Source organism: Rhodanobacter spathiphylli B39 (assembly GCF_000264295.1).
GTDB classification, from domain to species: Bacteria; Pseudomonadota; Gammaproteobacteria; order Xanthomonadales; family Rhodanobacteraceae; genus Rhodanobacter; species Rhodanobacter spathiphylli.
This window is the reverse complement of the sequence record NZ_AJXT01000003.1, coordinates 1-57,671: the sequence shown is the minus strand read 5'-3', so window position 1 is coordinate 57,671 and position 57,671 is coordinate 1. Positions and strand designations below refer to the sequence as shown.

Here is a 57,671-nt window from a genome sequence, read left to right as displayed (position 1 = left end):
GGTGCTGGTCCTCCAGGTACTGGCAGATCACGCTGGAGTCGCTGAGCACCAGGTCGCCATCCACCAATACCGGGATGCGGCGCAGCGGACTGAGCCGGCTGAATTCGTCGTTGCCCACGAACGGCGCGATCGGATCGACTTCGTATTCCAGCCCCTTCAGTTCCAGGCAGGCCAGCACCTTGCGCACGTAAGGGGAAATGTAGTTGCCGATGATTCTGAGGCGTTGCGCCACGGGTCATCTCCTCCGGACCGGATGCCGCAGCGTGCGATGGCCGTCGCCCGCGCGTCAAGCTGGCCGGCCCGCGGCGCCGTGGTCGGTCGTCACGCACCGATCGATGTCCGTGCGGCAGCGTATTTTTTGCGGCATGGACCGACAGTCGGGACCAATGGCAGGGGTGCCATTGGTCATGCGCACGCTAGCATCGGGCGTTCGGTTACATCTGGGCCATGGTCGGCAGTCGCAGCAATCCGCTTTCGCAAGGGGAACGCAACATGAGTTTGATGATCGGCAGTTCGCGCGTGCTGGGCGCGCTGGTATTGGGGTCGTTGTCCGCCGGTGTCGCCGCGCAGGGGCGAACCCTGAGCGCGAACGACTATGCACAGGCAGAGCGTTTCATGGGTTACAACACCGCACCGCTGGTCGACCACGCGGTGCAGAAGGTCGACTGGCTCGATGCCGGTCATTTCTGGTACGTCGACCACGACGCCACCGGCGACCACTTCGTCCGGATGGACGTGGCCAGCGGCAAGACCGCGCCGCTGTTCGACCAGACCAAGCTGGCGGCGGCGCTGGCCAAGGTCGGTGGCAAGAGTGTCGACGCCGGCAAGCTGCCGGTGCGCAGCTACAAGCGGATGGCCGATGGCCGCATCGATGTCGGCGTGAGCGGCAAGCATTACGCGTGTGACCTCGCCGCCGTCGAGGCCAGCTGCGCCGATCTTTCGAAGCTGGTGAAGACCGGCGACGAGCCGGGCGCGCTGTCGCCCGATGGCAGGAGCGAGGCGTTCATCCGCGGCTGGAACCTGTGGCTGCGCGACGTCGCCAGCGGCAAGGAAACCCAGCTCACCACCGACGGCGTCGAGAACTTCGGCTACGCCACCGACAACGCCGGCTGGAAGCACACCGACAACGCGATCGTGGAGTGGTCGCCCGATTCGAAGCAGATCGCCACCTTCCAGCAGGACCAGCGCAAGACCGGCGAGATGTACCTGGTCAGCACGAAAGTCGGCCATCCGAAGCTGGAGCGGTGGAAGTACCCGCTGGTCGGCGACAAGGACGTGACCATGATCGAGCGCGTCATCATCGATGTCGCCGCGAAGAAGGTCACCCGCCTGCAGATGCCGCCGGACCAGCACCGCTCCAGCCTTTGCGACGACGTCAGCTGCGGCCCCGAAGGTGGCTGGGACGACGTGAAGTGGGCGGCCGACGGCAAGACCCTGGCCTTCGTCTCCACCTCGCGCGACCACAAGCACGAATGGTTCCGCATCGCCGACACCGCCACCGGCAAGGTGCGCACCGTGTTCGAGGAAAAGGTGCCGACGTATTACGAGAGCGGCAATGGCGCGGTGAACTGGCGCTACCTGCCCGAGACCCACGAGGCGATCTGGTTCAGCGAGCGCAACAACTGGGGCAACCTGTATCTCTACGACCTCAACACCGGCAAGCTCAAGCGGGCGATCACCAAGGGCGACGGCAACGTCACCGAAGTGCTCAAGCTCGATCCGAAGACGCGCACCGTGTGGTTCCGTGGCGTCGGCCGCACGGCTGGCGTGAACCCCTACTACCAGCAGTTCTTCAAGGTCAGCCTGGACGGCGGCAAGCCGGTGCTGCTGACGCCGGAGGCAGCCGACCACACGGTCACGCTGTCGCCGGACGGCAAGTCCTTCGTCGACGCGTACTCCACTCCCACCACGCCGCCGGTCACCGTGCTGCGCAGCGCCAACGATGGCCGCAAGCTGGCCGACGTGGCCAGCGCCGACATCACCCGGCTGAAGGCCACCGGCTGGGTGCCGCCGATTCCGTTCACGGTGAAGGGGCGCGACGGCAAGACCGACCTGTACGGCATGATGTTCAAGCCGACCCACTTCGATGCGTCGAAGAAGTACCCGATCATCGACTACATCTACCCGGGCCCGCAGACCGGCTCGGTGCGCGGCCGCAGCTTCTCGTCCGCCCGCGCCGATCACCAGTCGGTGGCCGAGCTGGGCTTCATCGTGGTGGCGATCGACGGCATGGGCACGCCGTGGCGTTCGAAGGCCTTCCACGACGCCTACTTCGAGCACGTCGAGGACAACACCTTGCCCGACCAGGTGGCCGGGCTGAAGGAGCTGGGCAAGAAATATCCGTGGATCGATCTTGACCGCGTGGGCATCTGGGGTCACTCCGGCGGCGGCAACGCCACGGCCGGCGCGATGTTCCACTACCCCGACTTCTTCAAGGTCGGCTGGGCCGAAAGCGGCAACCACGACAACCGCAATTACGAGGACGACTGGGCCGAGAAGTGGCAGGGCCTGCTGGTCACCGACAAGGACGGCAAGACCAACTACGACGCCCAGGCCAACCAGAGTTTCGCGAAGGACCTCAAGGGCCACCTGATGCTGGTGCATGGCACGATGGACGACAACGTGCCGCCGTCGAACACCTTGCTGGTGGTCGATGCGCTGATCAAGGCGAACCGCAACTTTGATCTGCTGATGATCCCGAACGCCCACCACGGCTATGGCGAAGCCACTCCGTATGCCACCCGTCGCCGCTGGGACTACTTCGTGCAGTACCTGGCCGGCAATACGCCGCCGGCGGAGTATCAGCTGAAGGCATGGCCCTGGCGTTGAAACCGGCCTCGACGCCGTGACGGCACGGCGTCGAGCCAACCCGGAGGGTTGCCCTGACCCTCAGCGCAGGCTGGTCTTCTGCGCCAGCCCCTTGGCCAGGGCTTCGTCCAACAACTGGCTCATCGACTGATCGGCCGCCTGCTGCACCTGCTGCTGCTGGCGGTCGAGCGCCTGCTGTTGCTTCTCGAAGCCGGCCTGTTGGGCATCCAGCGACTGTTGCTGGGCGGCCAGGCGGGCTTCCAGTTCGGCGTGGCGTTGGTCGAGCTGCGCCTGGGCGGCGTCCATTTCGGCCTGTCGCGCATCGAGCTCGCGCTGTTGCGCCTGTGAATCCGCCCCGTTCGCAGCGACCGAGGCGATGCGCGCCGCCATCCTCGCCTGCTGCCGCGCCAGCCCCGCCTGTTCCCGGGCGAAGGCGGCGTCCTGTGCCGCAAGCCCTGCCTGCTTGCCGGCGATCGCACCCTGCTGGCCGGCGAGCTCGCCCTGTTGCCGCGCCAGCGCAGTCACCGGTGCGTAGATGCGGCTGGCACGTTCCAGCATGGCCTTGTCGTGGATCACGTAGGCCTCGCTGCCACGACGAAACCACAGTATCGACTTGTTGCTGGCGCGGAGCTTCTTCACCGCATCGAGATCGGCGTTCGAGCCGTTGACGGTGATCATCGCGTCGCCATCGAACAGGGCGAAGCCATTGTCCGCGTGATCCGTGGTGTCGATGTCGACGTGCCGCGCGGAGAGGCCGCTGTCGCGAGGCGGTGCCGGCGGCGCGGGAGGTGGCGGTGGCGGCGGCGGGCTCATCGCCGGCAGTGCCGGTGGCGGTGGCGGCGGCGGTGGGCTCCTCGCCGGCAGTGCCGACGGCGGCGGTGGCGGAGGTGGTGGCGTCGCGACGGGCGTAACGGTCGACGTCATGGATGCCATCGGGGCGAGCGGCGCCAACGGCGCCATTGCCGTCGTGCTGGCCGCCGGCCTGGCGTGGTCGTGCTTGTCGCTGGCGGCGGTGACGCGATAGGGCAGCACGCCGATCAGGGCGATCGCGGCGACGAGCAGCCAGCCGCGCGCGCGGGACGTTGGCTGGTTTGCGGTTTGCTGAAGCATGGTCAGTCGCCTCTTCAGGTTGTGGAAGGTGGGGGATGCGCCGGCCAGGCCGGCATGGACGGGTTGGGCCACGCCGAGGCGCAACAGCAGGCGGCCGTAGTCCCGCGGCGTTGCCTGGTCGTGCTGCACGACCTGCGCATCGCAGGCCGACTCGCGGTTCAGTGCGTACTCGCGCATCGCCCAGCGCACCAGCGGATGGAAGCAGAACAGCCACTGGGCGAGTGCCGGAATCCAGCCCAGCCAGAGGTCGCCGCGGCGCAGGTGGACGAGTTCGTGGGCCAGCGCCATCGCGGACTCGTCGGCATCCAGTGTGTCGCGTGCCGGCAGCAGCACGGTGGGCCGCCACAGGCCGATGACCTGGGGCGAGACGATCGCGTCGGATACACGAAGCTGCGGGCAACGGCGCAGGCCGAGTTGGCGGGCCTTGCGTGCGCACAGCGCCTGCATCGCCCGGTCGCCGGTCGGTTGCGAGCCGCGCAGGACCTGTCGCGTGGCGCGCCATTCGCGCAGGCTGCGCGAGGCCAGCCACAGCAGCACCACCAGCCACAGCGCGATCACGGCGGCGCGCCAGGAAAGCACCGGTGCGGTGGCGGTCGCGACGGACGAGGCATGCAGCACGGCGTCATGGCCGGCCAACGCCGTGGCGTGGTAGGCGACCGGATGGGCAAGCTGCACCGTCGCTTCCACCGCTGGCGCCGGCAACCACGGCAGTTCCACCGGGGCGTGCCACAGCAGGCCCAGCAGCAGCTGGGCGCCAACCAGCCACCACAAGGTGCAGCGCATCGCCGACGACAGGCGCGGCAACCATCGTCCAAGCAGGTGGACCAGGCCGATCAGGCCGATCGCCTGGATGGACGTCCACAGCATGCGGGTGAGCAGGGTCTCAGCCAGGGCATTCAGCGCATCCATCTCACGACTCCTTCCGGCGCGACTGCAGCTGGGACACCAGCGCCTCGAGCTCGGCCAGTTCGTCGTCGCTGACCTCGGCGTGTTCGGACATCCACGCCACGAACGGCGAGACCGAACCGCTCAGGGTCTTTTCGACGAAGCTGCCCACCGCGCTGCGCATCGCCTCGCCGGCGCCGGTGACCGTGCTGTAGCGGAACATGCCGCGCAGCTGCTTGCGCTTGAGATAACCCTTGCCGCGCAGCCGTTCCATCATGGTCAGCACGGTGGAGCGGGCCAGCCCGCGCGGCTCGCCGAAACTCGCGGCGACCTCGCCGACCGAGGCGGCGCCGCTTTCGTCGATGTGCTGCAGCAGCGCCAGTTCCTGGTCGCCGATGGAAGGTTTGCGCATGACGGGCTCCGCTTGACTACAGATGTAGGCAACGTACGCCCTGCCTACATCTGTAGTCAATAGCCCTGGCGGCCGCCCTGCCGAAGGTCATGCAGCGCCCTACGGTGTCGTCACGCGGGTCGCCTGGGTGAAGATCACCTGCCAGTGGCCGTCGCGCTCGCGCCAGATGTCGGCGAAGCGCAGGCGTGCCTTGAACGGCTTGCCCTCGCTGGTGCCCTCCAGCGTGACCACGCCGCCCAGCACGGCGCCTCCGGGCCAGTGGCGCACGACCTCGTGCTCGATCGTGAACGGTTTCAGCGAGTAGCCGGGGGCGGTGTAGTCGCGGATGAAGTCCGCCTTGTTCTCGACCCGGGCGCGGCTGTTGAACAGCACGTAGTCGTCGGCGAGCAGGCGTTGCAGCGCTGCGCCATCGCCTTCGACCTGGGCGCGGTCGAACGCGGCCACCGCGCGGGCCAGCGCGGGCGGCAGCGAGGCGTGCGGCGCGGTTGCCGCGGCAGGAGCGATACCCAGCATCAGCGCGAGCAAGGTGGCGGACAGTTTCATGGTGGCCTCCGGCAAAGGCCCGGCAATCGGCCGGGCATGGCGCCGACGCTAGGACTCCGGCCGGTGTGCCGCTATCAAATTCTTGCCCGTGCGGACCAGCACCGACGGACGCAGGGTCTCGCGCGCAACGCGCGGGGTCAGTCCGACATGATGTCGGAAGGTGGCGCCGAAGTGGCTCTGATGACTGAAGCCGAGCTCGCTGGCCAGGGCGGCGAGGTTGTCCGCGCCGTGGGCGAGGCGGTCGAGCGCGAGCGCGATGCGCAAGCGCGTGCGGTAGGCGATCAGGCTGCTGCCGCAGGCGCGGCGAAACAGGCGGGAAAGGTGGAACGGCGAGCAACCGGCATGGGTGGCCAGGTCGGCCAGGCCGACGGCCGCGGTCGGGTCGGCCAGCAGCACTTGCTGCACCCGACCCAGTCGACGCCGAGTGGAGGGAGACAGCGATGCGAGGCTGGTCGCCGCATCGTGCCCCAGCACGGCAGTGCAGAGCCCGGCGGCTGCTTCCTCCACCCGCAGACCGTCGCGCTCGCCGCGGGCGAGCGCCGCATGGAGCGCACGATGCCGGTACTGGTCGATGGCCTCGACCGGACGCGCCGCGTCGGCCGACCCGCGCAGGCGCCGGCCGAACAGCGCCTCCTCGTGTGCGGGCGCCACCTCGAAACCACTGCCGGCGTCGCCGCCCTCGAACGGGTGCGAGATGCGGTAGCTGTCGCCGGCGCGGTAGAGCAGCGCGGTGGCGGGGTCGCCCACGTATTCCGCCCCGCGCAGGTGGTAACCGAAGCCGCCGCGCCGCAGCAGCACCAGGTGGGTGCGCTCGTCGCCTCGTTCGCAGCCGCAACCGCCGCGCGGGTGGCTGCAGTCGATGTCGGTGATCCGCAGCAGCGGACTGTCGAACAGCACGGTGAGACGGGAGGCGCCCATGGTTCGCTCGCTCGCGGCAGGGCGCCCAGCGTCTCAGAACGCCATGTCGAATGCCACCTCGCCCTGCACGCCGACCTGATACGCCGAGACGCGACGCTCGAAGAAGTTGGCCAGTTCCTGCACGTCCTGCAGGTCCATGAAGTCGAACGGATTCTTCGCACCGTATTTCTTCGGCAGGTCGAGCTGGACGAAGCGCTGGTCGGCGCAGTATTCGAGGTACTGGCGCATGTCCTTCACCGACATGCCGGCCACGCCGCCGGACAGCACGTCTTCGGCGAACTGCGTTTCGCAGGCGATCGCGTCCTCCATCATCTCCTCGATCTGCGCGCGCATCGCGTCGTCGAACAGCTCCGGCTCCTGTGCGCGAACGGTGCGCACCACGTCGAAGGCGAACGCCATGTGGCAGCTCTCGTCGCGGAACACCCAGTTGGTGCCCGCGGCAAGGCCGTGCAGCAGGCCGCGCGAGCGCAGGTAGTAGACGTAGGCGAACGCGGCATAGAAGAACAGGCCTTCGATGCAGGCGGCAAAGCAGATCAGGTTGAGCAGGAACTGGCGCCGGTGCTCGCGCGTCTCCAGCCGTTGCAGGCCCTGGATCGAATCGATCCACTTGAAGCAGAACGCGCCCTTCTGCCGGATCGACGGAATCGTCTCGATCGCCGCGAACGCGGCGTTGCGCTCCGTCGGGTCAGGGATGTAGGTGTCGAGCAGGGTCAGGTAGAACTGCACGTGCAGCGCTTCCTCGTACAACTGGCGCGACAGGTACATGCGCGCTTCCGGCGCGTTGATGTGCTGGTACAGGTTCAACACCAGGTTGTTCGACACGATGGTGTCGCCGGTGGCGAAGAACGCCACCAGCCGCTGGATCAGGTGGCGGTCGGCCGGCGACATCTTCGTGTCGAGGTCGCGCGTGTCCATCGAGAAGTCCACCTCCTCGACGGTCCAGGTGTTCCTGATCGCGTTGCGGTACATCTCGTAGAAGCCGGGGTAGCGCATCGGACGCAGGGTGAGCTCGAAGCCCGGGTCGAGGATGTGGGCGTTGCGAGTGGGTTGGGCGGACATGGTGTGGCTCCTCGGATACATGGATTTTCGTTCGTCATCCCGGCGAAAGCCGGGATCCAGTGCCTCTGCGTCGCGCTGGAAGACGCTGGATGACCAGCTTCGCTGTTGAAAAGCTCTTCCAGCATTCGCTGGAATGACGGTGGGGTGCCTTAGAACTTTCGTGCGTAGTCGTCATGCACGAAGCGGCTGACATAGGTGGCGAGGCCGCGGCCGGCACGCGCGAGTTGCCGCAGGTTCGCGACGTGCTCGGGGCCGGTGGCCTCGTCGGTGTATTCGTAGGTGTCGCCGTTGATGAAGCGGATGCGGATGAAACCGTCACCGCACTCGTAGGCGGTGACACCGGAGTTGCCGTCGAGATTGCGGTAGCGTTTCATCGCGACACCTCTCGCGTTATTGGCAGGCTTCGCAATACTCCGGGTTCTCCAGTGAACAGAACACCGCGGCGGTGGCCTGGGCCTGGTCGGGCAACGACGAGACGGTGGTCTTGGCGATCTTCGTCGCCGGTCGCGAGCGCAGGTAGTAGGTGGTCTTGATGCCGGCCTTCCACGCGTACATGTACATCGAGCTCAACTGGCCGATGTTCGGGTTTTCCATGAACAGGTTCAGCGACTGGCTCTGGTCGATGTACGCGCCGCGCGCCGCCGCCAGCTCGATCAGGGCCTTCTGCGGCAGTTCCCACACCGTGCGGTAGATCGCGCGCAGGCGTTCGGGGATCGCGGCGATGCCCTGGATCGAACCTTCGGCCAGCTTGATCGCGTCACGGATGTCGGACGTCCACAACCCCAGCGCCTTCAGCTCGTCGGCGAGATGACGGTTCACCTGCAGGAAGTCGCCGGACAGCGTCTCGCGCTTGAACAGGTTGCTGACCTGCGGCTCGATGCATTCGTAGCAGCCGGCGATGGACGCGATGGTGGCGGTGGGGGCGATCGCGATCAGCAGCGAATTGCGCAGGCCGTGCTGCCTGATCTGTTCGCGCAGGGCATGCCAGCGCGTGTCGTCGTGCGGCGTGGCCTGCGGCCAGTGGTCGAACTGCAGCTCGCCGCTGGCCGCGCGGCTTTCGGCGAAGCCGGGATGGGCGCCTTCGACCCGGGCCAGTTCGCACGATTGCGACAGCGCGTGGAAATAGATCTCCTCGGCGATGCGGGTGGACAGTGCCAGCGCCTCGGCGGAGTCGAACGGCAGGCGCAGCTTGAAGAACACGTCCTGCAGGCCCATCACGCCGAGGCCCACCGGCCGCCACTTCATGTTGGCGGTGCGCGCGGTGGCGATCGGGTAGTAGTTGAGGTCGATCACCCGGTTCAACTGGCGCACCGCGGTACGCACGGTGGCGGCGAGCTGGTCGTAATCGAACGCGCCATCGGTGACGTGTCGCGCCAGGTTCACCGAGCCGAGATTGCACACGGCCGTCTCGTCGACCGAGCTGACTTCGAGAATCTCGGTGCACAGGTTGGACAGGTGGATCACGTTTCCGGTTTTGGCCGTCTGGTTGGAGGTGGCGTTGCAGCGGTCCTTGAAGGTCATCCAGCCGTTGCCGGTCTGCGCCAGTGTGCGCATCATGCGGGCATAGAGCTCGCGTGCCTTCACCGTCTTCACTGCAAGGCCGTCGGCTTCGGCCTTGCGGTAGGCGGCGTCGAACGCCTCGCCCCAGCTGTCGACGAAGTGCGGCACCACCTTCGGATCGAATAGCGACCAGTCGCCGTCGTTCTCGACCCGGCGCATGAATTCGTCGGGAATCCAGTTGGCGATGTTGAGGTTGTGCGCGCGGCGCGCGTCGTCGCCGGTGTTGTCGCGCAATTCGAGGAAATCCTCGATGTCGGCGTGCCAGGATTCCAGATACACGCAGGCCGCGCCCTTGCGCTTGCCGCCCTGGTTCACCGCGGCCACCGAGGCGTCCAGCGTCTTCAGCCAGGGCAGCAGACCATTCGAGTGGCCGTTGGTGCCGCGGATCAGCGAGCCGCGCGAGCGCACCCGCGAATAGGCCAGGCCGATGCCGCCGGCGAACTTGCTGAGCTTGGCCACGTCGGCGTACTTGTCGTAGATCGACTCCAGCGAATCGACCGGCGAGTCGAGCAGGTAGCAGGAGCTGAGCTGCTCGTGACAGGTGCCGGCGTTGAACAGGGTGGGCGAGCTGGCGATGTATTCCAGCGAGGACAGCAGGCGGTACAGCTCCAGCGTCTCGCCGATCTCGTTGCCGCCCAGCGCGCAGGCGATGCGCATGAAGAAATGCTGCGGCGTCTCGATCACCAGGCGCGTTTGCGGATGGCGCAGCAGGTAGCGGTCGTACACCGTGCGCAGGCCGAAGTATTCGAAGCGGCGGGTCGCCAGCGGGTCAATCGCGTCGTTGAGCTTGCGCGCATTGGCGGCCACGAAGTCGCGCAGGCGATCGTTGAGGATGCTCAAGCTCGCCCCGCGCGCGATCGATTGCGAGAAACTCTGGATCTCCTGGCCGCTGACCTCCTTGTCGATGTACGCGCCGAGCAGGCGCGCGGCAAGCTGGCCATACTCGGGTTCTTCCGCGGTCAGCGCGGCGGCGGTACGAATCGAGAGCTGATCCAGCTCGGCCGTGGTGGCGCCGTCGTACAGGCCGCCGATGGTCTTCAGGGCAACCCGTAGCGGATCGACGCCGTGCAGGCCTTCGGCGCTGCGCGTCACCGCCCGCACGATCTTGTTGACGTCGACGGCTTCCTGGCCGCCGTTGCGCTTGGTCACGTGCATGGACGCCGCGCTGTGTGGCGGGGTCAGCGCGAACGCGGTTTCATCGGCGGACGGGCTGGGGGATTCGGCGCGCGCGACGGCGCGCTCGCGTTCGGCGGTATCGAGGGCTTGCATGGCAGGTGGCTCCGGCTGGACATCAAACGCCTGCTCCCGCGCGCAGGGCCTGATAGCGACGGATTCCGGAGGCGACGCGCAAGCGGGCGCCGGGCGGCGACCTGCTCCACGACGCACTTCCCCGCGGAAGCCGTCACTACGCAACGGGACACGTTCGTCCCGCTGTGCCGGCAGGTCTTCGGACTTGCGGACGAGGATCAGAGCGATCCGCCTAGTTGCTCCCGCTTCCCAGCCACGGAGGGCCAGTGCATGTGGGGGCGTTCGTTTCCGCTTTACCGCTGCGGGGCAGTTCCGGAGTCACACCGGATTCCCTTTTAAGCCCGACCGATGTCGCATCGGGTCGGGCACCGACGCCCACAACATATCGTGTGATCCCGGAAGGGTCAACCCAACAACTTGTGCATAAGTCGTGTTGCAGCCCGGGTGCGCCGAGTGCCGGCGCGGGCTGTGGCGGCGTTACAGCGCGTCGTGATCCAGCTCGCCGGTGCGGATGCGGATCACCTGTTCCAGGGTGCTGACGAAGATCTTGCCGTCGCCGATCTTGCCGGTGCGGGCGGAGCTCTGGATCGCCTCGAGCACGCGGTCCAGCTGATCATCGGCCACCGCCACTTCCAGCTTGATCTTGGGCAGGAAGTCCACCACGTATTCGGCGCCGCGGTAGAGCTCGGTGTGACCCTTCTGGCGGCCGAAACCCTTCACCTCGGTCACCGTGATGCCCTGCAGGCCCACTTCCGCCAGCGCCTCGCGGACGTCGTCCAGCTTGAACGGCTTGATGATCGCCACGACCAGCTTCATGGGTTTGGTTCCTTGCCAGGGCATCGATTGCGTCGGAGGGCCATTTTGCCTGCCTGCCGGAACATTGTCGCCTGATCGCGACGGGTGTAGGACAATCCTTACAACTATTGATGGAGCGTACCGATGGCGACGCCGATTTGCATTCACCTAATATTCAATTCGACGAGTGCGAGGCGCTATCCATGATGGATAGGCAGGATATCGACCAGATTGCCCTGCGACTTGTGTCGTTGGTACCGCCAGGGTTGGCACAGGCGCATCAGGATTTGCGAACCAACTTCCAAGATGTTCTGGCGCAAGGATTGCGCCGCCTCGACCTGGTCACCCGCGAAGAATTCGAAGTCCAGTCCCAGGTACTGGCGCGTACGCGCGCCAAGGTCGACGAATTGGAGCGACACGTGGCCCAGTTGGAGGCTGCGGTGGCTGCCCGCGCGGGTTCGTAAAACCGCCTCCCGGGAGCCGCCTCCGATCCGTCACCCTCACCCCGAGAACGATCGGAGGCGGTTATTTATTCAGCGTTGCTGATGGAGCCGTCCATGTCCATGCCCGTCAGCACCACGCCCTCCGCGCCTCCCCCCTTGCCGTTCCATCGACCCGCGGCCGCATGAGTCTTGCCGTTACCCTCAGCCGTGCACAGGAAGGAATCGCCGCACCGCAAGTGATGGTCGAGGTGCATCTTTCCGGTGGTCTGCCGTGCACCAACATCGTCGGCCTGCCCGAGGCTGCGGTGCGCGAGGCGCGCGATCGCGTGCGCGTGGCGATCCAGAACACCGCGTTCGAATACCCCGGTCGCCGCGTCACCGTGAACCTGGCGCCAGCGGAACTGCCCAAGGACGGCGGTCGGTTCGACCTGCCGATCGCGCTGGGCATCCTCGCCGCCAGCGGCCAGGTGCCGCGCGAGAAACTCGACGACTGTGAATTCCTTGGCGAGTTAGCGCTGAGCGGCACGCTGCGCAGTGTATCGGGTGTGCTGCCGGCCCTGCTGCGCGCGCGGGCGCGCGGGCGCCGGGTGGTGGTGCCGCGGGAGAACGCCGCCGAAGCGGCGCTGGTGGCCGACGTCGACGTGCGCGTGGCCGATACGCTGGCCGAGGTCTGCGGCTGGTTGCGGGGCGCCCACGAGCTGTCGATGCCGGTCGGCATTCCCAGCAACGGCGGTGCGGAAGACGGCCCCGACCTGGCCGACGTGCGCGGGCAGTTGCAGGCGCGCCGCGCGCTGGAAATCACCGCCGTGGGTGGCCACCACCTGCTGCTGATCGGCCCGCCCGGCACGGGCAAGACCATGCTGGCCGAACGCCTGCCCGGCATCCTGCCGCCGCTGAGCGAGTCCGAAGCGCTGGAGACCTGCGCCGTGCTGTCGGTGGCGGGCCAGGCGACCGACCTGGTGCACTGGCGACGCCGCCCGTTCCGTTCCCCCCATCACACCGCGTCCGCGGTGGCCCTGGTCGGCGGCGGTTCGTACCCGCGGCCGGGCGAGGTGTCGCTGGCGCACAACGGCGTGCTGTTCCTCGACGAGCTGCCGGAGTTCAGCCGGCACGTACTGGAGGTGCTGCGCGAGCCGATGGAGTCGGGCCACATCATGATTTCGCGGGCGGCGCGGCAGTCGACCTTCCCGGCCCAGTTCCAGCTGGTGGCGGCGATGAATCCGTGTCCCTGCGGTTACGCCGGCGACCCCCGCTGCCAGTGCACGCCCGACCAGATCCAGCGCTACCGCGGGCGCATTTCCGGCCCGCTGCTGGACCGCATCGACCTGTGCGTGGAAGTGCCGCCGGTGCCCCTGGCCGATCTGGGTGCGCCCCGCAGCGATCGCGACGAGGACTCCGCCACGGTGCGCGCGCGCGTGCTCAACGCGCGGCGGCAATCGCTGATGCGGGCGGGTCGGCCGAACGCGGAAATCAGCACCCGTGAGCTGGAGCGCGATTGTGCGCTGGGCGCTCCCGAGCGGCGCTGGTTCGAAGCCGCGCTGGAGCGGCTGGGCCTGTCCGCACGCGCGTATCACCGCGTGCTGCGGGTGGCCCGCACGATCGCCGACCTGGACGGTGGCGCCGCCCTGCTCGAACGCGAGCACCTGGCCGAGGCGCTGCAGTACCGCCGCTTCTGAGCACCGGGGAAAACCTGCGTGACTGGACGTTCCGGGACGCGCATGTTTCGATAGCGCCCGGATCTTCCCAGGGAATGCGATGACTATCGAGCTCAGCCTGATGCTCGCCGGCATGCTGGTGATCGGCTTCCTGGCGCAGTGGCTGGCATGGCGGGTGAAACTGCCGGCAATCGTGTTCCTGCTGCTGGCCGGCATCATCCTGGGGCCGGTCAGCGGCGTGCTGCAGCCGGACAAGCTCTTGGGCGGGTTGCTGTTCCCGATGGTCTCGCTGTCGGTGGCGCTGATCCTGTTCGAAGGCAGCCTGACCTTGCGCTTCCACGAGCTGCCGGGCATCGGCAAGGCGGTGCGCGGGCTGGTCAGTTACGGCGCGGTGGCATCGCTGCTGCTGCTGGCGCTGGCCGCCCATCTCGTCGCCGGACTGGCCTGGCCGATTTCCCTGCTGTTCGGCGCGCTGGCCTGCGTGACCGGGCCGACGGTGATCGCGCCGATGTTGCGCACCCTGCGCCCGAACGCACGCATCGCCAACACGCTGCGCTGGGAAGGCATCGTGATCGACCCGCTGGGTGCGCTGTTCGCGGTGCTGATCTACGAGGCCATCGTGTCGCGCCAGGAAGGGCACACCATCGGCATCTTCGTCGCCACGATCGGCTGCGGCGTGGGAATCGGTGCGCTGTCGGCGTGGACGATGGCCTTCTTCCTGCGTCGCCAGATGATTCCCGAATACCTGCAGAACTACGCGGTGCTGGCCGCGGTGCTGCTGGCGTTCAGTGTTTCCAACACGCTGACCCACGAGTCCGGCCTGCTGGCGGTGACGATCATGGGCATCGCGCTGGGCAACCTGCGCGGTGTGCACATCGACGACATCCTGGACTTCAAGGAAAGCCTGACCACGGTGCTGGTGTCGCTGCTGTTCGTGCTGCTTGCCGCCCGGCTGCAATGGCCCTTGCCCGACGGCATGCTGGGCGCCGGCATCACCCTGTTCGTGATCGCGCAATTGCTGGTGCGGCCGGTGACCGTGGCGCTCGCCAGCTTCGGCAGCAGCCTGAGCTGGCGCGAGCGCGCGCTGATCGGCTGGGTGGCGCCGCGTGGCATCGTGGCCGCGTCGGTGTCGGCGTTGTTCGCGCTGCGCCTGGATGCGCTCGGGGTGGCGGATGCCGAGGCGCTGGTGCCGCTGGTGTTCACCCTGATCATCGGCACCGTGATCCTGCAGAGCGCCACCGCCCGCCCGCTGGCGATCTGGCTGAAGGTGGCCGAGCCGGAGCCGCGCGGCGTGCTGATCTTCGGTTCCGACGTGGTGGCCCGCGCGATTGGCAAGGCGCTGGACGAGGCCGGCTTCCGCGTGGTGCTGGCCGACGACGACTGGGATGGCATCCGCCTCGCGCGGATGGAAGGACGCGCCACCTTCTTCGGCAACCCCGCCTCACCGCATGCCGAGCGGCATCTGGACCTGACCGGCATCGGCCGGTTGCTGGCGGTGTCCACCCATCGCGAGCGCAACTCGCTGGCCTGTGTGCACTACCGGCAGGAATTCGGGCGCGAAAAGGTCTACCGCCTGCGCAATCTCACGCCTCAGGAAAACACCGACCGTGCTGCGCTTGCCGGCAGCCTGCTGGCGCCGCCGCTGTTCGACGAGACGATGACCCATGGCCGCTTCGCCGAGATGCTCGAGCAGGGCTGGCGGATCAAGTCGACGCGACTCAGCGCCACCTTCGACTGGCCGCACTTCATCGAGCAGTACGGCTCGAACACGGTGCTGATGTTCGGCGTCGAGGAAAAAGGCGCCCTGCGGGTAGCCTCGGCCAAGCGCGAACTGGAGCCGAAGCCCGGCTGGACCGTAATCGCACTGGTGCCGCCCAGCGAGAAGTGAGGAACAAGGAGAGAGGAGTGAGGGAAAGCGAGAGCAGTCCGTGCCTTTGCTCTCTCTGACTCCCCACTCCCCTGCACTCGCTTCTCTTCTTATCAGGCCGCCGAAGCCTGCTTGAATTGGGCTTCTTCGGTCGAGCCTTTCAGTGCGGTGGTCGACGACTGTCCCTGCTGGATCGCCTGGGTCACGGCGTCGAAGTAGCCGGTGCCCACTTCGCGCTGATGCTTCACCGCGGTGAAGCCGCGGTCGGCGGCGGCGAATTCCTTTTCCTGCAGTTCGACGAAGGCGCTCATCTGGCGGCGAGCATAGCCGTGCGCCAGGTCGAACATGCCGTAGTTGAGGCTGTGGAAGCCGGCCAGGGTGATGAACTGGAACTTGTAGCCCATCGCGCCCAGTTCCTTCTGGAAGTTGGCGATGGTGGCGTCGTCCAGGTTCTTCTTCCAGTTGAAGCTGGGTGAGCAGTTGTAGGCCAGCATCTTGCCGGGGAATTTCGCGTGGATCGCCTCGGCGAAGCGGCGCGCGTCGTCCAGGTTCGGCTTGCTGGTCTCGCACCAGATCAGGTCGGCGTATGGCGCGTAGGCGAGGCCGCGGCTGATCGCCTGGTCCAGGCCGGGCCTGACGCGGAAGAAGCCTTCGACGGTGCGTTCGCCGGTGATGAAGGCCTTGTCGTTGTCATCGATGTCCGAGGTGAGCAGGTCCGCGGCGTCGGCGTCGGTGCGCGCCACCAGCAGGGTCGGCACGCCGGCCACGTCGGCGGCCAGGCGCGCCGCGTTCAACTTGTCGACCGCCTCGCGGGTCGGCACCAGCACCTTGCCGCCCATGTGGCCGCACTTCTTCACGCTGGCCAGCTGGTCCTCGAAGTGCACGCCGGCGGCGCCGGCCTCGATCATCGCCTTCATCAGCTCGAACGCATTCAGCACGCCGCCGAAGCCGGCTTCGGCGTCAGCCACGATCGGCACCAGCCAGTCGCAGTCGTCCTTGCCTTCGGCATGATGCAACTGATCGGCGCGCAGCAAGGTGTTGTTGATGCGCTTCACCACCAGCGGTACCGAGTTGGCCGGGTACAGCGACTGGTCGGGATACATCTCGCCGGCCACGTTGGCGTCGGCGGCGACCTGCCAGCCGCTCAGGTAGATCGCCTGCAGGCCGGCCTTGACCTGCTGCATCGCCTGATTGCCGGTGAGTGCCCCAAGGGCATTGACGAAGTCTTCCTTGTGCAGGGATTTCCACAGCCGCTCGGCACCATGGCGGGCCAGCGAGTGCTCCACGTGCACGGTGCCGCGCAGGCGCACCACGTCCTCGGCGGAGTAGTTGCGCTGCACGCCGGTCCAGCGCGGATTGTTGTTCCAGTCCAGGGTGATCTGTTCGGCGGTCGGCAGGGTCGTGGTCTTCATGGCATGGCTCCGTGGGACGATGATTCGTGGCAGGCGGATCGGTGGGACTCAGGCGAGCTGGTCGTAGGCGGGCAGGGTGAGGAAGTCGCCGAGTACCTCGGCGTGGGTCATCGCCGAGAGCAGGGCAGCGGCCGCGTCGGCGCGGGCGGCGCCCGGGTGCTGGCTGTCACGCAGTCGGTGGGTGTGGCAGGCCAGCGCGTGATCGAACAGGGCGAAGTCGATCGGTGCGTGGTCGGGGAATGCCAGGGCGTCCGTGCCCGGGCCGTCGGCGTGGTGCAGCCACTGCCACAACTGGGCGCGGGCAATTTCGGCGGTGGCGGCGTCTTCCATCAGGTGATGGATCGGCACGCAGCCCAGGCCGTCGAGCCAGGCGGCGGTGTAGCGCAGGCACACCTCGACGTTGTTGTCGAAGCCGGCTCGGGTGATGGTGCCGTTGGGCGCGGCGAGCAGCTGCTCGCGGCTGACCTGCACATCCCGGCGCAGCACGCCAAGCTGGTTGGCGCCGGGCATGTGCTGGTCGAAGACCTGCTGCGCCACGGGCACCAGCGCCGGGTGCGCCACCCAGGTGCCGTCGTGGCCGGCCTGCACCTCGCGCAGCTTGTCGGCGCGCACCTTGGCCAGCGCTGCTTCGTTGGCGGCTTCGTCGCCCTTGATCGGGATCTGCGCGGCCATGCCGCCCATCGCGAAAGCGCCGCGGCGATGGCAGGTCTGGATCAGCAGTTCGGAATACGCCTTCAGGAATGGTGCGGTCATCTGCACCTGGCTGCGCTCGGGCAGCAGGCGGTCGCGATGGCCGCGCAGGGTCTTCAGATACGAAAAGATGTAGTCCCAGCGGCCGCAATTGAGGCCGACCGCGCGACGGCGCAGCGCATGCAGGATCTCGTGCATCTGGAACGCCGCCGGCAGCGTCTCGATCAGCACGGTGGCCTTCATCGTGCCCACCGGCAGCTGGAGTTCGTTCTCGGCATCGGCCATCACCGCATCCCACAGCGCGGCTTCCTCCATTGCCTCGAGCTTCGGCAGGTAGAAATACGGGCCACGGTCACGGCTGTGCAGGGCGCGGGCGTTGTGCAGCACGAACAGGGCGAAGTCGACCAGGGCGCCGGACATCGGCTCGCCATCCACGCTGAAGAACTTGTCGTGCAGGTGCCAGCCGCGGGGACGCACCACCAGCACGGCGGGGTTGTCGCCCACGCGGTAGTGCTTGCCCTCGGGCGAGGTGAAATCGATCGAGCCGTTCACCGCGTCGCGCAGGTTGAGCTGGCCGTCGAGCTGGTTGGCGAAGGTCGGCGCCGAGGAGTCCTCGAAGTCGGCCATGAACACCTTCGCGCCGGAGTTCAGCGCGTTGATGATCATCTTGCGCTCGACCGGGCCGGTGATCTCGACGCGCCGGTCGCGCAGCGCCGACGGGATCGGCGCCACGCTCCAGTCCGATTCGCGGATCGCCGCCGTGTCGGCGCGGAAGTCGGGCAGGCCGCCGGCGTCGTACGTCGCCTGGCGCTCGCGTCGCGCCTGCAGCAACTTCTGGCGGGTCGGTTCGAAGCGGCGGTGCAGCCGGGTCAGCAAGGCCAGCGCTGCCGGGGTCAGGATGCTCGCGTAACCGGCCGGGTCGGCATGAATCTCGATGGCGCCGAGTTCGAGTCTTTCCTGCGGTACTGCCATGGTGTCGCTCCGTGTCGGGAATGACTCGAAGCTAGGTACAAATCAGCTATTTGACAAAGTGAATGTTTCAATCATTACTATGAGCAAATGCAATACATACTCCAAAGTATTGAAATATGGCGATGAAAAAGCACAACGCGGCGCTGAACGGAGCGAAAAAGCCGCGCCGCAGCGCAGCAAGGAAGCGTGGCGAGTCCGTGCCGGCGGAGAACGGCGGGCGCTACTACTACAAAGGCAATCGGCACAAGCAGTTGCGTGCCTTCGTCAGCGTGGTGAAGCTGGGTACGCTGACCCGCGCGGCCGAAGCGCTGTACCTGTCGCAACCCACCATCAGCCTGCAATTGCAGGCGCTGGAGCGGGAACTCGGCATGAGCCTGCTGGAACGGCGCCGGCGCCGCATCAACCTCACCGACGCGGGCGAGGCGTTGTATGAACTGGCGCGGCCCCTGGTCGAAGGCTGGGACACACTGGATCGCGACTTCCAGGCCAGGGTGAAGGGGCTGCAGGCCGGTCGCCTGACCATCGCCGCCGGCACCTCGACCATCCAGTACCTGCTGCCCGACCTGGTGCGCCGCTACCGCGAGCGCTTCCCCGCGGTGCAGTTGCAGCTGGCCAACGTCACCGGCAAGGACGGCATGGCGATGCTGCGCGCGGACGAGGCCGACTTCGCCGTGGGCTCGATGCTCGACGTTCCCAACGACATCGCCTGGGCGCCGGTGCAGCACTACGACCCGATGCTGATCATGCCGCCGGGCCATCCGCTGGCGGCGAAGGAGCGGATCACCCTCGAAGACCTGTCACCTTACGGCCTGATCCTGCCGCCGCAGCGGCTGTCCACCTATCGCCTGGTCGACCTGGTGTTCCAGCAGCAGCAGGTGCCGTATCACGTGGCGATCGAGGTCGGCGGCTGGGATGTGATCAAGGAGTACGTGGCGATGGGCATGGGCATCTCCATCGTCACCGGCATCTGCATCACCGCTGCCGACAGCGAACGGCTGGCGGTGCGCAACATGAAGCAGTTCTTCCCCCAGCGCAGCTACGGCGTGGTGATGCGCAAGGGCAAGTTCCTCAGCGCCGAGGCGCGGGCCTTCATCGACCTGGTGCGGCCTGGCCTGCTGACCCATCGCGAGCACGATGATCCGGGCCATTCGCAGCGTTGACGGGGCGGCAAGGCGCGCGCATCCCGTCACACGTTGCGGCGCTTGCCACGGAACGGCGCATAGAACGCGCGCAGGCGGGCGAGATCCGCTTCCAGGTCGTCGCTGGTGTGGAACAGCGGGCCGACACCGATGGTCTTGTCCGGATAGTTGAACCAGGCCGTGACGATGGGTACGCCGGCCTCGTGGGCGATGCGCCAGAAACCGCTCTTCCAGCGCGCCACCGGCTTGCGCGTGCCTTCGGGCGCGATGCCCAGCCACAGCGATTCGTGCTGCTGCAGCTGGTCGATCATCTGCTCGACCACGCCCTTGGCGGCGCCGCGGTCGATCGGCATGCCGCCCAGCTTCAGCAGCAGCTTGCCCAGCGGGCCGCGGAACAGCTCCTGCTTGCCCATGAAATGGATGTCGGCGCCGATGCCGACCTTCATCAGCAGGCCCCACACGCCATCCCACCATGAGGAGTGCGGCGCCGCGATCAGCACCGCGCGGCGCACGTCGGGAAACTCGCCGACCAGGCTCCAGCCGCACAGCCGCAGCACGCCGCGACAGAGTCGGCGACGCCAGTTGTCGGCCAGATGCGGCATGCCCGGTGGCAGTTGCGCGGGGCTGGGCAGTTGTCCCTTCATTCGAGATCCGGCTTGCGTGAACGGGACTGCTTGATCTGGCCGCGTTGCTGCTTGCCCACCAGGCGACGTTCCTTCGAGGCGCGGGTGGGGCGGGTGGCCAGGCGCTTCTTCGGCGGCACCAGCACGCCGCGGATGATCTCCACCAGCCGCTCGCGCACGTCATCGCGATTGCGTCCCTGGTCGCGGAAGCGGCGGCCCTGGATCACCAGCACGCCCTCGGCAGTCAGCCGGCGATCGCGGCGCTGCAGCAGACGCGTGCGGATCTCCTCAGGCAGCGACGGTGAGCCGGCCACGTCGAAACGCAGTTCCACCGCGCTCTCGGTGCGGTTCACATGCTGCCCGCCCGGACCGTCGGCGCGCAGGAAGCGCTCGACCAGTTCGGACTCGGGCAGGGCGATGCTGTGGCTGACGGTCAACATACCTGGCAGTTTACGGGCAAGCGAAAGGCGGGGCGAGGGATGCCTGATCCCGACCGCGTCGAGCGCGGTGCCGCAGCCGTGGAGTCGAAACGCTGCGCCGCGCGTTCTCCGGTTTCGCCGCTGCGCGGCTACGCCCGGGACGAACCGGGGAGTGGCGGGAGATCGTTCGGCGACGCCACGATGTCTTCGGGCCGGGGCCAGCCGAACCGAGCGAGCAGGTGCGTGTAGGCCTGATCCAGCGGAGCTTCCAGCTGCATCGGCGCACCGGTGACCGGGTGGTGGAAATCCAGTCGCCATGCATGCAGCAGCATCCGATGGCAGCCGAAGTGCTGCTTGTACAGGCGGTTGTGGTCGCCGCGGCCGTGCTGGCAATCGCCGATCACCGGGTGGTGGACATGCGCCAGGTGCTTGCGGATCTGGCGGAAGCGGCCGCTTTCGGGTTCGGCGAGAACCAGCGCGTAGCGCTGCTGTGGATAGCGGCCCAGTTCGATCGGCACCTCGATGGTAGCGAGGCGCCGGTAGCGGGTGCGTGCCTCGCGGCGCGGGCCGGTTTCGCGCGAGCCGGGCAGCGGATAGTCGATCACGTCCTCGACCGGTTCGGGCCAGCCGCGTACCACCACCAGGTACTGCTTGTGCATGCTGCGGGCCATGAACTGTTCGCCCAGCGCGGCGGCGACCTCCTTGCTGCGCGCCACCAGCAGCACGCCACTGGTGGCGCGGTCGAGCCGGTGCGCCAGGTAGACGTTGTCGCCGATCTGTTCGCGCAGCAGGTCGATCAGGAATTCCTCGGCATTGCCCACCATCTTCGAGCGATGCACGGCAAGGTTCGCGGGCTTGTTGACCGCGATCAGTGCGTCGTCCTGGTACAGGATCTCGAGCATGGGTCGGTGCGCTCGCCGCAATCAGCGCGCGCGCGGCCAGCCGATCGCGAAGGCCAGCAGGCCGGCGACGCCGGTGCCGAGAGGCGGCCAGATGCCGTGGTGCGGCGACAGCGTGCCCAGCAGGGTCGCGCCGATCAGCAGCGTGCTGCCGAGCAGACCGCAGGCAATCAGCTTGTGCTGGCGTCGGGCGTTGTCCAGGCTCAGTTTCAGCGCCAGCGGGTCGCTCAGCACGCGCCGTTCGCCGCGACCGATCTGGCGCAGTGCGTCGCGCACCAGCTCGGGGAATTGCGGTGCCTCGTGCAGCCATTCGGGCAACCGCTTGCGCACTTCGCGCAAGGTGCGCAACGGGCTGTAGCGCTCGCGCAGGATGCGTTTCAGCACCGGGTGCGCCACCGCCCAGATGTCGATCTCCGGATCGAGCATGCGGCCCACGCCCTCGATGTTGAGCAGGGTCTTCTGCAGCAGGATCAGCTGCGGCTGCAGGGTCAGCTCGAAACGGCGCGCAGTCTGGAACAGCTTCACGACCAGCTCGGCCAGCGAGATCTGCGACAGCGGACGGGTGAAGTACGGCTCGCACACCGTGCGCACGGCGGCTTCCAGCTCGTCCAGGCGCACGTCGGCAGGCATCCAGCCCGCGTCCACGTGCAACTTGGCGATGCGGGCATAGTCGCGTTCGAACAGCGCGATGAAGTTCTGCGCCAGCCAGTACTGGTCGGCTTCGGGCAGCGAACCCATGATGCCGAAATCCAGCGCGATGAAGCGCGGTTCATCGGTGCGCGCCGGGTCGACCCAGATGTTGCCGGGGTGGGCGTCGGCGTGGAAGAAGTTGTCGCGGAACACCTGCTCGTAGAACACCCGCACGCCCTTGACGGCAAGCGCCTTGCGGTCGAGTCCGGCGGCGTCGATCGCGGCGATGTCGTCGCTGCTGAGGCCGTGCACCCGTTCCAGGGTGAGCACGCGGGTGGCGGTCAGGTCCCAGTGCACCTCGGGCACGTAGAGGTCCACGCCGCTGGCGAAGTTGCGCCGGAGCAGGCTGGCGCTGGCGCCTTCGCGCTGCAGGTCCAGCTCGTTCTCCAGCATCTTCTCGACTTCGGCCACCACGTCCAGCGGGCGGATCTTGTCGGCGTTCGGGTGCCAGCGCTGGGCCAGTTCGCCCAGCGAACGCAGCAGCTTCACGTCGCGGCTGATCTGCGCATCGATGCCCGGGCGCAGCACCTTGACCACCACTTCGCGGCCGTCGTGCAGGGTGGCGGCATGCACCTGGGCGATCGAGGCGGAGGCCAGCGGTGTTTCATCGAATTGGGCGTAGAGACGGCCAATCGGCAGTTTCAGTTCCTGCTCGACGATCGCGCGTGCTTCGCTGCCCGGGAACGGCGCGACCTGGTCCTGCAGCAGGGCCAGCTCATCGGCGATGTCGGCCGGCACCAGGTCGCGGCGGGTCGACAACACCTGGCCGGCCTTGACGAAGATCGGCCCCAGTTCGGTCAGCGCATGACGCAGGCGCGCGCCGCGCGGCAAGCCGCGGATGTCGACGCGGGGCTTCGCCACCAGCGGCCTCAGCAGCTTCAGCGGACGATAGAGATGCGCCGCGTCGACCAGTTCGTCGAGCCGGTACGCCAGCAACACCGAGGCGACCCGCAGCAGCCGCGGCACGACCTTCAGCGGCGTCACGCGGCGTTGCCCGACACGCGCTGCAGCAGCCGCTGCACGCGCGATTCGAGTCGTTCGCTGCGTTCACGCAGCTCGTCCACGCCGTCGAGGAAACCCTCCACCTCGCCCGGCGCCATCGCCACGCGCGCCTCGTCGCGCAACCAGTCCGCGCCATCCTCGGTGAGGTGGCTGGCGGTTTCGCGGGCGTGGGCCAGGCCCTTGCGCACCGTCCTGGCCAGCGGCACGCCAAGCACGTCGCCGAACGTGCGCGTGAACGCCTCCTCGAAATCGGGAGCGAACTTGCTGGCCAGCTTTTCCAGCCGGCGCGCCAGCTCGGCATCGCCGGCGATCTCCACCTTGCCCGGAGCGATGCCGTCGTCGTCGCGGCGGAACATCATCGCCAGCAGACTGCCCGGTGAGGCGGCGACCTTCAGCTGGTCATCGGCCTGCGGTGGGCCCACCTTGAGGCGGGCGTCCTCGACGGTGATGGCCAACGCGATCTCGGGTCCGCGCAGATGCAACTGCACGCTGCGTCCATGCAGCGCGGCCAGCTTCTGCTGCGTGTCCGGATCGAGCGACAAGGTGTGGTTCAGCGCGGTTTCCAGCGCTCGGCCGGCAAGCTTGCGCAGCGGTTGCGGCAACCAGGAGTTGGGGGTGGCGGCGTTCATCTGCCGATTGTAGCGGGGCGGCGCGGGCGCCGTCGGGAATGGGGAATCGGGAATCGGACAGGCTAAGGGCAAAGCAGCGGCGCACGTCCCTTTCAATCTCGCGGAAGAGCGCTCTGCCGATTCCCTATTCCTGGCTGCCGGCTCCGACGAAGCCGAGCTGCCGCCATGCCTCGTAGACGGCCACGGCCACCGTGTTCGACAGGTTCAGGCTGCGGCTGTCCGGACGCATCGGCAGGCGCAGGCGTTGCTCGGCGGGAATCGCCTCGAGCACGGCTGCCGGCAGTCCGGCGGTTTCGCAGCCGAACAGCAGGGCGTCGCCGTCGGCAAAACGCGCCTCCACATGGGCGACACGGCCGCGGGTGGTGAAGGCGAACACCCGGGGCGCGCCGATCGCATCAAGGCAACTGGCCAGGTCGTCGTGCACCGCGAGCCTTGCGTACTCGTGGTAGTCCAGCCCGGCGCGGCGCAGGCGGGCATCGTCAAGTTCGAAGCCCAGCGGACGGATCAGATGCAGCCCAGCGCCGGTGTTCGCGCACAGGCGAATCACGTTGCCGGTGTTCGGCGGGATCTCGGGATTGAACAGGATGACGTGGAGCATCCGCCATTATCGCCGTACGGCATCGCCCGGGATCAACCGTTGAGCGGCGACGCCGTGCCGAGCTGGGCGCACATCACGCCGTCGGGCGGCAAGGCGCAACTGCTCGGCGCCGCCAGCAGGATCGTCCGCAGCGAATGGCTGCCGGCCAGCCGTACCGAGGCGGGCGTGGTGGTCACCATGGCGCCGAAGATCAGGCCGCATACCGCCAGGCAGGCGATGAACAGTCCGCGCAACATCAGGGTTTCGAATTTCATGAGCTTGTCTCCGACGAATGGGGGAAGAGTCCCTGCACGGACAAGAGAGCAATCCGCGTGCCAACGGTTGCAAACGCTCCAAGTGCTTGATTTGACGCGGTCATCACGGTGGCTTCGGGCCGGCAATCCTGTCCGCGGACACCGCTGTCGACCGCCGCCGGACAGCCGGACACGCTGGCGGACGCCCCCGGCGTACCCTGCCGCAAGTCATTTGCGACACCCGTCCCGCGCCGCTAGCCTGTGTCGACTTATCCGTGAAACAGGAGGTTCACCGTGACAAAGAAACCACTCGCCCTGCTGATCGCCGGCGCGCTCACCCTGGCTGGCGGCATGCCGCTGGCATGGGCCGCTCCCGCTGCCGCCGCCGCGACGACTGCCGCCGCCTCGCAGCAGAGTCCCGAGCTGGCCTACAGCCGTTTCACCCTGCCCAACGGCCTCACCGTGGTGGTGCACGAAGACCACAAGGCGCCGGTGGTGGCGGTCAGCGTCTGGTATCACGTCGGTTCGTCGTATGAGCCGAAGGGCAAGACCGGTTTCGCGCACCTGTTCGAGCACCTGATGTTCCAGGGCTCGGAGAACCACAAGGACGAATACTTCAAGCCGTTCGAACTGGCCGGCTCCACCGACCAGAACGGCACCACCTGGCTCGATCGCACCAACTACTTCGAGACGGTGCCGACCAGTGCGCTGGACATGGCGCTGTGGATGGAATCCGACCGCATGGGGCACCTGCTGGGCGCGATCGGCCAGCCGCAGCTGGACGAGCAGCGCGGCGTGGTGCAGAACGAGAAGCGCCAGGGCGAGAACCAGCCATACGGCCGTGCCGGCGAGCTGATCCAGGCCGAGGCGTTCCCGGCCAACCATCCCTACCACCACGACACCATCGGCTCGATGGACGACTTGAACGCCGCCTCGCTGGGCGACGTCAAGCAGTGGTTCCGCGACTACTACGGCGCGGCGAACACGGTGGTGGTGCTGTCCGGCGACATCACGCCGGCGGTGGCGAAGGAAAAGATGCAGAAGTATTTCGGCGACATCGCCGCCGGCCCCCAGGTGCCGCGGCCGCAGCCGTGGATCGCGCCGCGCGACAGCTCCACCCGGGGCACGATGACCGACAACGTGGCGCAGACCCGCATCTACCGCGAGTGGAACGTGCCCGGTCGCGGCAGCAACGACGAGAACCTGCTGGAACTGGCCGCCGCCGTGCTCGGCGGCAGCAAGACCTCGCGGCTCTACCAGCGGCTGGTCTACCAGGACAAGCTGGCCGACGATGTCTCGGTCGACGTCGAGCAGCATGTGCTGGCCAGCATGTTCAACCTGCAGGTGGACGTGAAGAAGGGTGTCGATCCGGCGAAGGTCGAGGCCGCCATCGCCGACGAGTGGCAGAAATTCCTGAAGACCGGCCCCACCGCCGACGAACTGGCGCGGGTGAAGACCGAGACGCGTGCCTCCTTCGTGCGCGGCCTGGAAAAGGTCAACACGCAGGCTTCGATTCTCGCCCAGGGCCAGCTGTATCACGGTGATCCGGGGCAGTACCTGAAGGACTTCAACGCGTTCATGGCGGCGACCCCGGCCAGCGTTAAGGCGGTGGCCGACAAGTGGATCAGCAAGGGCGACTACACCTTGACCGTCGTGCCGGGCAAGGTCGACGCCACCGACATGGCCAAGATGGCCGGTCGTGCCGCCGCCAAGGGTGCGCCGGCGCCGGTGCTTTCAGCCAGGGGCGACTTCAAGACGGTGGCCAGCGACGTCGATCGCGGCAAGGGCGTGCCCGAGGTCAGCAGCTTCCCCGACCTCAGCTTCCCGAAGCTGCAACGCGGCAAGCTCGACAACGGCATCGAGGTGGTCCTGGCCGAACGCCACACCGTGCCGGCGGTGCAGTTGCAGCTGCTGTTCGACGCGGGTTTCGCCGCCGACCAGGGGCGCAAGCTGGGCACCTCCAGCTTCACCATGAACATGCTCGACGAAGGCACCAGCAGCCTGGACTCGGTGGAGATCGCCAAGCGCAAGCAGCGTCTGGGCGCGATCATCGCCAGCGGTTGCGGGCTGGATTACTGCAACGCCTCGCTCAATGCACTCGATGACCAGCTCAAGCCCTCGCTCGACCTGTTCGCCGACATCGTGCGCAATCCGGCCTTCCGTGACGGCGACACCAGTCGCCTGCGTGGCCAGTGGCTGGCGCGCATCGCGCAGGAAAAGAGCCAGCCCACCGGCATCGCCCTGCGGACCCTGCCGCCGCTGCTGTACGGCAAGGACCACGCCTACGCGATCCCGTTCACCGGTTCGGGCACCGAGGCGTCGATCAAGTCGCTGACCGCGGCCGACATGCGCAGCTTCATGGACGACTACATCCGCCCGGACAACGTCAAGATCCTGGTCGCCGGCGACACCACGCTGGACCAGATCATCCCGCAGTTGAACGCGGTGTTCGGGGACTGGAAGGCACCGGCCGGCAAGGTGCCGGTGAAGAACATCGGCCAGGTCACGCCGCCGCAGCAGGCGCGCGTGTTCCTGGTCGATCGTCCCGGAGCGCAGCAGACGCTGATCCTTGCCGGCAGCCTGGCGCCTTCCACCGAAGCGGCCAACAACCTGGAAATCCAGACCATGAACGGTGCCTTCGGCGGCACCTTCACCTCGCGTCTCAACATGAACCTGCGCGAGGACAAGCACTGGGCCTACGGCGCCTTCAGCTTCCTGCAGAACGCGGTGGGGCAGCGTCCGTTCATGCTGTACGCGCCGGTGCAGACCGACAAGACCGCGCCATCGATTGCCGAGATGCTGAAGGAGGCCAACGGCGTGATCGGCGACAAGCCGCTGACCGACGCCGAGATCAGCAAGGTCAAGGTCGGCGACGTGCGCAGCATGCCGGGCGAGTACCAGACCACCTCGGCGGTGATGGATGCGATGCAGGGCATCGCCCTGTACAACCGCCCGGATGACTACGTGCAGACCCTGAAGTCGCGCATCGAGGGACAGACCGACGGCGCGGTGGAGGCGGCGGCGAAGCAGATCATCCACCCGGATCAGCTGACCTGGGTGATCGTCGGCGACCTGGCGAAGATCGAGTCGCCGATCCGTGCGCTCAAGCTCGGCCAGGTGCAGGTGCTCGATGCCGACGGCAAGCCGGTGGCGGCGAAGCCGGCCAGGTGAGCCTGCATGCGGCGCCGGCATGAACCGGCGCCGCATGTCGTGCGGCCGCCGCGGGACGCGTCCGCGCCACCGCGTTACGATGGAGGCCGGATCGCAAGGTCCGGCCTCTTCCATATTCCAAGTCACTGTTGCGGAGCCCTCCATGCGCAAGACCCTGCTGTTGCTCGTCCCCGTGTTGCTGCTGAGCGCCTGCAACTGGGGCATCACCATGGACCCGGCGGCGAAGAACGTGCGCACCGCCTGGAGCGGCGACGTCTCGGCCTGTCGCGACCTGGGCAAGGTCACCGTCTCGGTGATGGATCACGTCGGCCCGGTCGACCGCAACGACATCAAGGTGCGCGACGAACTCGAAGTGCTGGCCCGCAACGAGGCCGCCAAGATGAATGCCGACACGATCAAGCCGCTGGCCGAACCCGACGCGGGATCGCAGCCCTGGGGCGCGTATCAGTGCGGTGCGCGCGTGCCGAGCGCCAACCCGGCGGGCCATGCCGCGCCGAATTCGACGCCCGGCAACGCGCAGACCTTCCCGATCCGGCACTGACCCGATCCAGCACGGAGTCGCCAGGCCGGCCCCCACGCACCCCCGCGTTGAGTGGCCTCACGGGGCAGTCAGGGTTTCGCCGTGGCGGGAATCCACAGCTCGATCACGTTCGGTTCGCCGCGGATGGAGAGCGGGAACGGCACGGCCTGGGGCGCGCGGGGCGAGTCGAACGGACGGGTGGCGCCCATCCATGCGCTGATCGCCGACGCGCACTGGGTGCCGGCATCGCTGTAGAGCACGGTGGGCACGTGCCACTGGAACGGCAGGGTGCGGCCACGGCTGGCGGCGCTGGCGGTGACGTTCTCGATGCCGGGCGTGGCCACGCCCAGGTCGCGCAGCTGGGGCAGCAGGGTCTCGGCTGCGGCGCGCTCGGCCTCGTCGTAGATCTGCGCATAGACCACGAAACGGCGCGAGATGCCCTGGGTGCAGGCGCGGCGTGCGGCGTCGGCCAGGGTGGCGGCGTTCGCCGGTGAGGCGTGGGCGACCGTGGTGGCGGCAGCAGTCGGGCGTGCCGTCCGGACCGGTGGCGGCGTTGCCGTTTCGGGCGGCGGCGGCGGAGGCGGCGGTGGGGGAACATCTCGCGCGGGCTCCGGTGCCGATGCCAGCGTCGGGCTTTCGGACGGCATGTCGTCGACGGTGACGGGTGTCGTGTCGGTGGCGGATGTCGTGGTTGCGGAGTCCGGGGAGGGGTTCGCGCCCGCCACGACGGGTGCGTCGGGATCGAGCGCCACCACCGGTGGCCAGTCACGGTAGCCGACCATGGCGCGTTCCCAGCGGGTCAGCGAGGGGGCGCCGCCGAGGATGGTCAGGTCGTTGTTGCAATTGAGCGCGAGCTGGCCCGGTGGCAGTTTGGCGCATTTCGCCTGCAGCGAATCGACCAGGCCGTCCACCATCAGGCGGATCGAGTCCGGGTACGGCGGCGGCCCGGCCTGGGCGCGGAACAGCTGCACCGAGGCATCCATGCTGCCGTCGAAGGCGGCATCGTCGCCGATCGCCTTGCCCAGGTCGCGGGCGGCCTCGGTGACCAGTTTCTGCTGTTCGATGCCCTGTTTCAGGTGGGCATCCCACGCTTGCCAACCGGCCAGCGCCAGGCCGGCGATCGCGCTCAGTCCGAGCGAGGCGCCGACCGTGGCGGTGACCCGCTGGCGCAGCGACATCGCGCTCTTCTGCACGTCCGGAGCGAGCGGACCGATGCTGGCGGCGACCCCGTCCAGCGCCAGCGCGGGAAGTGCGTCGAGGATCGCGCGATCGAGCGGCCTGCCCAGCAGTTCGCCCAGCTGGCAATAGCTTTCCCATTGCGCCTCGTCGAAGAACTGGTCCTCCGTACCCTGCTGCGGGAAACGCATGTCGCGGTTGGCGTAGCCGACGATGTCGAGCGGCGAGTCCGCCGGCTGGCGCGGTTTCACCACCAGCAGGGCGCCGGTGTTGCCGCTCTGGTAGCGGATGCGGGCCAGCAGCAGGCTTTGCGTGCCCGGCCCCGGCATCACGCTGTCCGGCGTGCCGAGCCGGGCCAGCAGCGCGGGCTCGACGGTGCCCGGCGCGAGGCTGGCCGGGTCGATGAATTCGATGATGGCGGCATAGTCGATGCGCGCCTTGCGGACCAGGTTTTCGACGTCGGCGAACAGGTAGTTCGGGTCGGCACCGCAATCGGCCAGCACGATCAGCTTCAGCTCGCGCTTGAGCAGGGCATAGACACCGGTGTTGTCGAAATGCCCGCCGTCGGACAGGTACCACACCGGCCCCTGCAGGCCGGGAAAGCGCGCCAGCATTTCCTGCAGGGCCGCCCGCGACTTGCCGAGCCATGACCATGACAGCGACGGCTTGCCGAGCCGGTTGCGCCACCAGTAGCCGAGCCGGAGGCCGCTCAGGAAGGTGAGCACGGCCACCCCGGGGCGGGTCATCGAACCCATGCCGGAACCGGCGGCGGCACCGGAGATGGCGATCCACTCGGCCAGCGTGGTGCCCTGCAGCGTTTCGCCGGCGCCCGCAGGCTGCGTTCGTGCGGGCCGGGTCCCGGTTTCCACGCCGAACGGACCGACGGTGAGGCAGATGCCCTTGCGATCGGCGTTGAACGCCTCGGTGCGATCGTCGACGGTCTGGTTGATGCAACAGTTGATCAGGTGGATCGGGCCGCCGTGCAGGTGCGGCGTGTAGTCGGGCAGTGCCACATCGTCGTGGTCGAGCAGTTCGGTCACCTTGACCACCGCCTGTGCGCTGGCGGAGTCCGTCGACTGCAGCGGCGAGACGGGGAAGCGCGTCGGGCCGGCGACGGCCACCGGCTGGTTGCCCACCGCGACGTAGGTGCGCGCGATGCGCGAGCGATAGAACGCGTGCAGCGACGAGCGGTTGATCGCCTGCAGGTTGCGCCCGGTCAGCCCCGCATAGGCAAGGCACGGCACCACTACGGCCAGCCAGCGCAGCCAGGCCGCTGGCGCGGACGTGGTGGTGCCCATGAAGAACAGCAGGTACTGCAGCGCGCTGAGCCAGAACAACAGCAGCAGGCCGAGCAGCAACAGGCCGCACAGGTTGGCGATCAGGGCCAGTGGCAGGCGCGCCAGGCTGGGCTTGTCGTTGTGCGGCTGCAGCGCCGGCAGGGCAAAGCGCGCCACCGCCACCAGCAGCGCGATCATGCCCGCGCCGTTCCACCCGGGAGCGCGCAGGGCGCCCGATTCCAGCAACCAGGCGAGGAACCAGCCGAGCAGGTCGGCGACGCCCAGCAGCAGCAACAGCAGCAGGCACTTCAGCAGGAAGGTGAGGCTGATCGTGTAGCGCACGCGGTCCTGGGCGGGTTGGCTGCCGCGGACGCGCGTCCACAGCCATGCCAGTGGAATGGCCAGCAGGATCACGCCGGCCACCTGCATCAGGCCCGGGCCGTGGCTGCTGTCCAGCGGCGGGGCCAGCCACAGCAGGCCGCCGCCGAGCGCGGCGGTCACCACGACGATGGCCAGGTCGCCCGCCAGCGAGCCGTCTTCCGGATCGCGTGCCCACCAGTAGGCGAAGGCGCAGGCCGCCGACAACCAGCCCAGCGGAACCAGGCCCAGCCACCACAGGTTCACCGTCAGCCATGGCAGGTGTTGGGCGTAGACCGGGTAGCAGAGCAGGTGCGGCAACACCACCGCCGATGCCAGCAGCGCCAACAGCACGGCGATCTCGAACTGGGTGGCCACGAAGCCGCGCAGTTGCCCGGTGGCAGCCTGCAACAGGTCGCCTGCGCCGGCGGGCGTCAGGTAGCGACCGTTACTGCGCAACCACCACAGCAGCAGCGACCGGTCATTGGCCAGGCCCTGTTCGACCCGTTGCGGCGTGGTGGCGGCGTTGAACAGACGTCCAAACGCGGCGCCGATGTAGCCGCCACCGGAGACCGTCGAAAGGTAGTCAAAACGGTGCAGCACGCCGTTGCGCGCCAGCGCCCGCAACAGGCCCAGGCAGAAGGTGGCGCTGCGCACGCCGCCACCGGACAAGGCCAGGCCGGCGTGTGGCGCCTGCGGCTCCACCCCGGCGCGATCGCGCCGCATGCCGAACAGCTGTGCTTCCGTCGAAGCCGGCTCGCCAGGCGAGGGCGGTGCTTCCCCGTTCTGATTCATGGCTTGCTCTCCCCCGGGCCTCGATGCCCCTGCCATGCCGCGGGTGAGGTTATGCGCCCGGGCGTCGCCCGCGGCAAGTGCCGTCGGCGGCGTGGAAGCCGCGCCGCGGTGTAGGCGCATCCGCCGTGGTTTGCGATGATGGGCGTTGTCGTCCATCGTTGTGGCCATGAACAAGCTGATCTCCGCTCCCGGCCGCATCGCGCGGCGCATCCTGCCGTTCCCCCGCAGGCGCAAGCCGGGCGCCTCGACGCAGGCGATGCCGTTCTTCGCGGTGCCCGCCGGCGCCATCGCCACCCTGCCTGACCCGGCTGCGTTCCGGCAGACCCTGCTGCGACTCATCGGCCAGGCTACCCGGCGCATCGTGATCGTGGCCTTGTACCTGCAGGACGACGATGCCGGCCGTGAAGTGCTCGATGCGCTTTACGCGGCGAAGGCGCGCGCGCCGGATCTGCAGATAGCCGTGTTCGTGGACTGGCATCGCGCCCAGCGCGGCCTGATCGGCAAGCAGAAAAGCGCGGGCAACGCGGGCATGTACCGCGAGTACGCGGCGCGGCTGGGGCCGGGGGTGGAGATCTACGGCGTGCCGGTGCAGAACCGCGAACTGTTCGGCGTGCTGCATCTGAAAGGCTTCGTGATCGACGATGCGGTGCTCTACAGCGGCGCCAGTCTCAATGATGTCTATCTCGCTCGGCATGGGCGCTACCGGCTCGACCGCTATCACCTGCTGCAGCACGCCGGCCTGGCCGACGCGATGGCCGGTTTCGTGCAGAAGCATTTCAACGGCAGCGATGCGGTGCGGCGCCTGAACGTGGCGGACGTGCCCTCGACGAAGTCGTTGCAGCCGGCGATCCGCGAATTCCGCCAGGCATTGCAGCGGGCAAGCTACGAGGTGCCGCAGGCCAGCCTGGTCGACGGCACGGTGGCGGTGACGCCCCTGCCGGGCTTCGGCCGCAGCGACAACACGCTGAACGAGGTGCTGCTCGACTTGCTGCGTGGCACGCGCCAGCGACTGATCGTGCTGACCCCTTACTTCAACCTGCCGCGGCCGGTGCGCGCGGTGCTGGGCCAGCTGCTGCGTCGTGGCTGCACGATCGACATCATGGTCGGCGACAAGACCGCCAACGATTTCTACATCCCGCCGGGCGAGCCGTTCAAGACCATCGGCCTGTTGCCCTACCTGTACGAAAACAACCTGCGCCGCTTCGCCCGCGCGCACCGCCGCCAGATCGACAGCGGCCAGCTCAACCTGCACCTGTGGCGCGACGGCGACAACAGCTATCACCTGAAGGGCCTGCTGATCGACGACGACGTGGCCGTGCTGACCGGCAACAACCTCAATCCGCGCGCGTGGTCACTGGATCTGGAAAACGCACTGATCCTGCGCGACCCGTCGCGCCTGCTGCAGGCACAACACGAAGCGGAGTGGGCGGCCTTGCGCCGGCACGCCACGCGACTGGTCGACTACCAGGCGCTGGAGAGCCCGCGGCAGTATCCGCCCGAGGTGCGCAAGCTGCTGAAGCGACTCAGCCGCAGCCAGCTCGACCACCTGCTCAACCGGCTGATGTAGGAGCGTATCCCGCGCGCGAACGCTTTTCGTGACGTGACGAAGAGCCATCGCGCATGGGTGCGCTCCTACGATGCCGCCAGCCGGCTCAGCCGCATCTCCAGCCAGTTCGACACGTTCGGCCATTCCCCGGCGAGGATGCTGAAGCACACGGTGTTGCGCAGGCTGCCGTCGACGCGGCGCCGGTGGGCGCGCAGGACGCCCTCGCGCTGCGCGCCAAGACGCTCGATCGCGCGCTGCGAATCCTCGTTCAATTCGTCGGTGTGGAAGGCCACCGCCACGCAGTCCAGGGCCTCGAACGCGTGCTCCAGCAGCAGCCGCTTGCAGGCGGTGTTGAGGTGGCTCTTCTGCCAGCGCTTCGCGTACCAGGTGTAGCCGATGGCGAGCCGTGGCAGCGCGGCGTCGATCTCGTAGTAGCGGGTGCTGCCAACGATCTCGCCGCTGCCGGACTCGCGGATCGCGAACGGCAGCATGTGGCCTTCGGCCTGGCCTTGCAGCGCCTTGGCCACGTAGTCACCGGTCTGCCCCGGTGCCGGGACGCTGGTGACCTGCAGGTTCCACAGCTCGCCGTCGGCGGCGGCCGCCTCCAGTGCCGGCACGTGTTCCAGGCTCAGCGGTTCCAGCACGACGTATTCGTCGTGCAGACGGATCGGGGCGAACGGGGTCATCGGGGATTCCAGTGGGCGCTCAGGCGTCGAGGTCGGGGATCAGCTTGCTCTCGAGCCGCGCGATGTGGTCCTTCAGCAGCAGCTTGCGTTTCTTCAGCCGGGTCAGCTGCAGCTCGTCGCGACCGATCGCCGAGGCGAGCTGGTCGATCGCGGCGTCGAGGTCGCGATGCTCCATCCGCAGCTCGGCGAGCAAGTGGACGATTTCTGCGTGATCCTGGACCTGCATGACGGTGATGAGGCTGGGCGGCGATTTCCCAAGTGTACCGCCGATTTGCCACGCCGATTTGCCGCCGTGCCCATGGATTCGGCCCGGCGGCGGCGAGGTCGCTACAATGGCAGGCTCCCGTTGCCGATCGCCCGACATGTCCGCCCCGTTGCCCATTTTCCGCCCACCCGCCGCCGACGGCGGCAAGCTGGCCCGGCGCCTGCGCCGCCAGGTAGGCCAGGCGGTGGGCGATTTCGGCATGATCGAGGAGGGCGACAAGGTGATGGTGTGCCTGTCCGGCGGCAAGGATTCGTACACCTTGCTGGACCTGCTGCTGCAGTTGCAGGCGAAGGCGCCGGTGCGCTTCGAACTGATCGCGGTGAACCTGGACCAGAAGCAGCCGGACTACCCGGAACATGTATTGCCGGACTACCTGACCGCCCGCGGCGTGCCGTTTCACATCATCGAGCAGGACACCTACAGCACGGTGACCCGGGTGATTCCCGCGGGGAAGACCATGTGCAGCCTGTGCTCGCGGCTGCGTCGCGGCGCGCTGTACACCTGGGCGGCGGCCAACGGCATCACCAAGATCGCGCTCGGCCATCATCGCGACGACATCCTCGCCACGTTCTTCCTCAACATGTTCTACCAGGCGCAGCTGAAGGCGATGCCGCCGAAGCTGCGCTCGGACGACGGCCGTCACGTGGTGATCCGCCCGCTGGCCTATTGCCGCGAGGACGACATCGCCGAGTACGCGGCGCAGCAGCAGTTTCCGATCATCCCGTGCAACCTGTGCGGCTCGCAGGACAACCTGCAGCGCCAGGCGGTGGGCCGGATGCTGGCCGAGTGGGAACGGCAGCAGCCCGGGCGCAGCGAGAACATCTTTCGCGCGCTGACCCATGTGTCACCCTCGCAACTGGCCGACCGCCAGCTGTTCGACTTCAGCTTCGGCGCCACGCCCGCCTCCGTCGCCTGGCCGGTCGACGGCACGGACGACACCGCCACCACGCAGGCCTGAACCCTCCCCGTCACCTCACTTCGAGTAACCGCCGTGTCCTACTTTGCATCCGTTGAAATGGCTCCGGGCGATCCGATCCTGGGTCTCACCGAGACCTACCTCGCCGATCCCCGGCCGGGCAAGATCAATCTTGGCGTGGGCATCTATGTCGACGAACAGGGCCGCATTCCGCTGTTGCCGAGCGTGCACGAGGTGGAGAACGCGCTGGCCGCCGCGGCCAAGCCGCGCGGCTACCTGCCGATCGACGGGCTGGCCGCGTACAACCGGCTGACCCAGCAACTGGTGTTCGGCGAAGCATCGCCGCTGCTCGCCGCCGGACGCGTGGCCACCGCGCAGACCATCGGCGGCAGCGCCGCGCTGCGCGTGGCCGCGGACCTGCTGAAGCAGGTCGGCGGCGCCGGCGCGAAGATCGCCATCAGCAACCCGAGCTGGGGCAACCACCACGTGGTGTTCCGCACGGCGGGTTTCGAATTGCTGGAATACCGCTACTACGATCCGGCCACGCACGGCCTGGATTTCGCCGGCATGCTGGAAGACCTGGGCAGGCTGGAGCCTGGCACCGTGGTGCTGCTGCACGCGTGCTGCCACAACCCCACGGGCGTGGATCTGGACGCGACGCAATGGACGCAGCTGATCGAGCTGCTGAAGGAGCGCAAGCTGCTGCCCTTCGTCGACATGGCCTACCAGGGTTTCGACCGGGGCACCGAACAGGACGCCACCGCGGTGCGCCTGCTGGGAGAGTCGGGCATCGAGGCCTTCGTGGTCGCCAATTCGTACTCGAAGTCGTTCTCGCTGTACGGCGAGCGGGTCGGCGCCCTGTCGATGGTCGGTGTCGATCGCGACGAGGCCGCGCGGCTGCAGTCGAAGGTCAAGCAGGTCATCCGCACGATCTACTCCAGCCCGTCGACGCACGGCGCCGCGCTGGTCGCCGGCGTGCTGGGCAGCAGCGAACTGCGCGCGCGCTGGGAGCAGGAACTCGGTGGCATGCGCGGGCGCATCCACGCGATGCGTGCGGGCTTCGTCGAGAAACTGGCCGCACTGGGCGCGCCGGACTTCGGCTTCATCAACCGGCAGGCGGGCATGTTCTCCTACTCCGGCCTGAGCAAGGCGCAGGTGCACCTTCTGCGCGACGAATACGCGATCTATGCCCTCGACAGCGGACGCATCTGCGTGGCGGCGCTGAACCAGGCCAACCTCGACACCGTGGCTGCGGCCGTTGCGCAGGTCATTCGCTGAACCCACCCAGGTTCTCGCGAGCGCTTGTCCATGGCGTTGACGTTGCGACTGGCGTGCGGGCGAGTGGAACTCCTGCACGCGCGTCGGCTTGTCTCAATTCACCACCAGGCCGAGCACGCGGGCGCGATCGACAGCATGGCGGCGGGTGCCGGCCGAAAGTTTCTGGAACAGGTTCTTCAGGTGCCATTTCACGGTCTCGGCACTGATGTCGAGGTGGCGTGCGATCAGCTTGTTCGACAGGCCTTCCTGCAACAGCTTGAGTATCTCCGCTTCCTTCGCCGTCAGCAGGCCGGGTTGCCGAGGCATCTGATCCGTTGAGGGCAAGGTGGCTGTCGGCGAAGCGGCTGGCTGGTCCGCACGCCCCACTATCCGCAGTCCGGTGCTGTTCCTGTGCAGCTCCACGGCCATCTGGACGGCCAGCGGATGGGTCTCGGCGAGCAGCCTGGCATTGCCGCCCAGGCTCGCCAGTGACAGCACTTCGCCCAGCGAGGCCAGTGCGGTGTCTGCATGTTGCTGACGTGCCACCACCGCGCGAAGGACCTTGACCGTCCAGCCATCACGAGTCCGTTGCAGTTGGCGGGCCAGCCGGTCCGCCGTATCCAGTTGCCGATTCGCGCTTGCCGCATCGTGACTCGCCAGCGCCGCGTAGGCCCTGGCGATGCTCGCCCCAAGCTGATAGTGCGGCAGCAACGGCAGCTGATCTTCCTGCTGGAACGCCGGCGCCAGCCGATCCAGCAGGGGCATCAGTTCGCCCACCATGTCGCTGCGTTCGGCCAGGGCGTGGATGCGAATCCTCTCGGCCAAACCGTGCAACTGCAATCGCGGCAAATGCCGGCGGCTGGCCAGGGCATCGAGGCTGTCCAGTGAATGCAGCGCGCGCCGCTCATCACCCTGGCCGAGGGCGATCCGCACCAGGGTGCGATACGCGGTCAGAATCGCATCGGGGTAGCTGCTCTCGATGACGTCGAGGCGGTTGGCGAGCAGTGCCTGCGCCGCGGCGAGCTGGTCGCGCTCCAGCAGGGCAGCGGCGAGCACGGCGGCATACAGACACGCGACCGTGCTGCGTCGTCCATCCTCCTTTTCCGCCAATGCCAGCGCAGGGCGCAACACGGCCTCGGCCTGATCGGCGTGGCCATCCCTGAGATGGCTCAGCCCGGTGATGGAAAGGGCCGATGCCGCCGCCAACCGCATGGAGCCGGCGCGTCCATACGCCGCTATCTTTGCGGTGGCGGTACGGACATCGGCGCTCGAACCCGTATGCAGCGTCAGCAGAGCACTGCAGTTCAGGGGCGCGACAAAGTACAGGGGGTCCACGATCAGTCCGGGCAACTGTGGCCATCGGGACAGCAACTGCGGCAGCAGACCCAGGTTGTCGGCATAAATCGCCGCGCCGCCGGCGACGCGCAATGCCAGCCAGAGCAGCCGGGGCGACGTCGCCGGGTCGTTGGCGATGTCTAGGGAGATCCGCAACGCTTCCGCATTGCCGTCGCCGAGCGCGTTCACCCATGCCGCGACCAGCCGCAGCGACACGTTTTCGGCAAGGACCTTCGGCGGGATGCGATCCAGCCATTCGCGCGCCTCGGCCAGTTTTCCCTCGGTGCCGAGCGCCCACAGCGATTGCGCCGCGTAGGTGTGGGCGAGGGCTTCATCCCCGGCCGCCAGCGCGTGGCCCGCCGCCTCGGAAAAGCGCCCGTGCGAGGCCAGCCAGCGGGAGGCGCGGACATGGAGTTCTACCCGCTCGGCCGCTGGCAACTGTTCGAACCGGCCCATCAGGAAATCCCTGGCGAGCGGATGCAGGCGAACCCAGTCGCTGGTTTCGCCCACCATCATGATCGGCGTTTCCAGGATCAGATGGTCGAGCCGGCCTGCCGCGTCCGCGCAACCCGTCACGGCCTCGCAGAGCTCCGCGTTCATGTGCCCGAGGATGGCGGAGCGGACGAGGAAGTCGGTGGTGTGCGGGGGCAGGCGTGAAAAGAGCGATTCCACGAAATAGTCCTGCAGACTTTCCCGACGGGCGGAGAACGTGGCAATGGCCGCGGACGGATCGGCCTCACGCTCGATCTTCGCGATGGCGAGCTGCAGGCCGACCGGCCAGCCCTCGGTCAGGTCGTGCAGCTTCGCGCGCAGGTCCAGATCCAGGCGCGGTCCAAGTCGGCGTTCAAGTATCTCGATCGATTCGTCGAACTGCAGCCGCAAGTCGTCTGTTTTCAGCACGGCGAAATTGCTCTTCGCAGCGAGTTCGCTGGTCTGCAATGGCAGGGGCGTTCTCGACCCGATCACCACATGCAGATTCGCCGGCGCATTCAGCAGCAGATACTGGATCGCTTCGTGCACGGTCGCCGCGGGCAGCCTTTCCGCGTCATCGATCATGAGCACCGTTTCGGCCTGCAGCTGGGCGATTTCCGCCAGCAACGCCGTCAGCGCCTCGACCTGCTGGCCGATCCCGCTCGCGTACTGGTCGGCAATGATGTCGAACGCCTTCCGCCCGCTTGCGCGGCGGATGGCCTGCAGCAAGCCTTCAACGAATCGGGTCGGCTGATCCTGCGCATCGGCCCCCAGCCACGCCACCAGGGCCTGCTCTTCCATCCAGCGCCGCCGCCACTGCAGCAACAGCGTGGTCTTGCCGAAGCCGGCCGGCGCGACAACGGCGATCACGGTCCGCTCGTGCATCTCGTCCAGGAACTGCAACAGCCGTTCCCGATCCAGCGCATTGCGTGGAAGGCGCGGTGGCGTGGTCTTCAGGATGATGTCGGGTGCGGACATCCGCGCAGATTACTCGATCCCCCAGGCGCCGGCGTGGCGCTGCCGCACCCTGCCGCGCGCCGTTCGCGGCAGGGCGAAGATCGGCTGTCGTGCCCGGATTTCCGCTGATTCGGGGGCTTGGCGCGGGCGCACCCCCCGCACACCCGGATGCCCCCCCCTTGTTGGGGGGTGTGGCGTGGCCCGGGAAGTCGTTCTACTCGGGGGTGCATGCCTGACCGTGGCGGCGGCCAAGGGCCCGTCCACGCAGGATCGTCAACTCGGGGGAGTCAGATGTCTTTGAAATGCAAAGTGCTGCCAATGGCAGCAATGGTCTTCTGTGCCAGCCAGGCGCACGCTGTCGACACGGCGCAGGCAGCCGTCAATCGCGCTCTCGATCTGGTTCACAGCCATGGCGCCTCGGCGCGCGCCTCGGTCAACGATCGCTACACCAGCCGCGGGGTGCTGGTCGACGCGGACGGCACCGAACATGTGCGCCTGGAGCGGACCTACAACGGCTTGCCGGTGATCGGTGGCGACCTGGTCGTGCACTCGCGCAACGGCAGCTATCGTTCCACCTCCGTCAGCCAGGGCGCGCCCCTGAATCTGTCGATCCGGCCGGTGGTCGGGTCGGACGAGGCCGCGGTCATCGCCGGCGCGGAATTCGGCAGCGGGTTCGTCGGGATGCCGGAGCGCACGCTGTCGGTGTATGCACGTGGCCACGGTGCGCCGCGACTGGCCTGGCGGGTTCGCATGCACGACGCGCAGGCCGACATGACCTACATCGTCGATGCCCGCACGGGTGCGCTGATCGAGCGCTGGAGCAACCTCGAAACGACCGCCGTCACCGGCCAGGCGAAGACGCTGTATTCGGGCACGGTCCCGCTGGTCACCAACTCGGTCATCGGCGGCTACGAGTTGCGCGATCCGACCCGCGGCAGGATGCGCACCATCGATGGCTCCAACAGTCGCACCTCGGGCCAGATCTACAAGGACAGCGACAACGTCTGGGGCAACTCCACGACGCTGGACCTGGCCACCGCCGCCGCCGACGCCGAATACGGCGCTTCGATGACCTGGGACTTCTACAAGACGACCTTCGGGCGCAACGGCATCGGCGACGACGGCAAGGGTGCCTACAACCGGGTGCACTACGGCACCAAATACAACAATGCGTTCTGGTCGGACGCCTGCTTCTGCATGACCTACGGCGACGGCGATGGCGTCAACGTCGGTCCCCTGGTCGCGCTCGACATCACCGGCCACGAGATGAGCCACGGCGTCACGGCGCGCACCGCGGGCCTGATCTACTCGGGGGAATCCGGCGGGCTGAACGAGGCCAATTCGGACATCCTCGGCAGCATGGTCGAGTTCTACGCGAACAACAGTCACGACACGCCCGACTACATGATCGGCGAGTCGATCGTCCCGGCCAACGTACCCGGCAGCCCGGGCCAGCACGCGCTTCGCTACATGTGGAAGCCCAGCCTGGACGGCCGTTCGCCCGACTTCTACGTGAGCAACATCGGCAGCCTGGACGTGCACTATTCGTCGGGCGTGGCCAATCACTTCTATTACCTGCTGGCCGAGGGCACCACGCCGAAGACCTTCAGTGGCGTGGTCCACAGCTCGCCGACCATCAACGGCGCAAGCCTGCCCGGCATCGGGCGGACCAAGGCGCAGAAGATCTGGTATCGCGCGCTGACGGTGTACTTCACCTCCAGCACCGACTACGCCGCTGCCCGCGTCGCCACCATCCAGGCGGCGAAGGACCTGTACGGAGCCACGTCGGCCGAAGCGAATGCGGTTGCCGCCACGTGGACCGCGGTCAACGTGCTGTAAGCGGCCAGCTGCGGCGCGATCGCCACCAGGCCAACCATCACCGCCGGCGCGGGACCAGCCAGGTCCCGCGCCGGATCGATAGCCGATAGTCGGGGACACCATGAACCAATCCACGCAGCGCGGCGCACCGCCCAGAACGCGCGTACTCGCCAGCCAGCCCGTTGCCCCCATCAGCCGCGCGATTCGCGCGGCCCTGGCCGTATCGGCCACCATGCTGACCCTGTTTGCGCCCGCCGCGAGCTGGGCTGCCGATAGCGGCACCTGCAGCTACGACGCCGTCAGCAATACGTACGCCTGCAACGGTGATTTCAGCCAGCCGATTGCCGATGCCGGTTTCATCCCGCCGGCTGACCTGACGGTCGTACTGGGTGACCAGCTGCCGAGCAGCGTGCATCCGGACGCCGGGTACATCGGCATCGACGCGGCGTGGGCTGGCGACATTTCCATCCTGGTCAATGCCGGCAGCAGCATCCAGACCGCGGGCGCCGACGGCATTCATGCCTATGGTTCCGATGCCACGACCCGGGTGTCCAACTACGGCAGCATCGGCACGGCGGTAACCGCCGAGGATGCCGAAGCGATGGACATCGGTGGCGTGCATGACGTCACCGTCGTCAACGGCGGCAGCGTGCTCGCGAGTGACGCCGACGGCGGTCATGACGTCATCGGCGCCAGCGTGTTCTCCGACTATGGCAGCGTCCAGTTCGACAATCTCGCCGGGGCCGTGATCGGCGCCAGCGCCTACGACGGCAGTGCCACCGCACTGCTGGCAGCCAGCCAGGGCTATTACGGCCAGCTCGCCATCAGCAACGCAGGCGTGATCAACGCTGACTCGATCCACGGCGATGCCAGCGGCATCGTCGCCTCGGCGGCCAGCCAGGGCTACGCGAACATCCAGAACAGCGGCAGCGTCCAGGCCAGCGGCTACGCCAGCGCCGTGGGCATCGAAGCCTACGGCGAGTACAGCAGCACGGTCGACAACAGCGGCGATGTCGGCGCCGCCGCCAGCGCGGCGGGCGGTGCGACGGCCTACGGGGTGAGCAACCTCTCCTATCACCTGTCCTACCTCTACAACGACGCGCCTGGCACGATCACGGCCACGGCCCATGCCGGCTACGGCGGAGCGGTGGCGGTGGGTGCCTATGTCGTGGGCGGCGATGTCAGCACGCTGCACAACGACGGCAGCATCACCGCCAGCGCGAAGAGCGACTTCGGCTCCGCGCAGGCATACGGCGCCGTGGTCGAGGGCTACAGCGGGGTCGGCCTGCTGATCAGTGGCGGCGATGTCGACGCCAGCACCGTGGCGGGCATCGGCGGCTACGCGCAGGCCACCGGCGACCTGGTGGTCGCGGCGGTGGCGAGCATCTTCAACGATGGCAACGCCAGCGCCACGGCCACCGCCGGCGCCGCCGGCGTCGCGATCGCCACGGGCCTGCACGCCGAGGGCACCAACACGGCGATCAACAGCTATGGCGACGTGAGCGCCACGGCCAAGGCCGTGGGTGGCGCAGCCAGCGCCACCGGTACGTATGCCTACGGTCATTCGGGCTCGGCATCCTTCTACAACACCGGGGACATCTCGGCGCAGGCATCCGCCTATGCCGGCGTGGCCGAGGCCACCGGGGTCAACTCGATCGGCATCTACAACGCCTACGCCACCAACCTGGGAACGATTTCCGCCACGGCTTCGGGTGCCCAGGCGACCGCCGCCGGCGTGGTCAACCAGTCGTATTTCGAGGCGGCCACCAGCAACGCCGGCCGGATCACCGTGACGGCATCGGGCACCGTGGCGCCTTACGGTCAATATGAAGCGGTGGCGGTGGGCGTCTACACGTTCGCCACGATCTACGATGCCATCGTCGACAACAGCGGCTCGGTTTCCGTCACCAGCTCCGCGCTGGCCGATATCGACGACACCGGCGGCTTCCTGGTGGCCAAGGCGATTGGCGTGCGCGCGGTGAATCCCGCTGGCTACGGCGAAGCGCTGGTGACCAACACCGGTGACGTCGGCGCCTCGGCGGTCACCGGTCAGGGCTATGCGTCGGCCTGGGGCGCCATCGCCCAGTCCGGTTCCTACGGCTACGGCCAGGCAGAGATCGACAACGACGGTTCGATCGCGAGCAGCGCCCAGTCGGGCGCGGGCAACTCGGTGACCATCGGTGCGTACGCGCACAGCGGAAGCACGGCGATCATCGTCAATCACGGGGACATCAGCGCCACGTCGCAGGCCGGGCGTGGCATTCCCTACGTGTCGCTCGCCACCGCGTACGCCACCGGCGCCCAGGTGTACGGATTCGCCTATGGCGGCGGCGAAGCCAGCATCAGCAACGACGGCAGCATCGAAGCCGACGCGTCCCTCGCCGGCGGCATCGTTGCCGCGACCGCGCTGAAGACTTTCGGATCGAGTTCCACGGTCGACAACGCCGCGGGCGCCACCATTGCCGCCACGGCCGAAGCCACCCTGTTCGGCGGCGTCGGCGCGGTGGCCGTCGAAGCCGGCGGACTCTACGGCGTCGCCGTGGCCAACGACGGCAACATCAGCGCATACTCACGTGCACACGCCTATGCCGACGGTGTGCACGACTATTACGGCGCCAGCCGCGCCATGGCCGTCGAGGCCATCGCCAACTACCGGGGCAACGTGTCCGTGGTGAACCACGGCGACATCGCGGCCCACGCGGTCGCCGAAAACGGCATCACCTTCTTCAATGCCGGCGCGGGCGCCACCGGCGTGAGCACGTATGCCAAGTACGCCGCGACGGTCGAGAACGCCGGCGACATCTCCGCCGTGGCCGAAAGCGAGCTGGGCATCGTCGGCGCCTACGGCGTGATGGGCCGCGGCAAGTACTACACCCATGTGGCCAACGACGCCGGGTCCAGCATCGTGGCCTCCGCCAGCACCGCCAGCCTCGCCAGCGACCAGTACGGTGGGCGCGCCGTTTCCTTCGGCACCCATGTCTTCGGCGCCGATCACGGCGTCACCTACAACGCCGGCAGCATCGTCTCGCACGCGGTCGTCACTGCCGACGGCGGCGAGAACGAAGGTCGCAGCCTGGCCAGTGCCTGGGGCAGCGCCGTCGGTGCCTATTCCTCGATCCAGACCGGCGAGGTGGTCAACGTCGGCGACATCGAGGCGGCCGCCTCGGCCGACTTCGGCTACGCAAACGCGTTCGGCACGTATGTGCTGTCGCACTACGATTCGAGCACGTCCAATGCCGGAAGCATCCAGTCGACCGCCAGGTCCGACCACGGCCACGCGTTCGCGGTCGGCAGCTACGCGTTTGCGCTGCACCAGCAGTACCACGTGGACTGCGACGAGAACGGCTATTGCGACTATTCCAACCCCACGTTCACCCCCGACGCCGGCACGGCTTCGCTCGACAACAGCGGCGGGATCATGGCGGTGGCCACCGCGCAAGGTGGCAGCGGACAGAGCTACGGCGCCTCGGTGCTCGGTGCCTTCGTTTCGGGCATCACCAACAGCGGGCACATCGGCGCCAGCGCCGACGCCGATGACGCACGCGCCGTCGGTGCCCTGACCAACAGCGTCTACGGCTACTCGACGGTGCAGAACAGCGGCAGCTTCGAGGCGATCGCATCCGGCGGGACGGCCAGCGCCAGCGGCGTGTTCGCCGCCGGCGCCTACGGCAACGCCGACAACGGCCAGTTCGCCGCGACGATCGACAACCAGGGCAGCATCCTGGCCAGGGCGACGGGCACGACTACGGCCACGGCCATCGGCATCGAATCGGTCGGCTGGAAGGATGCGGGCATCCGCATCGACAACGGTGGAACGATCGGTGCGGCCGCCTACGGCGCGGACGCCACCGCCACCGCGGTGTCGATGGATGCCCGTGGCGCCAACGTGCTGACCAACACCGGCAGCATCGCTGCCTACGGTGACGGCACGCGGATCGCGGTCTCGTCCGGCATCGGTGCGACGGCCACGATCGCCAACCAGGGCTCGATGATCGGTGCGGTCGTCACCGGCGACCTCGATGACAGTTTCGACAACGCGGCCGGCGCCAGCTGGCAGGCCATCGGCAGCTCCGATTTCGGGGCGGGCGACGACCACGTGGTGAATCGCGGCACGCTGTTCATGGCCGATGCCTCGATCAGCCTTGGCGGATACGTCAACGGCAACACGTTCGACAACTTCGGCACGATCAGCGTGTCCGGCGCCACCAACCTGATCGACATGGACAACCCGTTCCCGGTGTCCAACAACGGCGTGATCAGCTTCGTCGATGGCGCGCCCGACGACGTGCTGACCGTGGCAGGCGATTTCGCCGGCCAGGGCTCGCTCGATGTCGACGTCAGCGGGCTGCACCAGACCGGCGACCGCCTGTACGTCGATGGCAACGTGATCGATTCGACCCGCCAGGTCATCAACGTGAACCTGATCGACATGCCGACCACGCCCACGGTCGACATTCCGCTGGTCATCGCGAGTGGCACCTTGGGCGGAAGCTTCACGCTGGGGCAGACGCAATCGCAGGCCCGGGGTTTTGTTGCGCTGGATTTCGGCCTGAAGACGGCCGGTGGCACGACATCGCTGGTGATGGACGTCACCGGCCTGAACGCTGCCGGTTCACTGGCGTCCGCCCTGACGCCGGGTGCGCAGAGCCTGGTCAATGCGGAAGTGGGCACCTGGCGTCAACGCATGGGCGTGGTGCCGGAGCAGGGCAAGCGTGGGCTGGCACCGTGGGTGCGCACGTTCTCCGACAGTGGCGACATCCGCCCGGGAAGCAGCAGCAATTTCGGCGCCAGTGGCAACGCCGCGTTCCACCAGACCAATCGGGGCCTGGAGTTCGGGCTCGATACGCGCCTGTCCGACCATCTGTCGGCAGGCGTGCTGATCGGCAAGTCCGATGGCAGCCAGCGCATGGCCGACGGCAGCGGCTCCGATCGTCTGGACGGCAGGACGTTCGGCCTGTACGGCACGTGGATGGCGGACAACAGTTTCTACTTCGACGTTTCGCAGCGCTGGACCGGCATCAAGGCGCACCTGCGCTCGGGGATGGTCGCCACCACCACGGACGCCGACGCGGCAGTCTTCAACGTCGAGGCCGGCGTCACCGCGTGGACCCTGGCCGGTGTCCATGTCATGCCCCAGCTGCAGTACACCCGCACCCGCATCGAAGGCATCTCGTCGCTGCACCTGCAGCAGTCGGATTTCGTCGATCACGGTGGCGTGTCATCGCGTGGCCGCGCCGGCCTGGCTTTCGACAAGACCATCCAGGGCGCGCGCTTCAGCTGGACCCCTTATGGCTCGGTCAATGCCGTGCGCGAATTCAGGGGCAATCACAGCTACGCGATCAACGGCGGCCTGCTCGGTGCCACCAGCACCCGGGGTACCAGCGCGATGGTCGAGCTCGGTCTGGGTGCGCGTCGGGGCGGCCTGTCGCTCACCGGTGGCGTGAACTGGACCGATGGCGGCGCGCTGCAGAACGTTCTGGGTGGGCAGTTGGCCGTGCGTTACAGCTGGTAAGGCCGGACACCTCCGGCCGCGCAGTTTTTTGAAGTCCGCCCCGACAGCCGGGGCGGACGTGAGGAGTAGCAATCGTGGTCAAGAAAGCCATCCCGGGGCAGGGCAGCCCGGAATCCATCGACGAGAACGACAACGGAGCGGTGCTGCAGACAGTGGACGCCGGGCCCGTGGCCGCCGCCGTGCCGGCGCCACCGCCGCCAGCGGGCAAGCCGGCGCTCGACCTGATGAACCTGAAGGTGGAGAAGAGCTGTTCGCGCGGCCTCGCCAGCTGGCTCGCCGGCAACAAGCTTTCACTGGCAATATCGTCCTACCAGAGCGGACGCCTGTATCTGGTCGGCAGCGATCCCCAGGGACGCGTGTCGTTTTTCGAGCGCATCTTCGAGCGGGCGATGGGCATCGTCGGCAACGCCCAGCGGCTCTACCTCGGCGGCCTCTATCAGCTGTGGCGCTTCGAGAACGTGTTGCGCCCGGGCGAGTCGATCCACCAGCAGTTCGACAAGTGCTACGTGCCGCGCAACGCGCAGACCATCGGTGACCTGGACATCCACGAGCTCGGCATCCGCAGGAACGGCAAGGTGGTTTTCGTCAACACGCGCTATTCGTGCCTGGCCGAACTCAGCCAGACCCACAGCTTCAAGGCGATCTGGAAGCCGGATTTCGTCAGCAAGCTGGCACCGGAGGATCGCTGCCACCTCAACGGCCTGGCCATGGTCGATGGCGAGCCGCGATACGTGACGGCGGTGTGCCGCGGCGACAGTGTCGACGGCTGGCGCGATCGGCGGCATGACGGCGGCGTGGTGATCGACATCACCACCAACGAGATCGTCTGCGAAGGTCTGTCGATGCCGCACTCGCCGCGCTGGGCCAATGGCAAGTTGTGGTTGCTCAACGCCGGCACCGGCCACATCGGCTGGGTCGATTTCGCGGAACGGAAATTCGTGCCACTGGCCTTCGTGCCCGGCTTTGCGCGGGGCCTGTCGATCATCGGCAACGTCGCCGCCATCGGTCTTTCCAAACCGCGCAACCAGCGCTTCGAAGGGTTGCAGCTCGACGAGGAACTGCGCCGGCGCGACGCCGATCCCTGGTGCGGCGTGCAGATCGTCTCGCTGGGCAACGGCGACGTGCTGAACTGGATCCGCTTCGAGGGCGACATCAGCGAGATCTTCGACATCTGCTTCCTGCCCAAGGTGCGCAACGCGATGGTGGTCGGCGTGCGTACGGCGGAGATCCGCGAGCTGATCACCTTCGAGTCCGAACTCGAAGGCGCGGAGGCCGCTCCATGAGCCTGGGCAAGCTTCCCGGTACGGTGGCGACCGCCCTGGTACTGTGCGCAGCCAGTGCGGCCACGTCCGCCGCGCCCGCTGCCGCGACAGGCGGGGTCGCCACCGCCCCGCTGCCGCCGCCGGCGACGACGGCAGCGTCGATTTTCCATGCGGTGGACGCCAACAAGGACGGCGCATTGTCGCCGCAGGAGTTCGCCGCGGGATACGCCGCCGTGCAGCGGCTGATGACCCTCGAAATCCGCTTGCGCGAACAGTTCGGACGGGTCGATGCCGATCACGGCGGCTCCATCGACGCCGGCGAATACGCCAGGCTGATGCTGGTCAGGCGCGCGGGTGCAGCCGCTCCGCCGCTGGCCGCATTCGACGCCGACGGCAACGGATCGCTGAACTTCGCCGAGTACGTGGCCGCGATCCGCCGACTGGCCGCGCTGCGGCCGGCGCCCGCGCCTGCGGGGAAATAGGGGAAAGCCATGTCGCACCCATCCGCGGACGTCCGCCCGAATGCCGATCCCTCCTTCGAGATCATCCCGGTCTGGCGGAATGTCTCGCCCGGGGTGATCGCCGAGCTGTCCGGCCTGTGGGCGCAGACCGGTGCGATTGGCGATCCGGCCAGCGCGGCCACGCGCGGGCAGCAGGCGGTATGCATCGGTCGCGACGCCAGTGGTGCAATTTGCGCGGTGGGCACTGCGGTCATCCGGACCCTGCCACGGCTGCGCCAGCCGATGTACTTCTATCGCCAGTTCTTCGCGCCGGGGTTTCGCGGCCAGCGGCAGACCGTGCCGTTCTTCAGGCGCGCGTGCGACATCCTGCAGGCCCATGACGCGCAGCTCGCTGTCCCCGAGGCGCTCGGTGTGCTGGTGGAACTGGAGAACACCCTGCTCGCGGCACGCTACGTCCACGCCTGCGACCCGCATTCCGGCACCACCTTCATCGGCTACTCGCCACGGGGGCTGCAGTTGCGGGTCTCCTACTTCGACCACGCCCGCCTGTTCCCGCCCGCCCTGCCGGGCCGGCGCCGCGAAGGCCGCCTCCCGACCCGGGAGTGAAGGGCTCCGGCCGGCCAACATCCCCGCTGCTATAGTTCGGGGTCAGCATGGCGGGCGCGAGGCATCGACATCCTTCGCGCGGACTTCCACATCACGGGAATCTCCGCGCCGGACGCGACTTGCCCCCACTGCGTGCCCTTCAACTACCGAGTTTTCATGCATGGCCACAGGCAGCAACGTCTTCTTCCGCAATCTCACCCTGTTCCGTTTTTCCCCCGCCGTTGCCACTGATCTCGACCGCCTCGACGAGGCGCTGGCCGAACATCGCCTGCGCCCGTGCGGTCCGCTGGAAATGTTCACCAAGGGTTTCGTGCCGCCGGTCGGGCGCGGCGAGGGCGAGCCGCTCACGCATTCGGTGAAGAAATGCACCGTGCTAACCGTGGGCGGCGAGGACAAGCTGCTGCCGGCCGCGGTGATCAATGACGAGCTGCATCGGAAGGTGCAGAAGATCGCCGAGGAAGAGGGACGCAAGGTCGGCGGCCGCGAGCGCAAGCGGATCAAGGAAGACCTGCTCAACGAACTGCTGCCGCGCGCCTTCGTGCGGCAGTCGCGGATGTCGGCCTATGTCGACAAGAAGAACGGCTGGCTGGTGCTGGACACCTCCAGCCGCAAGTCGGCCGAGAACGCGCTGAGCCAGGTGCGCGAGGCGCTGGGCAGCTTCCCCGCGGTGCCGCTGGCGCCGGAGGAAGGCCCGCGGGTGCTGATGACCGACTGGCTGGCCACCGGCAACCTGCCGGCCGGGCTGGCGCTGGGCGACGAGTGCGAGCTGCGCGACCCGGCCACCGCCACGGGCGCGATCGCCCGCTGCCGCCGGCAGGACCTGGACGCCGAAGAGGTCAAGGAGCACCTGCGCAACGGCAAGCAGGTGTTCATGCTCGGTCTCACCTTCGATGAGCGGATCAGCTTCGTGCTGGGCGAGGACCTGATCATCCGCAAGCTGAAGTTCCTCGACGTGGTGATGGACGAGATGGGCGACAGCCAGCAGGACGCCCAGGCCGAACTGGACGCCAGTTTCGCCCTGCTGACGCTGGAACTGGAGCGCCTGCTGGGCAAGCTGGAAGAGTGGTTCGGCCTACCGCGCCCGGCCGATAGCTGAACGAAATATCCATACCCGTTTCACCCGCGCCCGCGCCATACTGGCAACCCCGTCGCTTTCCGGCGACGGGGTTCCCCGTTCGATCTACATGAGCCCAGGCAAGAGCAGGCAGGATCATGGCGCAGCATCTGGAAGGCGACTGGCTGGAACTGGCCACGGTAGGCGGCAGCCTGATCCGGGTGCTGAAGTCCGCCCATCCGCGTGCGCGCCGCCTGCGACTGACCATCACGCCGCAGGGCGCGCGGGTGACCTATCCGGTCGGCACCCATCCGGCCCAGGTCAACGCCTTCCTGCGCAACCATGCCGAGTGGCTGGAACAGAAGCTCGATGAGCTGAACCTGATCGTCGAGCCGCTCCCGCCGCTGCGGGTAGGCTATCCCTGCAACTTCCCGCTGCGCGGCGAGATGGCCGCGCTGGACTGGGCCGAGGGTCCGTATCCGCGGATCGAGGCGCATGCCGGCGGGCTCACCCTGGTGATCCCGCGCCCGCACACCCGCGCGCTGCCGATCGCCCGCGGCCTGCTGGCCTCGCACCTGGAATCGCTGATCCGCCGCGACGTCTCGCGCTGGCTGGCCGCGTACGTGCCGCTGCTGGGGCTGGCGCCCACGTCGCTGCGCATCCGTCCGATGAAAAGCCTGTGGGGCAGCCTGGATACGCGCGACCGCATCAACCTCGACCTGGCGTTGGCGCTGGCACCACCGGCGGCGCTGCGCTACGTGCTGGTGCACGAACTGTGTCACCTGAAGGTGCGCAACCATTCGCCGCGGTTCTGGGCCCAGGTGGAAAACCTGCTGCCCGGCTGGCGCGAGCAGCGTGACTGGCTGCGCCAGCACGGCGCCATCCTCAAGGCCGAACTCGACCGGCTGGTCGACGACGTGGCCGACTGAGCCGGCGTTCGGCGCGCGCCGCCTTGCGGGCTGCCGCGGATACCTTGATCATCACGGCCTGCCGACAACGCGGCAGTCGACACTTGGTGGAGCAGACCATGCCATTCCCGACCCAGAGCGTGCTCAATGCGTCGTGGATTCTCTTCGTGGCGTACTGGATCTGGAGCGCACGCAAGGTCAAGAACACCCGTCGCACGGAGCCGGCCGTGTCGCGCTTCCTCAAATACTGGCTGCCGCTGCTGCTGGCGGCGCTGCTGCTGGAGCCGGGCCGCCTGTACGAAGGCGGCGTGCTGGCGGCGCGCTTCGTGCCCGCGGCCGGCTGGGTCGTGGCGCTGGGTACGCTGATGACCGCGGCGGGGCTGCTGTTTGCCTGCTGGGCGCGCCACGTGCTGGGCAACAACTGGAGCGCCGTGGTGCAGGTCAAGCAGGACCACGAGCTGATCGAAAGCGGCCCGTACGGGCTGGCGCGCCATCCGATCTACACCGGCCTGCTGCTGGCCCTCCTGGGCACGGCGGTGGCGCTGGGCGAATGGCGCGGCCTGCTGGCGTTCGCCATCGTGGCGGTGTCGTTCTGGTACAAGCTGCGCCTGGAGGAACGCTGGATGCGCGAGCAGTTCGGCGCGGCCTATACCGACTACATGCGGCGGGTGAAGGCGCTGGTCCCCGGCGTTTTCTGAAGGCCGACGTCCTGCGGCTGCGCGTGTCCCGAGCGATCCGGTCAAGCACGCGGCGCATTCGCATCCGGGCGGGCAGTGTCGGGTCGGCTGGTCTTGCGTCGCCGTCCCGGGGCGCTCGATGCCCTCGCCACGGCGTGCCCGGGCACGCGGAAAAACCGGCGCGGGGAAACCCCCGCGCGTTCAGCCCTTCCTGGGCTGGCGCACGTACTTCGTGCCCAGCAACACGTCCCACAGCGACGAGGTCACCCCGAAATTGGTTTCGGGATGGTAGTGGTGCACGTGGTGTGCCCCGGCCCAGCGGCGCAGCAGCGGCTGCTTGAAGCGCACGTGGTGGATGATGAAGTGGCTGAGGCCGTACAGGATGTAGCCGAAGGTGATCGAGCTGGCCAGCAGCAGGGCGAAGCCGGTCGGCATGACCAGCACGAACACGCCGGCAAGGACCAGCAACACCACCGGCGGCAGGAAGAACGGCAGCGAGTCGTAGCCCAGCGGCCGGGCATGGTGCAGGTCGTGGCCCTGGGTGAACAGCGGGATGCGCGTGTGGAACAGCCAGCGATGGAAGAAGTATTCGATGAAGCTGAAGGCGAACAGGCCCAGCCCCAGCGCCAGCAGGGCAGTGAGGGCGCCGCCATCGTGCTGGCGCCAGCCCGATACCAGCAGCAGCAGGCACAACGCGCTGTCGATCGCCACCTCGGCCCAGTAGTTGGTCCGGGTCGAGGACATTCGCACGATGGCATCCACGCCGGTGCGCCAGAGGCTTTGGTTCATCGGTCGCTGCATTGTTCCCTTGCCACGCGTGGATACGCCGGAATGCGGCGCGATAACCTCATTCTCCCATGTTGTCACGTGCAATTCACGACAACCAGGCCGCATTAACGGTGTCTATTCAGTATTCCCGGGCCGCCGGCACCCGCCGTCCGCTTAAAGTCTGTGAAGAAAACCACTTCCCGTGGTTTTCTTCTATCGCGAGTCCGGCGCATGTCCGGACTCGCTCACATGAAACAGTCACTTGCGTGACTGTTTCATGCTCGGCCGTCCTTGGCCGACCTGAGAGTTGAAAAATCACAACCTCTCAGTGCGACAGGGCGAAGCCGGTGAGGATCTGCGCGGTCTGCTCGGGCTTTTCCAGCATCGGCATGTGATTGCAGCCGTTGATGGTGCTGCTGCTGATCGCGCTGGAGGCACTCAGGCCGTTGCGCAGGCTGTCCAGCGCGGAGATGTCGACGATGCGGTCGTCGTGGCACCACAAGCCCAGCACCGGCATGCCCAGCTGGCCCAGCCGGTTCTGCACCGCAAGATATTCCGACGGATCGCGCAGCGCATTGAAGTTGCGTTCGATGAACGCCCGGTCGCGCCGGTTGCGCTTGACCATGACGTCGACAAAGCGCCCCGGCAGGTCGAGCGGCTGCTCGAACGCCAGCGAGGTGGCGCGCTCGAAGCCGGCGCGATCGTCGTAGACGAACGGGTTCCTGCCGGCCAGCACCTCGCGGTCGAACGCATTCTGCTTGCCCTTGAGGCCGAACGCATCGACCAGCGCCAGGCTGGCCACGTGCTCGGGATGTTCGCTGGCGTATACCGCGGCGATCGCGCCGCCCATCGAGTGGCCGACCAGCACGAAACGCTGCAGGCCCAGCGTGTCGACGAAACTGTCCAGCCGCGCCGCCTGCGACTCGACGGTGTAGCTGGCGGCGCTGTCGCGCGAGGAATCGCCCCAGCCGGGCAGGTCGGGGATGATCAGGTGGAAGTGCGGCGTGAGCTCCCTGGCCACCTTCAGCCACACGCTGCGATCCGCGGCAAAACCGTGCAGCAACACGATGGTGGGACCCTCGCCGCCTTCGTCGTAGACCCAGCGCGTATCGCCCGCCTGCACCGAATGCGTCTCCAGGTGCGCCGCCATCGCCTCGCGCTTGATGTTCGCCTGCAGCAGCCATTGCGGCGCGAACAGGTAGCTGCCGCCCAGCACGATCACCAGCAACGCGACCAGCCACGCCAGGAATTTCAGCCGGCGCAACAGCATGCGTTTCCATAACGGGGTGGCGGTACTTGTCGATGGCTGCATGGAGGTTCTGCGTCGTTCGTTAGTGGGAACTGCTCCCTCCCCTGCAAGGCAGGGGAGGGCTGGGGAGGGGTCAGCCTGGTTACTTCGCCTTCTTCGCCTTGGCGATGATGTTCTCCACCACCTGCTGGGTCAGCGGGTGGTAGCCGTCCTTCGCCTTCGCGTAGACCTGCTCGGCCCAGGCCAGCCCTTCGGGCGTTTTCACGAAGGCCCGGTACAGCGGGGTGGTGAGGTACATGCGGCCGATCCGGGTCATGTGCTCGGCGGCGGCACTCCACACGGCCCTGTCGCCGGCGGCGATCGCGTGGCTGTACCAGCGCATGCCGATTTCCGCGTTCGGCGTGCCGGTGAGATGCCACGCGGCGTCCAGTTCCTGCATCTTCGCCAGCGGCGGCGCGTCCGGCAGACGGTCGAGGAAGTACATCCACTCCTGGGTGTTCCAGCCCTTCGCATCGAGCGAGCCGGCGGCCAGCGAGCCGGCGAGGAAGTCGCTGCGCTCCTTGTCGATCGCGTTGAAGCGCGGCGACTCGGGCAGCGGCGCATCCTTCGGAATGCCTTCGCCGTAGACCCAGGCCTTCACCTCGTCCCAGCTCATCTTGCCGGGATACTTCTCGATCAGGTTCGGCTTCATGTAGTCGAGCATCTGCTCGGTGGTGATGCTGTGCCAGGCGAAGTGGGCGAAATAGCCCTTGAGGTAGTTGTCGAAGTTCTCGCGGCCGAAGCGCTGCTCCAGCGTGCGCAGGAACCACGAGCCCTTGTCGTAGGCCACGTCGGACAGCGAATCGTCGGCGCCCACGCCCCGCGGATCGGGCGCCAGCTTCTGCGAGTTGGCCGGCATCTCGCCGATGCCCTTCTGCAGCGCGCGCGCCGACAGCAACGCCTCCTCGTCGGCCAGCGGCTTGCCGTACACCGCCTCGGTGATGCGGCCCTGCACGTAGGTGGTGAAACCCTCGTTGAGCCAGATGTCGCGCCACGCGGCGGACGTCACCAGGTTGCCCGACCACGAGTGCGCCAGCTCGTGCGAAACCAGCGAAACCAGGCTCTTGTCGCCGACCAGCACGGTCGGCGTGGCGAACGTCATGTTGGGGTTTTCCATGCCGCCGTACGGGAACGACGGCGGCAGCACCAGGATGTCGTAGCGGCCCCAGGCATACGGGCCGTACAGCTGTTCGGTGGTGGCGATCAGCTTCTCGGTGTCCTCGAATTCATGCGCGGCCTTGTCGACCACCGACGGCTCGGCATAGACGGCCGAACGCGGTCCGGTTTCCTTCACCGCGATGTCGCCGGCGCCGATCGCCAGCAGGTAGGACGGGATCGGATGCGGCTGGTCGAACTTGAAGTCGCCGTCCAGCGGATGCTTCGCGTCGTTGATCGCGCTCATCACCACGCGCACGTCCTTCGGCGCCTTGACGCGGGCGTCGTAGGTGAAGCGGATCGCCGGCGAATCCTGCAGCGGCACCCACGAGCGAGCGTGGATCGATTCGGACTGCGAGAACATGAAGGGCAGCTTCTTGTCCGCCGTCTGCGCCGGGGTCAGCCACTGCAGGCCGGTGGCGGTCGGCGCGGTGGTGTAGACGATGCGCACCTGCGCCGGATGCTTCGGCGCGCTGATCGTCAGCTTGCTGCCCAGCTGCTTGTCGCGCGGCGAAAGAATGTATTGAAGCCGGGTTGCCTTGCCGTCGGCGGCCAGCGCCTCGATCTTCGCGATCTTCAGGTCGCGCGTGTCCAGCACCAGCGACTGCGCCCGCGGATTCTTCCAGTCCAGCTTCAGCGTGGCCTGGCCGTCGAGCTGCCTGTGCGGAAAGTCGATCGTGAGGTCCAGATCCAGATGGGTCACCCGCACCTGGTCGGGCTGCGCGTAGGAATTCGGATCGTTGGCGTAAGCGGCCAGCGGCAGGATCAATGCGCCGAAGGCGAAGGCGGGAAGAAGTCGCATGGAGAAACTCTCGGGCCGGAAAACCCGAGTATGCCATTGCTGCCGTTGGCGCCGCCCGTGACGAAAGCCGTGGCTGAGAGTTTGTGAAGAAAACCACGGTCCTGTGGTTTTCTTCTATCGCACGTCCGGTACGTGCCCGGACGTGCTCACGCGAATCAGTCACTTGCGTGACCGATCCGCGGTCGGCCCCTCCTTGGCCGACCTGAGAGGTTGAAAAACTCACAACCTCTCAGGGCAGTTCGTTCGCCGAATGCGGGTCGATCGCGTACGGATGCATCTTCGCGAGGAAGCCCGGCTGCGCCTCGACCCGCGCCACCCATGCGCGGAAATGCGGGTACGCCTGCAACGACAGGTCGGCTTCTTCCGCGCGGCTGGCGTAGGCGAACAGCGCGATGTCGGCGATGCCGTAATCGCCGCCGGCGATGAAAGGCCGCGTCGCCAGCTCGTTCTCGAGGATCTCCAGCGTGCGCGCGGCGGCGCGGCGTTTCGTCGCGATCAGTTCTGCCGAGCGACGCGCCAGCTTGCCGGTCATCGTCCAGTGGCGCAGCGCGCCGATCACCGACTCCACCCGTTCCTGCTCGAAGCACAACCACTGCTGCACCCTGGCGCGGCCGAACGCATCATCCGGCAGGTACGGCGTGCCGCCGGCGAGATACATCAGGATCGCATTCGACTCGGCCAGCACCCGACCATCGTCCAGCTCGATCGCCGGCACCGTGCCGGTCGGATTGATGCGCCGGAACTCCGCGCGTTGGCCCTCGCCCTCGAAGATGCTGACCGTCACCGTGCGGTACGGCCGATCGAGATGATGCAGCAACTGGCGCACCTTCCAGGCGTTCTGAGAGGGCAGGTAGTCGTACAGCGTGAGCATGGGAAATTCCGTCGCGAAAGGTGGGGCGATATTGATCGACGCGACGAGCTCGCGATATCCGTTTCTTGCGGGAGAGTTGCCCAGTGCGCGGTGGCTGCCTCGTCGGCCGCCACCGACTTGACTTGCCCCATCACAAGCGGTTCCATGAGAAACCCGTTACGCAACGCAGCGGGCTGACAGGGGAAGCAGGGAATGATGTTCAAGCCACAAGGACGGTTGGCCCGTCTATGCCTTTCTGTATTCGCGGTACTGTCCTTATCCAGCGCACTGCATGCGCAAGTGACGCCCGAGGACGAATACAAGAAGCTTGTTCGCGTCAACGAGGACATCCAGCCGCTGGGTGAGAACCCTTTCGGCGAGCAGGTCGGCCTTTACAACGGCAGCCTGTCATTCGAGCAGACCGATATCAGCCTCGCCGGCAAAGGTCCCGTGCTGTAGCTTTCACGCTCGTACCATCTGCGAGAGGCGAAGGAGTCCGAGTCCATCGACGGCGCCTTCTCCGATTGGGATATCGATATCCCGCGTATCACCACGATGACGGCCAACCAGGCCAACGTCACCGGGTGGGAGATCAATCAGCCCAACAGCAACGCGCGATGCACCCTGTTCGGGCCGCCCCCTACCGTCGCCGCGCAGGTGGGTGGGGCGGATTGGGAGCCGATGACCTGGTGGACCGGTTACCAACTCATCGTTCCGGGCAGCGGAAGCCAGGATCTGCTCCGTCGTGCGGCCGAGAACACTCTTTCGCCGACCATGGTTGGAAAAGCGTTCCCCATCGTCACCCGGCAGAACTGGATGGTCAGTTGCGGTGTGCAGACGGACGACGGTGTCAGTGGCGAAGGCTTTACGGCCGTTACGCCGGATGGCACGACGTACACGTTCAACCATCTCGTTTATCGCTGGGCACCCAGCATGACCCGCCCCTTCGGCTCCAATCCCATGAATCTGCAGGCTTCCGGCATGCAGTCGATGGCGGCGCTGGATGATCTCCTGCGTCGTCGCCAAGCGTCGATGCTGGTCACGCACGTCGAGGACCGTTTTGGTAATTACCTGGATTACACCTATGACGGGGCGAATCTCCAGTCGATTACCGCAAGCGATGGCCGCGCACTGAACCTTACCTATGTATCGGGGCGAGTTCAATTCTGAAG

At 67.5% G+C, this 57,671-nt stretch carries 46 protein-coding genes and 1 riboswitch (1 of these 47 running past the window's edge); of the genes, 20 read left to right on the top strand and 26 right to left on the bottom strand.

Features of this window, described 5'->3' with window-relative positions; genetic code table 11:
- Positions 1–232: the beginning of a glutathione S-transferase family protein gene (locus UU7_RS00340; RefSeq protein ID WP_007804262.1), read on the bottom strand. Its footprint begins 521 nt before the window's first position; 232 of the gene's 753 nt are visible here — the first part of the coding sequence; it begins with the start codon at positions 230–232; the stop codon falls past the left edge of the window.
- A gap of 260 nt (positions 233–492) precedes the next feature.
- Here UU7_RS00340 and UU7_RS00335 point away from each other — a divergent pair, with 260 nt between their 5' ends.
- Entirely contained in the window at positions 493–2,829 is a 2,337-nt protein-coding gene (locus tag UU7_RS00335; RefSeq protein WP_040672626.1) for a S9 family peptidase, read from the top strand.
- A 60-nt stretch (positions 2,830–2,889) separates the two neighbouring features.
- Here UU7_RS00335 and UU7_RS00330 read toward each other — a convergent pair whose 3' ends face one another.
- From UU7_RS00330 to glnK, 8 genes are all read right to left on the bottom strand, one after another.
- Positions 2,890–4,827 (bottom strand): M56 family metallopeptidase, encoded by a 1,938-nt coding sequence (locus tag UU7_RS00330; protein ID WP_007804258.1) that lies wholly within the window; start codon positions 4,825–4,827, stop codon positions 2,890–2,892.
- A gap of 1 nt (position 4,828) precedes the next feature.
- Complete coding sequence (locus tag UU7_RS00325; protein WP_007804256.1) at positions 4,829–5,215, bottom strand: BlaI/MecI/CopY family transcriptional regulator; 387 nt, start codon at positions 5,213–5,215, stop codon at positions 4,829–4,831.
- Between the two features lie 99 nt (positions 5,216–5,314).
- Complete coding sequence (locus UU7_RS00320; protein WP_007804253.1) at positions 5,315–5,758, bottom strand: nuclear transport factor 2 family protein; 444 nt, start codon at positions 5,756–5,758, stop codon at positions 5,315–5,317.
- Between the two features lie 48 nt (positions 5,759–5,806).
- Positions 5,807–6,676: a helix-turn-helix transcriptional regulator gene (locus tag UU7_RS17305; RefSeq protein WP_007804251.1), complete on the bottom strand. Its 870-nt coding sequence runs from the start codon at positions 6,674–6,676 to the stop codon at positions 5,807–5,809.
- Positions 6,677–6,709: 33 nt separating this feature from the next.
- Positions 6,710–7,735, bottom strand: a complete 1,026-nt coding sequence (locus UU7_RS00310) for a ribonucleotide-diphosphate reductase subunit beta (RefSeq protein ID WP_007804249.1) — start codon at positions 7,733–7,735, stop codon at positions 6,710–6,712.
- Positions 7,736–7,884: 149 nt separating this feature from the next.
- Entirely contained in the window at positions 7,885–8,109 is a 225-nt protein-coding gene (locus UU7_RS00305; RefSeq protein ID WP_007804247.1) for a hypothetical protein, read from the bottom strand.
- Between the two features lie 16 nt (positions 8,110–8,125).
- Complete coding sequence (locus UU7_RS00300; protein ID WP_007804245.1) at positions 8,126–10,564, bottom strand: ribonucleoside-diphosphate reductase subunit alpha; 2,439 nt, start codon at positions 10,562–10,564, stop codon at positions 8,126–8,128.
- Between the two features lie 152 nt (positions 10,565–10,716).
- Positions 10,717–10,931: riboswitch (cobalamin riboswitch) on the bottom strand.
- Between the two features lie 89 nt (positions 10,932–11,020).
- A complete protein-coding gene (gene glnK / locus UU7_RS00295; RefSeq protein WP_007804243.1) occupies positions 11,021–11,359 on the bottom strand; it encodes a P-II family nitrogen regulator in 339 nt (112 codons plus the stop codon).
- Between the two features lie 182 nt (positions 11,360–11,541).
- On the opposite strand from glnK, the gene UU7_RS00290 reads away from it, so the two are divergent.
- From UU7_RS00290 to UU7_RS00280, 3 genes are all read left to right on the top strand, one after another.
- Positions 11,542–11,802, top strand: a complete 261-nt coding sequence (locus UU7_RS00290; RefSeq protein ID WP_040672624.1) for an accessory factor UbiK family protein — start codon at positions 11,542–11,544, stop codon at positions 11,800–11,802.
- 161 nt (positions 11,803–11,963) lie between these two features.
- Positions 11,964–13,457, top strand: coding sequence for a YifB family Mg chelatase-like AAA ATPase (locus UU7_RS00285; protein ID WP_083845887.1), 1,494 nt, complete (start codon positions 11,964–11,966; stop codon positions 13,455–13,457).
- Positions 13,458–13,536: 79 nt separating this feature from the next.
- A complete protein-coding gene (locus UU7_RS00280; RefSeq protein ID WP_007804237.1) occupies positions 13,537–15,324 on the top strand; it encodes a cation:proton antiporter in 1,788 nt (595 codons plus the stop codon).
- A 92-nt stretch (positions 15,325–15,416) separates the two neighbouring features.
- Here the strand turns inward: UU7_RS00280 and aceA are convergent, their stop codons facing one another.
- The gene (gene aceA, locus UU7_RS00275; RefSeq protein ID WP_007804234.1) at positions 15,417–16,715 is read right to left on the bottom strand and encodes an isocitrate lyase; all 1,299 of its coding nucleotides are present in this window, start codon (positions 16,713–16,715) and stop codon (positions 15,417–15,419) included.
- Positions 16,716–16,763: 48 nt separating this feature from the next.
- Positions 16,764–18,377, bottom strand: coding sequence for a malate synthase A (gene aceB, locus UU7_RS00270; RefSeq protein ID WP_007804232.1), 1,614 nt, complete (start codon positions 18,375–18,377; stop codon positions 16,764–16,766).
- 122 nt (positions 18,378–18,499) lie between these two features.
- Between aceB and UU7_RS00265 the strand changes: the two genes are divergently transcribed.
- A complete protein-coding gene (locus UU7_RS00265) occupies positions 18,500–19,537 on the top strand; it encodes a LysR family transcriptional regulator (protein ID WP_007804229.1) in 1,038 nt (345 codons plus the stop codon).
- A gap of 26 nt (positions 19,538–19,563) precedes the next feature.
- On the opposite strand, the gene UU7_RS00260 is transcribed toward UU7_RS00265, so the two are convergent.
- The 7 genes from UU7_RS00260 to UU7_RS00230 form a co-directional block, all read right to left on the bottom strand.
- Positions 19,564–20,160, bottom strand: a complete 597-nt coding sequence (locus UU7_RS00260; RefSeq protein ID WP_007804227.1) for a 1-acyl-sn-glycerol-3-phosphate acyltransferase — start codon at positions 20,158–20,160, stop codon at positions 19,564–19,566.
- The gene (gene arfB / locus UU7_RS00255; RefSeq protein WP_007804225.1) at positions 20,157–20,579 is read right to left on the bottom strand and encodes an alternative ribosome rescue aminoacyl-tRNA hydrolase ArfB; all 423 of its coding nucleotides are present in this window, start codon (positions 20,577–20,579) and stop codon (positions 20,157–20,159) included. The genes UU7_RS00260 and arfB overlap by 4 nt, the downstream gene beginning before the upstream one ends.
- A 128-nt stretch (positions 20,580–20,707) precedes the next feature.
- On the bottom strand, positions 20,708–21,460 hold the full coding sequence (locus UU7_RS00250; RefSeq protein ID WP_007804223.1) for a pseudouridine synthase: 753 nt from the start codon (positions 21,458–21,460) through the stop codon (positions 20,708–20,710).
- 21 nt (positions 21,461–21,481) lie between these two features.
- A complete protein-coding gene (gene ubiB, locus UU7_RS00245) occupies positions 21,482–23,122 on the bottom strand; it encodes a ubiquinone biosynthesis regulatory protein kinase UbiB (RefSeq protein WP_425480487.1) in 1,641 nt (546 codons plus the stop codon).
- Positions 23,123–23,127: 5 nt separating this feature from the next.
- Positions 23,128–23,778 (bottom strand): ubiquinone biosynthesis accessory factor UbiJ, encoded by a 651-nt coding sequence (locus UU7_RS00240; RefSeq protein ID WP_007804218.1) that lies wholly within the window; start codon positions 23,776–23,778, stop codon positions 23,128–23,130.
- Positions 23,779–23,902: 124 nt separating this feature from the next.
- Positions 23,903–24,376: a tRNA (uridine(34)/cytosine(34)/5-carboxymethylaminomethyluridine(34)-2'-O)-methyltransferase TrmL gene (gene trmL, locus UU7_RS00235; RefSeq protein WP_007804216.1), complete on the bottom strand. Its 474-nt coding sequence runs from the start codon at positions 24,374–24,376 to the stop codon at positions 23,903–23,905.
- Between the two features lie 32 nt (positions 24,377–24,408).
- Entirely contained in the window at positions 24,409–24,630 is a 222-nt protein-coding gene (locus UU7_RS00230) for a hypothetical protein (RefSeq protein WP_007804214.1), read from the bottom strand.
- A gap of 273 nt (positions 24,631–24,903) precedes the next feature.
- On the opposite strand from UU7_RS00230, the gene UU7_RS00225 reads away from it, so the two are divergent.
- Together UU7_RS00225 and UU7_RS00220 are read left to right on the top strand one after the other, a co-directional pair.
- Positions 24,904–27,780, top strand: a complete 2,877-nt coding sequence (locus UU7_RS00225; protein WP_007804212.1) for a M16 family metallopeptidase — start codon at positions 24,904–24,906, stop codon at positions 27,778–27,780.
- A gap of 142 nt (positions 27,781–27,922) precedes the next feature.
- A complete protein-coding gene (locus tag UU7_RS00220) occupies positions 27,923–28,321 on the top strand; it encodes a DUF4156 domain-containing protein (protein WP_007804210.1) in 399 nt (132 codons plus the stop codon).
- Between the two features lie 68 nt (positions 28,322–28,389).
- On the opposite strand, the gene UU7_RS18860 is transcribed toward UU7_RS00220, so the two are convergent.
- Positions 28,390–31,905, bottom strand: coding sequence for a patatin-like phospholipase family protein (locus tag UU7_RS18860; protein ID WP_007804208.1), 3,516 nt, complete (start codon positions 31,903–31,905; stop codon positions 28,390–28,392).
- Positions 31,906–32,071: 166 nt separating this feature from the next.
- On the opposite strand from UU7_RS18860, the gene pssA reads away from it, so the two are divergent.
- Complete coding sequence (pssA, locus tag UU7_RS00210) at positions 32,072–33,472, top strand: CDP-diacylglycerol--serine O-phosphatidyltransferase (protein ID WP_007804206.1); 1,401 nt, start codon at positions 32,072–32,074, stop codon at positions 33,470–33,472.
- Between the two features lie 65 nt (positions 33,473–33,537).
- Here pssA and UU7_RS00205 read toward each other — a convergent pair whose 3' ends face one another.
- Entirely contained in the window at positions 33,538–34,137 is a 600-nt protein-coding gene (locus UU7_RS00205; RefSeq protein ID WP_007804204.1) for a GNAT family N-acetyltransferase, read from the bottom strand.
- Between the two features lie 19 nt (positions 34,138–34,156).
- On the bottom strand, positions 34,157–34,363 hold the full coding sequence (locus tag UU7_RS00200; RefSeq protein WP_007804203.1) for a YdcH family protein: 207 nt from the start codon (positions 34,361–34,363) through the stop codon (positions 34,157–34,159).
- A 136-nt stretch (positions 34,364–34,499) separates the two neighbouring features.
- Between UU7_RS00200 and ttcA the strand changes: the two genes are divergently transcribed.
- Both ttcA and UU7_RS00190 read left to right on the top strand, forming a co-directional pair.
- A complete protein-coding gene (gene ttcA, locus UU7_RS00195; RefSeq protein WP_007804201.1) occupies positions 34,500–35,360 on the top strand; it encodes a tRNA 2-thiocytidine(32) synthetase TtcA in 861 nt (286 codons plus the stop codon).
- 33 nt (positions 35,361–35,393) lie between these two features.
- Complete coding sequence (locus UU7_RS00190) at positions 35,394–36,596, top strand: amino acid aminotransferase (RefSeq protein WP_007804199.1); 1,203 nt, start codon at positions 35,394–35,396, stop codon at positions 36,594–36,596.
- A 93-nt stretch (positions 36,597–36,689) separates the two neighbouring features.
- On the opposite strand, the gene UU7_RS00185 is transcribed toward UU7_RS00190, so the two are convergent.
- A complete protein-coding gene (locus UU7_RS00185; protein WP_007804197.1) occupies positions 36,690–39,359 on the bottom strand; it encodes a winged helix-turn-helix domain-containing protein in 2,670 nt (889 codons plus the stop codon).
- Positions 39,360–39,656: 297 nt separating this feature from the next.
- Here UU7_RS00185 and UU7_RS00180 point away from each other — a divergent pair, with 297 nt between their 5' ends.
- From UU7_RS00180 to UU7_RS00145, 8 genes are all read left to right on the top strand, one after another.
- Positions 39,657–41,177, top strand: coding sequence for a M4 family metallopeptidase (locus UU7_RS00180; protein ID WP_162098626.1), 1,521 nt, complete (start codon positions 39,657–39,659; stop codon positions 41,175–41,177).
- Positions 41,178–41,277: 100 nt separating this feature from the next.
- Entirely contained in the window at positions 41,278–46,668 is a 5,391-nt protein-coding gene (locus UU7_RS00175) for a hypothetical protein (RefSeq protein WP_007804194.1), read from the top strand.
- A gap of 74 nt (positions 46,669–46,742) precedes the next feature.
- Positions 46,743–47,951 carry a TIGR03032 family protein gene (locus UU7_RS00170; protein WP_007804192.1) on the top strand — a complete coding sequence of 403 codons (1,209 nt, stop codon included), beginning with the start codon at positions 46,743–46,745 and terminating at the stop codon, positions 47,949–47,951.
- Positions 47,948–48,412: an EF-hand domain-containing protein gene (locus tag UU7_RS00165; protein ID WP_007804190.1), complete on the top strand. Its 465-nt coding sequence runs from the start codon at positions 47,948–47,950 to the stop codon at positions 48,410–48,412. Before UU7_RS00170 ends, UU7_RS00165 begins: the two co-directional genes overlap by 4 nt.
- A 9-nt stretch (positions 48,413–48,421) precedes the next feature.
- Positions 48,422–48,997 (top strand): hypothetical protein, encoded by a 576-nt coding sequence (locus UU7_RS00160; protein WP_007804188.1) that lies wholly within the window; start codon positions 48,422–48,424, stop codon positions 48,995–48,997.
- A 160-nt stretch (positions 48,998–49,157) separates the two neighbouring features.
- Positions 49,158–50,093 (top strand): recombination-associated protein RdgC, encoded by a 936-nt coding sequence (locus UU7_RS00155; RefSeq protein WP_007804186.1) that lies wholly within the window; start codon positions 49,158–49,160, stop codon positions 50,091–50,093.
- A 116-nt stretch (positions 50,094–50,209) separates the two neighbouring features.
- Complete coding sequence (locus UU7_RS00150; RefSeq protein ID WP_007804184.1) at positions 50,210–50,980, top strand: M48 family metallopeptidase; 771 nt, start codon at positions 50,210–50,212, stop codon at positions 50,978–50,980.
- Between the two features lie 98 nt (positions 50,981–51,078).
- Positions 51,079–51,657 (top strand): methyltransferase family protein, encoded by a 579-nt coding sequence (locus tag UU7_RS00145; protein ID WP_050981394.1) that lies wholly within the window; start codon positions 51,079–51,081, stop codon positions 51,655–51,657.
- Positions 51,658–51,837: 180 nt separating this feature from the next.
- Here UU7_RS00145 and UU7_RS00140 read toward each other — a convergent pair whose 3' ends face one another.
- From UU7_RS00140 to UU7_RS00125, 4 genes are all read right to left on the bottom strand, one after another.
- Positions 51,838–52,425 (bottom strand): sterol desaturase family protein, encoded by a 588-nt coding sequence (locus UU7_RS00140; RefSeq protein ID WP_007804180.1) that lies wholly within the window; start codon positions 52,423–52,425, stop codon positions 51,838–51,840.
- Between the two features lie 304 nt (positions 52,426–52,729).
- Entirely contained in the window at positions 52,730–53,674 is a 945-nt protein-coding gene (locus tag UU7_RS00135; RefSeq protein ID WP_007804178.1) for an alpha/beta fold hydrolase, read from the bottom strand.
- A 121-nt stretch (positions 53,675–53,795) separates the two neighbouring features.
- Positions 53,796–55,649, bottom strand: a complete 1,854-nt coding sequence (locus UU7_RS00130; protein ID WP_007804176.1) for a M1 family metallopeptidase — start codon at positions 55,647–55,649, stop codon at positions 53,796–53,798.
- Positions 55,650–55,878: 229 nt separating this feature from the next.
- Entirely contained in the window at positions 55,879–56,520 is a 642-nt protein-coding gene (locus UU7_RS00125; RefSeq protein WP_007804174.1) for a glutathione S-transferase family protein, read from the bottom strand.
- A gap of 192 nt (positions 56,521–56,712) precedes the next feature.
- Here UU7_RS00125 and UU7_RS18140 point away from each other — a divergent pair, with 192 nt between their 5' ends.
- Positions 56,713–56,958, top strand: coding sequence for a hypothetical protein (locus UU7_RS18140; RefSeq protein ID WP_162098625.1), 246 nt, complete (start codon positions 56,713–56,715; stop codon positions 56,956–56,958).
- Between the two features lie 96 nt (positions 56,959–57,054).
- Complete coding sequence (locus tag UU7_RS00120) at positions 57,055–57,669, top strand: hypothetical protein (protein WP_007804173.1); 615 nt, start codon at positions 57,055–57,057, stop codon at positions 57,667–57,669.
- Positions 57,670–57,671 lie beyond the last annotated feature (2 nt).

Excerpts from the sequence above, each read along its gene's own strand:
- UU7_RS00335 (WP_040672626.1), top strand. The coding sequence starts at position 493 with ATGAGTTTGATGATCGGCAGTTCGCGCGTGCTGGGCGCGCTGGTATTG.
- UU7_RS00330 (WP_007804258.1), bottom strand. The coding sequence starts at position 4,827 with ATGGATGCGCTGAATGCCCTGGCTGAGACCCTGCTCACCCGCATGCTG.
- UU7_RS00325 (WP_007804256.1), bottom strand. The coding sequence starts at position 5,215 with ATGCGCAAACCTTCCATCGGCGACCAGGAACTGGCGCTGCTGCAGCAC.
- UU7_RS00320 (WP_007804253.1), bottom strand. The coding sequence starts at position 5,758 with ATGAAACTGTCCGCCACCTTGCTCGCGCTGATGCTGGGTATCGCTCCT.
- UU7_RS17305 (WP_007804251.1), bottom strand. The coding sequence starts at position 6,676 with ATGGGCGCCTCCCGTCTCACCGTGCTGTTCGACAGTCCGCTGCTGCGG.
- UU7_RS00310 (WP_007804249.1), bottom strand. The coding sequence starts at position 7,735 with ATGTCCGCCCAACCCACTCGCAACGCCCACATCCTCGACCCGGGCTTC.
- UU7_RS00305 (WP_007804247.1), bottom strand. The coding sequence starts at position 8,109 with ATGAAACGCTACCGCAATCTCGACGGCAACTCCGGTGTCACCGCCTAC.
- UU7_RS00300 (WP_007804245.1), bottom strand. The coding sequence starts at position 10,564 with ATGCAAGCCCTCGATACCGCCGAACGCGAGCGCGCCGTCGCGCGCGCC.
- glnK (WP_007804243.1), bottom strand. The coding sequence starts at position 11,359 with ATGAAGCTGGTCGTGGCGATCATCAAGCCGTTCAAGCTGGACGACGTC.
- UU7_RS00290 (WP_040672624.1), top strand. The coding sequence starts at position 11,542 with ATGATGGATAGGCAGGATATCGACCAGATTGCCCTGCGACTTGTGTCG.
- UU7_RS00285 (WP_083845887.1), top strand. The coding sequence starts at position 11,964 with ATGAGTCTTGCCGTTACCCTCAGCCGTGCACAGGAAGGAATCGCCGCA.
- UU7_RS00280 (WP_007804237.1), top strand. The coding sequence starts at position 13,537 with ATGACTATCGAGCTCAGCCTGATGCTCGCCGGCATGCTGGTGATCGGC.
- aceA (WP_007804234.1), bottom strand. The coding sequence starts at position 16,715 with ATGAAGACCACGACCCTGCCGACCGCCGAACAGATCACCCTGGACTGG.
- aceB (WP_007804232.1), bottom strand. The coding sequence starts at position 18,377 with ATGGCAGTACCGCAGGAAAGACTCGAACTCGGCGCCATCGAGATTCAT.
- UU7_RS00265 (WP_007804229.1), top strand. The coding sequence starts at position 18,500 with ATGAAAAAGCACAACGCGGCGCTGAACGGAGCGAAAAAGCCGCGCCGC.
- UU7_RS00260 (WP_007804227.1), bottom strand. The coding sequence starts at position 20,160 with ATGAAGGGACAACTGCCCAGCCCCGCGCAACTGCCACCGGGCATGCCG.
- arfB (WP_007804225.1), bottom strand. The coding sequence starts at position 20,579 with ATGTTGACCGTCAGCCACAGCATCGCCCTGCCCGAGTCCGAACTGGTC.
- UU7_RS00250 (WP_007804223.1), bottom strand. The coding sequence starts at position 21,460 with ATGCTCGAGATCCTGTACCAGGACGACGCACTGATCGCGGTCAACAAG.
- UU7_RS00240 (WP_007804218.1), bottom strand. The coding sequence starts at position 23,778 with ATGAACGCCGCCACCCCCAACTCCTGGTTGCCGCAACCGCTGCGCAAG.
- trmL (WP_007804216.1), bottom strand. The coding sequence starts at position 24,376 with ATGCTCCACGTCATCCTGTTCAATCCCGAGATCCCGCCGAACACCGGC.
- UU7_RS00230 (WP_007804214.1), bottom strand. The coding sequence starts at position 24,630 with ATGAAATTCGAAACCCTGATGTTGCGCGGACTGTTCATCGCCTGCCTG.
- UU7_RS00220 (WP_007804210.1), top strand. The coding sequence starts at position 27,923 with ATGCGCAAGACCCTGCTGTTGCTCGTCCCCGTGTTGCTGCTGAGCGCC.
- UU7_RS18860 (WP_007804208.1), bottom strand. The coding sequence starts at position 31,905 with ATGAATCAGAACGGGGAAGCACCGCCCTCGCCTGGCGAGCCGGCTTCG.
- pssA (WP_007804206.1), top strand. The coding sequence starts at position 32,072 with ATGAACAAGCTGATCTCCGCTCCCGGCCGCATCGCGCGGCGCATCCTG.
- UU7_RS00205 (WP_007804204.1), bottom strand. The coding sequence starts at position 34,137 with ATGACCCCGTTCGCCCCGATCCGTCTGCACGACGAATACGTCGTGCTG.
- UU7_RS00200 (WP_007804203.1), bottom strand. The coding sequence starts at position 34,363 with ATGCAGGTCCAGGATCACGCAGAAATCGTCCACTTGCTCGCCGAGCTG.
- ttcA (WP_007804201.1), top strand. The coding sequence starts at position 34,500 with ATGTCCGCCCCGTTGCCCATTTTCCGCCCACCCGCCGCCGACGGCGGC.
- UU7_RS00185 (WP_007804197.1), bottom strand. The coding sequence starts at position 39,359 with ATGTCCGCACCCGACATCATCCTGAAGACCACGCCACCGCGCCTTCCA.
- UU7_RS00180 (WP_162098626.1), top strand. The coding sequence starts at position 39,657 with ATGGCAGCAATGGTCTTCTGTGCCAGCCAGGCGCACGCTGTCGACACG.
- UU7_RS00175 (WP_007804194.1), top strand. The coding sequence starts at position 41,278 with ATGAACCAATCCACGCAGCGCGGCGCACCGCCCAGAACGCGCGTACTC.
- UU7_RS00165 (WP_007804190.1), top strand. The coding sequence starts at position 47,948 with ATGAGCCTGGGCAAGCTTCCCGGTACGGTGGCGACCGCCCTGGTACTG.
- UU7_RS00160 (WP_007804188.1), top strand. The coding sequence starts at position 48,422 with ATGTCGCACCCATCCGCGGACGTCCGCCCGAATGCCGATCCCTCCTTC.
- UU7_RS00155 (WP_007804186.1), top strand. The coding sequence starts at position 49,158 with ATGGCCACAGGCAGCAACGTCTTCTTCCGCAATCTCACCCTGTTCCGT.
- UU7_RS00150 (WP_007804184.1), top strand. The coding sequence starts at position 50,210 with ATGGCGCAGCATCTGGAAGGCGACTGGCTGGAACTGGCCACGGTAGGC.
- UU7_RS00145 (WP_050981394.1), top strand. The coding sequence starts at position 51,079 with ATGCCATTCCCGACCCAGAGCGTGCTCAATGCGTCGTGGATTCTCTTC.
- UU7_RS00140 (WP_007804180.1), bottom strand. The coding sequence starts at position 52,425 with ATGAACCAAAGCCTCTGGCGCACCGGCGTGGATGCCATCGTGCGAATG.
- UU7_RS00135 (WP_007804178.1), bottom strand. The coding sequence starts at position 53,674 with ATGCTGTTGCGCCGGCTGAAATTCCTGGCGTGGCTGGTCGCGTTGCTG.
- UU7_RS00130 (WP_007804176.1), bottom strand. The coding sequence starts at position 55,649 with ATGCGACTTCTTCCCGCCTTCGCCTTCGGCGCATTGATCCTGCCGCTG.
- UU7_RS00125 (WP_007804174.1), bottom strand. The coding sequence starts at position 56,520 with ATGCTCACGCTGTACGACTACCTGCCCTCTCAGAACGCCTGGAAGGTG.
- UU7_RS18140 (WP_162098625.1), top strand. The coding sequence starts at position 56,713 with ATGATGTTCAAGCCACAAGGACGGTTGGCCCGTCTATGCCTTTCTGTA.
- UU7_RS00120 (WP_007804173.1), top strand. The coding sequence starts at position 57,055 with ATGACGGCCAACCAGGCCAACGTCACCGGGTGGGAGATCAATCAGCCC.